46 protein-coding genes and 2 pseudogenes (1 of these 48 running past the window's edge) are annotated in these 57,671 nt (G+C 41.2%); 15 read left to right on the top strand and 33 right to left on the bottom strand.

Annotated features, from left to right (window positions below; translation table 11 throughout):
- The 10 genes from BM386_RS21995 to BM386_RS24025 all read left to right on the top strand — a co-directional run.
- On the top strand, nucleotides 1-1,438 hold the final stretch of the coding sequence (locus BM386_RS21995) for a hypothetical protein (protein WP_091698125.1). It extends 2,534 nt beyond the left edge of the window; the window shows 1,438 of its 3,972 coding nt (coding positions 2,535-3,972); its start codon lies beyond the left edge, outside the window; it ends in the stop codon at nucleotides 1,436-1,438.
- A 25-nt stretch (nucleotides 1,439-1,463) separates the two neighbouring features.
- The gene (locus tag BM386_RS21990) at nucleotides 1,464-2,864 is read left to right on the top strand and encodes a hypothetical protein (protein ID WP_091698123.1); all 1,401 of its coding nucleotides are present in this window, start codon (nucleotides 1,464-1,466) and stop codon (nucleotides 2,862-2,864) included.
- 59 nt (nucleotides 2,865-2,923) lie between these two features.
- Complete coding sequence (locus BM386_RS21985; protein WP_091698121.1) at nucleotides 2,924-10,066, top strand: type I polyketide synthase; 7,143 nt, start codon at nucleotides 2,924-2,926, stop codon at nucleotides 10,064-10,066.
- Complete coding sequence (locus BM386_RS21980; RefSeq protein WP_170857155.1) at nucleotides 10,056-10,868, top strand: aspartyl/asparaginyl beta-hydroxylase domain-containing protein; 813 nt, start codon at nucleotides 10,056-10,058, stop codon at nucleotides 10,866-10,868. Before BM386_RS21985 ends, BM386_RS21980 begins: the two co-directional genes overlap by 11 nt.
- Complete coding sequence (locus BM386_RS21975; protein WP_091698118.1) at nucleotides 10,865-11,680, top strand: phosphotransferase family protein; 816 nt, start codon at nucleotides 10,865-10,867, stop codon at nucleotides 11,678-11,680. The genes BM386_RS21980 and BM386_RS21975 overlap by 4 nt, the downstream gene beginning before the upstream one ends.
- A gap of 321 nt (nucleotides 11,681-12,001) precedes the next feature.
- The gene (locus BM386_RS24175; protein WP_425285323.1) at nucleotides 12,002-12,607 is read left to right on the top strand and encodes an STM3941 family protein; all 606 of its coding nucleotides are present in this window, start codon (nucleotides 12,002-12,004) and stop codon (nucleotides 12,605-12,607) included.
- Between the two features lie 273 nt (nucleotides 12,608-12,880).
- The gene (locus BM386_RS21965; RefSeq protein ID WP_091698115.1) at nucleotides 12,881-13,258 is read left to right on the top strand and encodes a hypothetical protein; all 378 of its coding nucleotides are present in this window, start codon (nucleotides 12,881-12,883) and stop codon (nucleotides 13,256-13,258) included.
- A gap of 60 nt (nucleotides 13,259-13,318) precedes the next feature.
- Nucleotides 13,319-13,972, top strand: coding sequence for a hypothetical protein (locus tag BM386_RS21960; protein WP_091698113.1), 654 nt, complete (start codon nucleotides 13,319-13,321; stop codon nucleotides 13,970-13,972).
- A 340-nt stretch (nucleotides 13,973-14,312) separates the two neighbouring features.
- Nucleotides 14,313-14,924: an outer membrane beta-barrel protein gene (locus tag BM386_RS21955; protein ID WP_091698111.1), complete on the top strand. Its 612-nt coding sequence runs from the start codon at nucleotides 14,313-14,315 to the stop codon at nucleotides 14,922-14,924.
- Between the two features lie 82 nt (nucleotides 14,925-15,006).
- Complete coding sequence (locus BM386_RS24025; protein ID WP_280141027.1) at nucleotides 15,007-15,138, top strand: hypothetical protein; 132 nt, start codon at nucleotides 15,007-15,009, stop codon at nucleotides 15,136-15,138.
- Nucleotides 15,139-15,541: 403 nt separating this feature from the next.
- On the opposite strand, the gene BM386_RS21950 is transcribed toward BM386_RS24025, so the two are convergent.
- Both BM386_RS21950 and BM386_RS21945 read right to left on the bottom strand, forming a co-directional pair.
- Nucleotides 15,542-16,432, bottom strand: a complete 891-nt coding sequence (locus tag BM386_RS21950) for a terpene synthase family protein (protein ID WP_091698110.1) — start codon at nucleotides 16,430-16,432, stop codon at nucleotides 15,542-15,544.
- Nucleotides 16,429-17,019, bottom strand: coding sequence for a Crp/Fnr family transcriptional regulator (locus tag BM386_RS21945; protein WP_091698108.1), 591 nt, complete (start codon nucleotides 17,017-17,019; stop codon nucleotides 16,429-16,431). Before BM386_RS21945 ends, BM386_RS21950 begins: the two co-directional genes overlap by 4 nt.
- Before the next feature lie 287 nt (nucleotides 17,020-17,306).
- On the opposite strand from BM386_RS21945, the gene BM386_RS21940 reads away from it, so the two are divergent.
- Nucleotides 17,307-17,783 (top strand): MauE/DoxX family redox-associated membrane protein, encoded by a 477-nt coding sequence (locus BM386_RS21940; protein WP_139235962.1) that lies wholly within the window; start codon nucleotides 17,307-17,309, stop codon nucleotides 17,781-17,783.
- Nucleotides 17,784-18,234: 451 nt separating this feature from the next.
- Nucleotides 18,235-18,528 carry a hypothetical protein gene (locus tag BM386_RS21935; protein WP_139235961.1) on the top strand — a complete coding sequence of 98 codons (294 nt, stop codon included), beginning with the start codon at nucleotides 18,235-18,237 and terminating at the stop codon, nucleotides 18,526-18,528.
- 42 nt (nucleotides 18,529-18,570) lie between these two features.
- Here BM386_RS21935 and BM386_RS21930 read toward each other — a convergent pair whose 3' ends face one another.
- The 3 genes from BM386_RS21930 to BM386_RS21920 all read right to left on the bottom strand — a co-directional run bounded on the left by BM386_RS21930 (nucleotide 18,571) and on the right by BM386_RS21920 (nucleotide 24,670).
- Complete coding sequence (locus BM386_RS21930; protein ID WP_091698104.1) at nucleotides 18,571-19,920, bottom strand: RagB/SusD family nutrient uptake outer membrane protein; 1,350 nt, start codon at nucleotides 19,918-19,920, stop codon at nucleotides 18,571-18,573.
- 128 nt (nucleotides 19,921-20,048) lie between these two features.
- Complete coding sequence (locus BM386_RS21925) at nucleotides 20,049-23,270, bottom strand: SusC/RagA family TonB-linked outer membrane protein (RefSeq protein WP_091698102.1); 3,222 nt, start codon at nucleotides 23,268-23,270, stop codon at nucleotides 20,049-20,051.
- Nucleotides 23,267-24,670 carry a TlpA family protein disulfide reductase gene (locus BM386_RS21920; protein ID WP_091698100.1) on the bottom strand — a complete coding sequence of 468 codons (1,404 nt, stop codon included), beginning with the start codon at nucleotides 24,668-24,670 and terminating at the stop codon, nucleotides 23,267-23,269. The genes BM386_RS21925 and BM386_RS21920 overlap by 4 nt, the downstream gene beginning before the upstream one ends.
- 990 nt (nucleotides 24,671-25,660) lie before the next feature.
- On the opposite strand from BM386_RS21920, the gene BM386_RS21915 reads away from it, so the two are divergent.
- The gene (locus BM386_RS21915) at nucleotides 25,661-25,846 is read left to right on the top strand and encodes a helix-turn-helix domain-containing protein (protein ID WP_139235960.1); all 186 of its coding nucleotides are present in this window, start codon (nucleotides 25,661-25,663) and stop codon (nucleotides 25,844-25,846) included.
- Nucleotides 25,847-25,857: 11 nt separating this feature from the next.
- Here BM386_RS21915 and BM386_RS21910 read toward each other — a convergent pair whose 3' ends face one another.
- From BM386_RS21910 to BM386_RS21785, 26 genes and pseudogenes are all read right to left on the bottom strand, one after another.
- The gene (locus BM386_RS21910; RefSeq protein WP_091698097.1) at nucleotides 25,858-26,283 is read right to left on the bottom strand and encodes a hypothetical protein; all 426 of its coding nucleotides are present in this window, start codon (nucleotides 26,281-26,283) and stop codon (nucleotides 25,858-25,860) included.
- Between the two features lie 95 nt (nucleotides 26,284-26,378).
- Nucleotides 26,379-27,266, bottom strand: a pseudogene (locus BM386_RS21905) (IS256 family transposase); the annotation flags it as partial.
- Between the two features lie 104 nt (nucleotides 27,267-27,370).
- The gene (locus BM386_RS21900; protein ID WP_091698093.1) at nucleotides 27,371-28,426 is read right to left on the bottom strand and encodes an HNH endonuclease; all 1,056 of its coding nucleotides are present in this window, start codon (nucleotides 28,424-28,426) and stop codon (nucleotides 27,371-27,373) included.
- Nucleotides 28,426-30,096: a restriction system-associated AAA family ATPase gene (locus BM386_RS21895; RefSeq protein WP_091698092.1), complete on the bottom strand. Its 1,671-nt coding sequence runs from the start codon at nucleotides 30,094-30,096 to the stop codon at nucleotides 28,426-28,428. The genes BM386_RS21900 and BM386_RS21895 overlap by 1 nt, the downstream gene beginning before the upstream one ends.
- On the bottom strand, nucleotides 30,068-31,513 hold the full coding sequence (locus tag BM386_RS21890; RefSeq protein ID WP_091698090.1) for a restriction endonuclease subunit S: 1,446 nt from the start codon (nucleotides 31,511-31,513) through the stop codon (nucleotides 30,068-30,070). Before BM386_RS21890 ends, BM386_RS21895 begins: the two co-directional genes overlap by 29 nt.
- Nucleotides 31,503-33,119, bottom strand: a complete 1,617-nt coding sequence (locus BM386_RS21885) for a class I SAM-dependent DNA methyltransferase (RefSeq protein ID WP_091698089.1) — start codon at nucleotides 33,117-33,119, stop codon at nucleotides 31,503-31,505. Before BM386_RS21885 ends, BM386_RS21890 begins: the two co-directional genes overlap by 11 nt.
- A gap of 38 nt (nucleotides 33,120-33,157) precedes the next feature.
- Entirely contained in the window at nucleotides 33,158-34,426 is a 1,269-nt protein-coding gene (locus tag BM386_RS21880; protein WP_091698087.1) for a DUF6161 domain-containing protein, read from the bottom strand.
- Nucleotides 34,427-34,436: 10 nt separating this feature from the next.
- Entirely contained in the window at nucleotides 34,437-34,853 is a 417-nt protein-coding gene (locus tag BM386_RS21875; protein WP_091698085.1) for a PIN-like domain-containing protein, read from the bottom strand.
- Nucleotides 34,850-35,527 carry a DUF433 domain-containing protein gene (locus BM386_RS21870; RefSeq protein ID WP_091698084.1) on the bottom strand — a complete coding sequence of 226 codons (678 nt, stop codon included), beginning with the start codon at nucleotides 35,525-35,527 and terminating at the stop codon, nucleotides 34,850-34,852. Before BM386_RS21870 ends, BM386_RS21875 begins: the two co-directional genes overlap by 4 nt.
- A gap of 101 nt (nucleotides 35,528-35,628) precedes the next feature.
- A complete protein-coding gene (locus BM386_RS21865; RefSeq protein WP_091698082.1) occupies nucleotides 35,629-36,606 on the bottom strand; it encodes a hypothetical protein in 978 nt (325 codons plus the stop codon).
- An 87-nt stretch (nucleotides 36,607-36,693) separates the two neighbouring features.
- Nucleotides 36,694-37,419 (bottom strand): hypothetical protein, encoded by a 726-nt coding sequence (locus tag BM386_RS21860; protein ID WP_091698080.1) that lies wholly within the window; start codon nucleotides 37,417-37,419, stop codon nucleotides 36,694-36,696.
- Between the two features lie 123 nt (nucleotides 37,420-37,542).
- Entirely contained in the window at nucleotides 37,543-38,319 is a 777-nt protein-coding gene (locus BM386_RS21855; protein WP_091698078.1) for an OmpA family protein, read from the bottom strand.
- Between the two features lie 643 nt (nucleotides 38,320-38,962).
- Nucleotides 38,963-39,478 carry a hypothetical protein gene (locus BM386_RS21850; RefSeq protein ID WP_139235959.1) on the bottom strand — a complete coding sequence of 172 codons (516 nt, stop codon included), beginning with the start codon at nucleotides 39,476-39,478 and terminating at the stop codon, nucleotides 38,963-38,965.
- Nucleotides 39,479-39,490: 12 nt separating this feature from the next.
- Nucleotides 39,491-41,335, bottom strand: coding sequence for a hypothetical protein (locus BM386_RS21845; protein WP_091698075.1), 1,845 nt, complete (start codon nucleotides 41,333-41,335; stop codon nucleotides 39,491-39,493).
- Between the two features lie 410 nt (nucleotides 41,336-41,745).
- The gene (locus BM386_RS21840) at nucleotides 41,746-41,958 is read right to left on the bottom strand and encodes a helix-turn-helix domain-containing protein (RefSeq protein WP_091698073.1); all 213 of its coding nucleotides are present in this window, start codon (nucleotides 41,956-41,958) and stop codon (nucleotides 41,746-41,748) included.
- A gap of 3 nt (nucleotides 41,959-41,961) precedes the next feature.
- Nucleotides 41,962-42,489 carry a DUF2975 domain-containing protein gene (locus BM386_RS21835; protein ID WP_091698072.1) on the bottom strand — a complete coding sequence of 176 codons (528 nt, stop codon included), beginning with the start codon at nucleotides 42,487-42,489 and terminating at the stop codon, nucleotides 41,962-41,964.
- Between the two features lie 956 nt (nucleotides 42,490-43,445).
- A complete protein-coding gene (locus BM386_RS21825) occupies nucleotides 43,446-43,736 on the bottom strand; it encodes an STAS-like domain-containing protein (protein ID WP_091698069.1) in 291 nt (96 codons plus the stop codon).
- A gap of 25 nt (nucleotides 43,737-43,761) precedes the next feature.
- Nucleotides 43,762-44,619, bottom strand: coding sequence for a hypothetical protein (locus tag BM386_RS21820; RefSeq protein WP_091698067.1), 858 nt, complete (start codon nucleotides 44,617-44,619; stop codon nucleotides 43,762-43,764).
- 160 nt (nucleotides 44,620-44,779) lie between these two features.
- Entirely contained in the window at nucleotides 44,780-46,087 is a 1,308-nt protein-coding gene (locus BM386_RS21815) for an AAA family ATPase (protein ID WP_091698065.1), read from the bottom strand.
- Between the two features lie 192 nt (nucleotides 46,088-46,279).
- Nucleotides 46,280-46,426 carry a hypothetical protein gene (locus BM386_RS23745; protein ID WP_170857153.1) on the bottom strand — a complete coding sequence of 49 codons (147 nt, stop codon included), beginning with the start codon at nucleotides 46,424-46,426 and terminating at the stop codon, nucleotides 46,280-46,282.
- 270 nt (nucleotides 46,427-46,696) lie between these two features.
- Nucleotides 46,697-47,461, bottom strand: a complete 765-nt coding sequence (locus tag BM386_RS21810) for a metallophosphoesterase (protein ID WP_211482940.1) — start codon at nucleotides 47,459-47,461, stop codon at nucleotides 46,697-46,699.
- An 817-nt stretch (nucleotides 47,462-48,278) separates the two neighbouring features.
- On the bottom strand, nucleotides 48,279-48,701 hold the full coding sequence (locus tag BM386_RS21805) for a PDDEXK nuclease domain-containing protein (protein ID WP_280141028.1): 423 nt from the start codon (nucleotides 48,699-48,701) through the stop codon (nucleotides 48,279-48,281).
- An 82-nt stretch (nucleotides 48,702-48,783) separates the two neighbouring features.
- Nucleotides 48,784-49,824, bottom strand: a complete 1,041-nt coding sequence (locus BM386_RS21800; protein WP_091698063.1) for a PDDEXK nuclease domain-containing protein — start codon at nucleotides 49,822-49,824, stop codon at nucleotides 48,784-48,786.
- A 15-nt stretch (nucleotides 49,825-49,839) separates the two neighbouring features.
- A complete protein-coding gene (locus tag BM386_RS21795; RefSeq protein WP_091698062.1) occupies nucleotides 49,840-50,412 on the bottom strand; it encodes a DUF1016 N-terminal domain-containing protein in 573 nt (190 codons plus the stop codon).
- 410 nt (nucleotides 50,413-50,822) lie between these two features.
- Nucleotides 50,823-51,062: pseudogene (locus tag BM386_RS23975) on the bottom strand (hypothetical protein); the annotation flags it as partial.
- Nucleotides 51,063-51,209: 147 nt separating this feature from the next.
- Entirely contained in the window at nucleotides 51,210-52,916 is a 1,707-nt protein-coding gene (locus BM386_RS21785) for a PAS domain-containing protein (protein WP_091698060.1), read from the bottom strand.
- Nucleotides 52,917-53,322: 406 nt separating this feature from the next.
- Here BM386_RS21785 and BM386_RS21780 point away from each other — a divergent pair, with 406 nt between their 5' ends.
- Entirely contained in the window at nucleotides 53,323-53,844 is a 522-nt protein-coding gene (locus BM386_RS21780; protein ID WP_091698058.1) for a VOC family protein, read from the top strand.
- Between the two features lie 432 nt (nucleotides 53,845-54,276).
- Entirely contained in the window at nucleotides 54,277-55,806 is a 1,530-nt protein-coding gene (locus BM386_RS21775) for a S41 family peptidase (RefSeq protein WP_091698056.1), read from the top strand.
- Nucleotides 55,807-56,418: 612 nt separating this feature from the next.
- Here BM386_RS21775 and BM386_RS21770 read toward each other — a convergent pair.
- Together BM386_RS21770 and BM386_RS21760 are read right to left on the bottom strand one after the other, a co-directional pair.
- The gene (locus BM386_RS21770; protein WP_211482939.1) at nucleotides 56,419-57,102 is read right to left on the bottom strand and encodes a hypothetical protein; all 684 of its coding nucleotides are present in this window, start codon (nucleotides 57,100-57,102) and stop codon (nucleotides 56,419-56,421) included.
- Nucleotides 57,103-57,413: 311 nt separating this feature from the next.
- Nucleotides 57,414-57,671, bottom strand: a 258-nt coding sequence (locus BM386_RS21760) for a WG repeat-containing protein (RefSeq protein ID WP_244545594.1), incomplete at its 5' end; no start/stop codon positions are given.

The following is a 57,671-nucleotide window of genomic DNA, read 5'->3' as shown; positions in this document are numbered from 1 at the left end:
GCTCTCAGGAAATTCATACTTCGATCCTGTTACCGGATCTACAAGCGTCCCGGATGCAGGACCGTTTTTTCCTATCCGGTCAGGTCATTTCCAGGTGTTGGACCTGTGGCTGGTAGATTCTTACGGACAGATATTACCGGGAAAAAGCAATTTACTAGGCCCGGACGACCCCATCGAAAACATCGTATGGTCGCCTGACCTGACCACCAGTAGCCCTAATTATACCGGTAGTGACACCGGTAAATTCGGCCAGTTGCCTCCCCGGCTTACACAGGATGCCTTGATGACCCCTCGCTTTTTGCAGCATGACGATGACCGGATTTTTACCAATTCCTCAGATAGCACCAGCCCTATCTGCGGATGGGTAATGGCCAATTACCTGGATGATGCCCTCATGGTATTTGATGCGGGCGGCAGCAGTCAAGGCGAAGTGATCAAAGTGCGGAGGGAAGTGACCGGGAATGACAATAACCTGACCATCCGTTGGGACGCTGCTCCCGGTAGAAATACTGCGTTAGGCGCCCTCCCGGATTTATCCAACCAGCACCTTCAAAATTTCATCAATGCCCTCTTATCAACCGGAACTACCAACACCGGTGCGATGGCTTATACCGAGCTGATGAATGCCATCGACTCTAACTTATGGTTTACCAACCAGCTGACAGGAGGAAATAACCTTTCCGTACTGTTGGGTAGGCCACTGGCTGTAGTAAGGGCAGAAGTGGAGCTGACCCTTTCTGGAGATCCTGCCTATAATCAGGGGTGGTATCAGACGGGTGAATACTATAACAACAATGGAATTTTCAACCCACAGGATCCTCCCTTTTTAAAGGTTAAATTCAACGTTCGCATTGGCGACAGTCTCATGAAAAAAAATGGCGTAATGGGCTATTTCGTCAATGATGATTACACAAAATTTTACAAGGTCTATGGACTAACCAGCGAGACTGAAGAGTTACAGAGACTGCTTAAATCGGGAGGTGCTTCACTTACACTGGATCAGGTGAAATCTGCTTTAACACAAAGCCCTGCCCCTACTTCGGGCTATGTGATCACAGATCACCTGGTCACCCTTGCAGCAAATGGTGGACCCGTAAAACTTACGCTGATCATGGACCCAACAGGAGATTTGCCGATCATTCCAGGAAGCCTGCCTGGAAGTAGCATTTCACTTCCTAATGGGCCGGTCACCGCAGCCATTGAAAACCTGTCGGCCACTTTCCGTACAGGGCCGTTGCTCTTGGACCCTAGCCAGATCAGGATGCCTACACCTGCTGAAGTGAGGGGTGACTGGGCCTGGTTAGCCAGAAAAGACGTGACCGAATGGCAGCCGGATATGAGCGTAACGCAGCAAATACCCCAAGCATCCCTGTCACCCCAACCTTTAAGTTTGATTGAAGGCTGGCTGAGTCTGTCCAACTTCAACAAAAAAAAATAGGAACTACCCTAATCAATAAGAACCCATGAGCGCATTTTTAAACTACTCCTTTCTGCCAGACGCTGTATTCGTTAACTCGAAAGACAATCTAAAACTTGTTGTCCAAAACCCCATCTCTGGAAAACCGATAACTTTTAAGTCAGGCCGTGGAGGGGACACTATTGCTGTCACTTTTCCTTTTGGAGATAATCAAGATGATCTCGTTACCAATTTGAACTTCGGTTCAGGTGATGTTCCCACTCCATTTACCGTCGATAAGAATGGGGAAAATTTCGTTGTAACAGTAACGGAAGATACTACGCTGGATCCGGGAGAAACCATTCAAATTACATTCAACGACATTCCTATAAACAACGTGAAAGGAACGGCAGTCATCGATATCCACGAATTTATTGGTGCAAACTCCGGTACAACATCTGTCCCTGTAACCAAAAAAGCACAGGAGTTGGGTGTAATTATTTGGCTGGATCCACTTGTCGTGGGGTTAGACCAAAAATCCAACCTTCAATTCAAGAGTGCAGCCAGCACCAAAGTGGTAATTTCAGGTTACCCTGACGGAAAAGGTGAAAAATCCTTCGAAACTCCTCCTTATTCAAACAGCGATGCTGTGGGTGTAGGTTCCGATACCGATTCCCAGCGCACCTATGTAGCCACTGCCTGGGCAGGAGGCAACCAATCGCCACCGGAATCCATCACACTTACGCAGGTTCCGCCCTTGATCACTGTTTTTAATCCGATGGAAGAGCAAACGGTTGGAGCCGATGAGGAAATCACCCTCACCTGGAAAGAAATGTTTGGAAGCAGCAGTGAGATGAAGTGGTTGCAGACCAGAAAAACCAATGTGCTCGCACCTTTTACATCCAATCCGGGGATGGAGCTTACCGATCTATACAATATCGGTAACCACAACGCCCAGTTTATGCCCGAATCGGTAACCTATTCCCTCCTTATCCATGGATTCAAAAAACCTGCCCAACACGACTTTGTATTTAAGGTAAAACCTGTCCAATTGGTATTCCTCAAGTACAAAAAGGATGATCTCACCGAAATTGCGTTTGCACTGGATCCTATGCATTGGAAGGCCGTAGATGCTTCTTATGGAAACAACTCCCTGACTTTGAAGATTTACCAGCCAGGATTTACACAGGATGTTTTTTACCTCAATACCGAAGATACCACGCACCCGATGATCCAATTTTTTGAAATAGTTGACGGGAACCTGTCATGGATCACTGCCAACCTTAAGTCGCTCAGGTTAGACCCCGGAGACATCACCATAGAGGAAGAAAAAATTAAAAAAGGGATCTATACTATTCCGAAAGATGCCACATCGGTAACCCTGACCGGAATAGGCAACAATGGTCAAACGGTCAGGAGTGTACTGGAAATACCACAGAGTGTAGGCAAGGAAAAAATGCAGCACTAGCAAGGAACCTTCCTAAGTCACTGATTCCATAGCCAAACACTAAAACCAACCTGTTTCACATGAGAGAAATAAACGAGAAAAGAATACTTATTCAGGATATGGTCTTGCATTTCCCTGAGGAAAGAGCCGGGGATCAAGTCCTGGTATTTTTAGATAAACAGGGTAAGGAAACCCAAAATTTCACCTTTCTTTCTCTTAAGCAGAGATGCATCCGTGTCGCTCAACAGCTGGTAAATCAAACTGCCAAAGGCGAGGTGATTTTACTACCTGTTGAAGAACAGGAACATTTCGTTGTCGCGTTTTTTGGATGCCTACTGGCCGGATGTGTGCCGGCCCCCCTGCCTCCTATCCGGCATAAACGGGACAGGACCAGCATAGACCGAATACAAAATACCCTGAAGTCAGGAAAGGTTACTACCGTAATGGTAGTCAATGAACTTCAAAAGAATAGTTTGGTTGATGAATTAGGCAGTGAAGTTGCCTCATTCGTCAAAGTGCTTACTCTGGAGCCTATGTATAAAAATTCTTTGGATCAGAAGCCATTGCCTGATATTTCTCCGGACGATCTGGCTTACATTCAATATACATCAGGTTCAACGAGCTCCCCAAAGGGAGTAATGCTCACCCATGGCCAGGTACTGGAAAACCTGGCTAAAATGTATCGTGTCTTTCAGCGTAAGGAAAGTGTAAGGGTAGTAGGATGGCTTCCATTTCATCATGATATGGGATTGGTTGGTCATTTGTTTACCATCCTTTATGAATCCGGGTTCGGGGCTTTTTTACCTCCTGCATCTTTCCTTGCTTCCCCCGGCCTTTGGTTGCAGGCCATCCATGATTATCAGGGCACAGCAGCTGCTGCCCCCGCTTTTGCATTGGAAATGTGCCTAGGAAAAGTAGCCCCGGCTGAGGCCTGGGACTTGAGCTGTTTCAACCATTTATATGTAGGCTCTGAAACCGTTCCCTGCGACATCCTGAAACGCTTTGCAAAAAAATATGCCTCCATAGGCTTTTCCCAAAACGCTATCCGGCCTGTTTATGGCCTGGCAGAAGCTACGTTGCTCGTTGCAGGGGGTGGTAAAGGTTTGCAAGACCTCCTTAATCATTTTGTTGACCGGCCTGTGGGCAAGTATCAAAGAAAATTAACCCCCTATAAAATAGACCAGGAAATCGGGACTATTTATATACAGGATCCGAAAAGTGGAGAAAAGCTCCCTGACACACAGGAAGGGGAGATTATACTCGAGGCTCCCTACAATTCAACCGGATACCTGAATGCTGAGCTCCATACTATTTCCGGCAAGCAAGAACCGATAATAGCCACTGGGGATCTGGGTTTTATCCAGGACGGGTTTCTTTATATTACCGGGAGGAAAAAAGAAATTGTAATTGTAAGAGGTGCCAATTACAGTGCCGAAGACCTGGAGTATGCAGTCCGGTACAAGCAGGACCAGCTACAAATTAATGACCTTACCGCCTGCTTGGCAGAAATCGGACCGGACAGGGAAAGGCTGCTGGTCTTTCAGGAAATACACCGTCACACCCAACCTAGCCAATACAGCAAGATTACCGAACGTATTCAGGCAAATTTAACAGAGTGCTACGGCATCACAGCCGATGCCATTCACCTGATCGCGCGAGGCATGCTTCCGAAAACTTCCAATCACAAGATCTCGAGGAAAATGTGCCTAAAGCTTTATCAAACCGGTAAATTGGAAACGCGCTATTCCACGGGAGCCAAAACACCCTTACTACCAGCTTTACCCAAATTGGACCCGGTCGTGGTTGTGGGGATGGCCTGCCGTTTTCCGGGAGGTGTAAACAGTCCTGAAGCGTTTTGGGAGCAACTGATCCAAGGCGTGGATGGCATCTCCGAAATACCTAAAAGCAGGTGGGACAACGATATTTTCTATGACCGAAAAGCAGCCACGCCTGGGCGGATGAACACCAAATGGTCTGGCCTGACTGATACTATTGACCAGTTTGACCCGGGTCTTTTTGGTATATCTTCTTACGAAGCCCCTGAAATCGACCCTCAGCAACGGATGTTGCTGGAGACCTCCTGGAGGCTACTGGAAAATACCGGCTGGAAAAAAGAAGACTTGCGCAACTCCGACACGGGCGTGTTTGTGGGCATAGCCAATAATGACTACCTGTACATGAAAATAAAGCTTACCCCGGATATGAATGGCTTCAATGCCTACTCAGGTTTGGGTAACTCCAACAGTGTAGCGGCCAACAGACTGTCCTATTTCTATGATCTGAAAGGCCCCAGCATGGCGGTAGATACAGCCTGTTCTTCATCGCTTACCGCTTTTCATTTGGGTGTACAGGCCATTTACAGAGGTGACTGTGCACAGGCAATAGTTGGCGGCGTTAATGCTATTCTTTCTCCCGGCACCACCATCACACTCTCACAGTTTGGAATGATGTCTCCGACAGGCAGGTGCAAAACATTTGATGCTGAAGCAGACGGATATGTCCGCTCAGAGGGTTGCGGACTGGTCATGCTTAAAAGGCAATCGGAGGCTATAAAAAACGGGGATCGCATACTGGCGGTAATTAAAGGTTCTTCCATTGGTCAGGACGGGCACAGCATGGGTATCACCTATCCAAACGGAGCTGCCCAACACAGGCTGCTCACACGAACCCTGGATGAAGCCGGCCTTGAGGGTAGGCAAATCAATTACCTGGAGGCCCATGGTACCGGAACACCTACCGGAGACCCTGTAGAAATGGAACAGCTAGGACTAGTGTACGGAGCTACCGCAAAAGATACCTGTTATGTGGGATCGGTAAAAGCCAATATCGGGCATCTGGAAACAGCAGCAGGCATAGCCGGTGTAATCAAGGTATTGCTCATGTTTAAACACCGGCAAATCCCACCACAAATCCATGTCAATACACTAAACCCACGCATCCACCTTGAAAATACCCGGCTGGAGATCCCCATGCAACCCCGGGAATGGAACCCGGAAAATGAAAAAAGAAGAGGAGCCATTAGTTCCTTTGGTTTTGGAGGATCACTAGCCCATGTCATTTTAGAAGAACCCGGGAATGCCCACCCCAACCACGATGAGGTTAAAAAAAGCGAATTACCAACAGTAAAATCAGCATCCCTCCCCTTCCCGCTTTCAGCCCATACTGCGGGAGGAATTGTCCAGCAAGCACGGAATTGGATAGAATGGCTGGAAACAAATCCTGGTTTATCCTTCAATGACATTGCTTATACGCAGGCCACGTGCAGATCGCATCTGAAATACAGGCTCTGTTTCCTGGCTCAGGATATAGTGGAACTCAGCAGCCAGCTTAAAAGATTTGTTCAAACTACTGATCCGGTAAGCATCCCCCCTGGTGAAGAACATAAAATATGCTTTCTGTTTACCGGTCAGGGGGAACAGTTTATGCAAATGGGCAGGGAGTTCTACCATCAGTTTCCCGTCTTCCGGAATGCTTTTGACCGCTGTGCCAAAGCAATGGAGGATATAGATCCCTCCTTATCCTTCCGTCAACTTGCATTCGAACAACATGAATATGAACCTTGGCAGCATAAGTACCAGCAGTCAATTCTTTTTGCCATTCAATATGCACTGGGAACACTTTGGCAGGAATGCGGGGTTATTCCACAGCTATTGTTGGGGCATAGTTTGGGAGAATATGCCGCCGCCTGTCTCTCGGGATGTTTTGAGCCAGAAACAGGAATGAAGATCCTTCTGAAGCGTTCTGAGTTGATAGAAACGCTGCCTGACAAAGGAAAGATGGTAACCATTTTTACTGGCTATGAAGAAATCGAAAAAATACTCAACAAGGAAAAAGTACAGGTCGCGGTAGTAAACAGTCCTGGAAAAACGGTAATTGCAGGTGAGTCAGCAGAAGTAGATAAGGTAGTGGAGCACTTTTCCAATCAGGGTATTGAATTTCACCCCCTGCCTACAAACGCAGCATTTCATTGCCACCTGCTGGATGCTATTCTGGAACCTTTCCGTGAATACGTTGAACAGTTCAGCTTTTCACGTCCGGTGAAACGTTGGATTTCGGCTACCACAGGCAATGAAATAGAGGAAGCCCCCAGTGCAAACCATTGGGTAAACCACTTACGCAATACAGTCCGGTTTTCTAAAGCAGCCGGGCTTTTGGCCAGGGAAGAAATCCGTTATTTCCTGGAGGTAGGCCCCGGGGCAGGCACCTTGTTAGCAGTCAGGGAATGCCTCAACCGATCAGACCTGGTATTGTTGAGAACCTTAAGCAGGCCTAAAGCAGGCCGTACGGAATCGTATCACTTTTTTGATTCGGTGGGGCAACTGTATCAGCAGGGCTGGTCTGTTCATTGGCAAGCTTTGCTTCATGGCAAAAAGTATCCGGAAATAATTCCGGGAGTAGTATTTAACCAGCAGCGCTATTGGGTAAAAGGGCTTGAAGCCGAGAACATTTCAGCATTTGCCGGCCCGATTTACAATCCTGAGTATAAACAGGCGGTTCCTGCCAATGACCTGAAGACAGACTCAAACATCCATTATGATCTTAGCTGGGTAAAAAAAGGAAAACTGATCCTACCCGATGAAATTGAGGATTTGAGGGCCAATAGTTCATGGATTATCCTGGGAGAAGATACGCCTACCCTACAAGCTTTACTGGATAAGATCAGAAAGAGGGGACATCAGGTATTCTGGGTCGGTGTGGGTGCGAAGAACGGCCATAAGCCTGATGCAGTGATTTCCTTTGGCATGGATTCCACTTCAATTTTTAATATACTCAACAGAATTGTAACCAGTGAAAGTAGAGCAAATATAGATGCATGGAAGGTGGTATTCCTACCCAAAAACTCCTCAAAAACCGGAGCAATACTCGATACGGATAACCTCAAAGAAACTGTACTAAAAGAACTTGGTGTTTTTATCCCATTTCTAAAAGCGCTAAGAAGGGTGGTTATTACTCCTCCGCTATGGATAGTTACTGAGGGCATACAGCAGGTTATCCCAAGTGAAGGTATTACCCTCAACTTATCTTCTGCACCACTATGGGGTTTTGCAAAAACCCTATATCTGGAACATCCAGAATGGCGTGGAGGGATGATCGATCTTGAGCCTGGAATCAAGCCCGAAGAAAAAGCCGCTCAGATTATGGGTAAAATTCTTCTACCTAAAAATGAAAATTGCATTGCCATCCGGCAGGGACAACAATATGTGGAGCAATTAATCCCGGCCAAACCGGTACTTAAAGAACCTGTTGTCTTCCGTAATGATGGTGCTTTCATCATTACCGGTGGCTTGGGAGGTCTAGGCTTGGAAACCGCCTCGTGGGTGGTGGAAAAAGGTGCCCGTCATGTGGTGTTAATCAGCCGCAGAACCATACCCCCAAGGACAGAATGGGCTTCAATAGGATCAGATCATGCTCAACATGAATTGGTGCAACAATTACAAACACTCGAAGAGCGAGGTACAACTATAGAAATAGCCAGCTTGGATGTGCGCGACATCCCCAAATTGCAAGCACTGTTTACTTCACTCAAAGAACGGGACATACCAATCCGAGGGATACTGCATGCCGCCGGGGTCAACTGGTTTTCCAAAATCATGGAGCTGGATGAATCGCAGTTTTTTGATACCCTTGATATCAAGGTAGCCGGTACCTGGGCACTTCATCAGCTCAGCAAGTCACATGACCTGGATTGCTTTATCCTTTACTCCTCGGTTTCAGCATTATGGGGTTCAGTCAATCTCAGCCATTATACCGCCGCAAACTTCTTCATGGATGCGGTGAGCCAATACCGCTATGGAGCAGGCCAAAAAACCCTTTCCATCGATTGGGGTCCGTGGGATAAGGTAGGCATGAGCGCCAAACCGGAAGAAAGTATGGTGTTGGATAAAATGGGATTTTCGCTTATGCCTCCCCAGGAAGCGCTAAATGCTATGGAACTGCAACTGGGTACAGGGCGCCCATTGTCCCTGATCAGCAGGATCAATTGGAAAAAATACAGGTCGTTCATTGACTTCACTTTGCAGCCTTCTTTATTTGAACAGGTGGCCGAAATATCAATTAGCGCTGCTCCCGAGGCCTCCCGAGATCACCTCTACCATATCTTGCAATCTTCCCCTCAAAAGGCTAGAGAACTCATCGAAGAGATGGTTAGAACAGAACTAAGGTCGGTCATGCTGATTGAATCCATCGATGAAATCCCTGATGACAAGCGGTTTAACTTTCTGGGAATGGATTCACTCATGGCTATTTTACTAGCTTCCAAGCTGGAACAGTATTTCAAGGTCAAGCTGCCCAACACCTTGGCTTATAACTATCCACACATCAAGGCGGTGTCCGACCACCTGTTTGAGCTAGTCTATGATCCACAAAAAACAGAAGAGACCGGTGCAGAAAAACCTGTATTGGAAGAAGTTACTCCAGCCATTGAGGATGATAAAGAGGTCACTGCCGGCAGTTGGTTTAAAGTTCTGAAGGAATCGGAAGGAAAGTCGGCTATTACCCTCTATTGTTTTCCCTATGCCGGTTCCGGCCCACTGGCCTTTCAATCATGGGTAAATTCGACCCATCCGGATATCACGCTCATCGGCATACAGTCTCCGGGACGGGATGACCGTGCGGAAGAACCTCCCTGCACTTCCATGGCTCAGCTAATCTCATCGCTGGTTGAGGCATTTGATCCACCAGACGCGCCTTATGCCTTTTTTGGGCATAGCCTGGGTGCTTTAACGGCATATGAGTGCTATATAGCGCTGCAAAAAGCGGGCAAGCGTACCCCCGACCACTTGTTTCTCTCTGGAAGCAATGCCCCGGGGACCCGGAAGGGCAATGCCATCCATGAGTTGCCCCAGGCAGAATTTATTGATGCGGTACTGGAGAAATACGAAGGTAACATCCCTAACAAAGGAAGGAGACTAGCCCTGGAGAGGACAACAGACCTGCTGAGGGCGGATATTCAGATCCTGGAAACCTATCAGCCCAGTAGTGAAGCGGTAGCTGCAGCAGTGATGGTCATTGCCGGTGAATCAGATCCATTGCTATCCCCGGAAAACATCAGGAAATGGGCGCTTTTCTCACTTAAAGATTTCAAGATCTCCTACATTCCAGGAGGGCATGATCTGGTGAATGAGCAGCATACAATTTTGGTGGGCATGATAGAAGGGCAACTTAGTACTTATTGGTCTGACGAAATTGAAAGAGTTTTAAATGAATTTTCCAATGAACATTGATACCCAGGAAATCGCTTCCAAAGAAGAAGAACTACATACAAACCCGGATTCAGAACCCTGGTACAGTATTTTCGGCGGCAGATACCAGGGAAACCATCCTCCCTTTTACGAGCGGGAGCAACTGCCATGGACGAAAACCCTGGAGGCAAACTGGAAGGTCATCCGAGATGAGCTTCTTGGCCTGATTGAAGAAGATCCGGACCGGCTACAGCCTTATAAGATTAACAAATCCATGTCCTTTCCTCCAAAAAAGTGGAAGACTATGGGCCTGATCTTCTGGAACATGAAAAACCACCGGAACTGTAACCGTTGCCCACAGACCATGAAGATCCTACAATCCTTGCCAGGCTGTACATCTGCATCATTAAGCATATTGGAACCACAATCCAACATCAACCCACATCAGGGTGATACCGATGCGGTGATCAGGTGCCATATGGGGCTTTCCATACCTGGCAGGTTACCGGACTGTGGCTTCCAGGTTGACAACCAGATAAAAGAATGGGAAGAGGGAATAACACTCCCTTTTTGCGACGCAAGAACGCATACCGCTTGGAACCACACTTCACAAAGGAGGTATATCATGATCCTTGACGTGATGCGTCCGGAGTTCAGAAACCGAAAAAATGAGATCTGCGCACATGTATTGGCATCTGCAGCCGTACAAATGCTCTATCAAAAGTATAATTTTCTAAGAAGCAGAAAGCGGTACATTAAGAAAATGATCTACCAAGTTGTGCGGGTAGTCATGTTTTTGTACTTGCCTTTTCAGCGAATTTCTCTTAAACGCCAGCTGAATTGATACTCGGTGAATTGATATCAGCTGGAGAACAGTCGGAAATTTACTTGTATGGCCCTGACACTTTGGTGAAGTTGTTTAGAAAAGAGACCAGCAGCCGTCATGTGCAACGAGAGACTAACAATACCAAGGCAGCTATGGCTTATGGTCTGCCAGTACCTGCAGTAAAAGACATCATCCTGGTTGATGGCCGGGCAGGCATCGTGATGGAGCATATCAAAGGGCCAACCATCACCAACATACTCAGGAAAGCGCCGCACAAAATCAAACTATACGCCCAAAAGTTTGCCCGGCTGCAGGCAGATCTGCACAGTATTCCGGTGACGGATTTTCCAAGCCAACGGGAGTTTATGGAAAAAACGATCCTTACTAGCCAGGGCCGTTTGGGAAAGGAAATCACTGAAACAATACTAAATCTATTCCGGGGCCTCCCGGACTCCGACAGGCTTTGCCACAACGATTTACATCAAGAGAATATCATTTTTTCAGCAAAAGGCCCAATAATTCTGGATTGGCAGGAAGCATTGCAGGGGAACCCGATCGCTGATGTAGCGCATGCTTTACTGGTACAGGAGCACCCCGTTCCTGCCCCCATCCTTAAATCCTCTTCACACTACTTTCAACTGCACAACAGGTACCGAAAGCTGTTTGCCAAATTTTACCTTCAGGAGTATATGAAGCTCACTAACACCATTACAAGTCAGATCCATGATTGGCTACTACCCGTGGCGACAACAAGGTTATTCACCAAAGTATCCACGGAGGAAAAAGATTGGACGGAGAAGTATATCAGAAAAAAGTTGGATGATCTCTGAACCTAAATCAACCCGTTTATAAAACCTTCGAAACAGGTAGGCAATCTATAAAAAGCACAATCACTAACAGCCTATACACTTCTCATTATCAGATTATTAAACAATTGATTCAAAATAGAAAGCTCCATCTTTTCCTTTACCAAAAACAACTTTGTCGACATTGTATTAGCCTATCACAAAACTGTTGAATGTGAAGGATTATATTAAAATGAATTTGCAGATATGAACCCCACAAGGACACCTGCAGAAAATAGAATGATGACAGGTTGGGACTTTGTTAAGTACTTGAAAGAGAGGAAAAAAAAATAATTAGGGTTGTGAATGACTGCTTGTAACATTGTATCGGCGGGCTACGCTTCATATACTAAATGCATGAATGGAGTGATAGAAATCCCACTAAGTAAAACTAAGATTACTCTTTATTTTATTGGGGCACTCATGTTCGTGCTGCTAGGGATTGTATTCTCATATGAGCCGTCCACCTTCATATCGTTTCGATACCCAAGTCCAACGCTTATCAGACTTGCCGGGATAGCAAGCCTTATGTTTTTCGGGGTTTGCCTATTATTCATTACGAGAAAACTCGTTGACTCGAAGATTGGATTGAGAATCTCAGATGCAGGTATATGGGTCAATTCGAATAACTTCGAAATTGGTTTGATTGAGTGGGACGACATAACAGGTTTTAGAACAGTGAAAATTTCCTACACAAAGCTCATTATTGTCAAAACAAGAAAACCTGCAAAGTATATTGATCGGACAACAAACGTATTGGCAAAGCGAACGATGAGGTCTAACCACAGAACCCTCGGATCACCTTTAACAATAATGGCTAGGTCTCTATCTATTGATTCTGACGAACTAGAACAATTACTTCTGCAACAACTTGAGAAACGAAGAGCAACAACAGGTGGTAAAAATCCATAGGCTAATAACGTTTTGTTTGGTGATAATTTCCTCGACTAGCATTTCATATTCCTTTGCTCTATTGGATTCAGGTGCATAGTCAAATATGCTTTGTCCCTGCAGTTGAGCTTTCGATTTTCAATAAAAATATTCAAAGTGAGCTTGGTGGGATCGACGAAATCCTTAATTTGGTAAAAGTGAAATTATCTAAGATTTGTGGGTGATAGCGACACGATACAATAAATAGGGCAGTGGGAGCTCGAAACCGCAAGTGTTGGCATTAAACAAGTGATTATGAAAGAAATTTTCGGATTAAAAGTTTCCATTAATGGCCAAGAAATTTGTCGTGCTGGATTTGAAAAAGAAAATTCAGTAGTTACATGCATCGTTAGTTCGATTAGAAGAAAAGATGACGAGGCTGAAGTTCTGGATCTTTCGGTAGGAGGATTAAATTCAGATACTAGACAGCATGCTGATTGGGCTAATAGTGAACTATCGGAGGGTGATAAAGTTTCAATTGAGGTGATCTCAGATAATTTTGACCTTCCAAAATCAATCAGAGAACCCGTTTCAGAAAAGACCTTGATTGATCAAAAACTCCAATATTTCTATCGACTCAAAGAAGAATTAAAGGATCACATAAATGAAGCAACTAACGTCAACAAAAAGTAAAGCGCGTTGATAACGCACTTTATTCAAGCCGTTTTGGAGCTATTATAGCAAATTGAATAAATGAATTCTAAAACCTATAATATTCATGTGTATAGTTTTTGGTGTCTTGTAATTCAGATGTCAGTTGGATGGATCCTACCACTAATTTTATTCTCCAAAACACAAGGAATAGAATTCATAGCTCTATTCGTGACAGCTAATTTATTTGCATACTTTCTAGCTAGAAAATTCGGACTGAGACCAATTGAGATTACTTTCGATACCAATGCCATTACTTTTAAATACCTCCGATCAGGAACAAAGAAGATAGATATCGATAAAATTAAAGCATTTTCCGATTTTAATTTTGGCGGTGATAAAACCTTTAAGCTAAAACTAGCCAACAGAAATATTACACTATACAAGAGTAGAGTTTGGAACAAGAATGATGATTTCGAAGCCCTTCTATGGGATTTCAAGAATTTTATTAGAAATCAAACTGCCCATGATTCAACGACAAGTGACTTTTACAAGAACTCACGTAAAGGAATTGAATACAATGATTTCTTTCAGACAAAACCCGCTGTTATTTTATTCTTTTTTGCTTTACTCACAATTGCGACCTTGACATATCTTATGGTAATTAACAAGATAAACAGCTACTCTGGTTCTCTACTTGTAATTGCCGGACTAATTGGATACATAGGATCTTACTTGGCAAGAAAGAAAAATTAACTTATGCCAAGTTTTAAATCCCATAATGCTTAGTAAGCGCAGTCAGACCATTTTGATTCCAGTTTAGTTTGGTGATAATTTCCTCGACTAGCATTTCGTAGTCCTTTGCTCCATTTGATTCTGGTGCATAGTCAAAGATGCTTTGCCCCTGAAGCTAACCTTTCGATTTCAAATAAAAATATTCAAAGCCCGCTGGGTGGTATCGACGAAACCCTTATTTTAGACACAGCAGAACCCCGAACGCCTGTAGAGAATTGCAATATAAACGCAATGGGGAGTGGGAGAAGGATATATAAGTTACCAGCAAATGAGGACGAAGAACACACATTAACGATCGAAAATGAAATATTTAATCTGCTTTGGACTATTAATGAGCAGTTTATTGTGTAATGGTCAATTGAGAGAAAAAGGAAATATTGAATTAACACCGCTAGTTGGATATAGTGCTTCTTATCAAGTGCACTCTTTCCTTTTCGGTTCCTCACCAGTTTCTGGTATTCAATTAGGGATTTATGGAAATTATTTTTTTAACAACCGATGGAGTTTGCGTACAGGTTTGTTATATCAAAAAATGGGAACTAACGAAGTTGACCTTGCAATTTTTACTACCGAATATTCCGAAAGAACAAAATACATTACAGTTCCATTGACTATGAATTATCATTTTGGAACAAAACGGAACTGGCACGTGAATTATGGAATAGGTGTAGGGTTTTTGACTAACGCTGAAGCAAATTATAATGATGGAAATGGTTCTGTTAGCATAAATACCATTGCGAATTCTACGCAATTTGGAATTAGCAGTGGAATCGGATATAAATTCAATATATCGCCTAAAATTCTAGTGGTCGTTGAAAACTCTAATCTATTTGGACTCACTGACACTACAGAACAAAAAAGCGGAAAGAATTTTTATATGAGTTTTAATATCGGAGCTGTTTTCAAAATCTGAAATTATAAAGCTACACTGCATTGAAACGCAGTTTAGTCAAACCGTTTTCCATAATTCATATAAGGTAAATTCCCGGGAACAAATGCTTGTATATATAACAGAGGTTTGGGAATTGAGTAATGATGCCAGGACTATCACTGTTCAAACGAAGGTAAATTTAGAACCCTTAGCAGAAGAGCGTTCCTGGACGACCGTATTCGAAAAAGACAACTAGTATTCAACAACGTGTTTGTGCAAGCCTGACGCAGTTAGGGCTTTTTAAACATGCTTGTTCCCAGTTGTTTGTTATCATTTATCAGTAATCCGCGAATTTGCTTTTGTAGTTAATCGAGTTTAAGGGTTTTCGAATGAATCATCTTGATAAACATTTTGCGTCATGTAATAATATCGTCAGAATGGAGGTGTATTCTCAAAGCGCTTTTGCTTTTTGGAATAGTTTTGGTTTTTAAATCTACAGATGAAGAATCTAAACCTTAATCTGTAATAGTTAAAACTCATTATTTTAAAAAGATAATCCAAAGCATGTCTGCATTTCCAAGCCAACGATCATGGAGAACTTCTGCTCCCCTTCTCCCTTCATTACCAAAATAAGAATATCCGAAATATAAAGCCAGGCTTTAATCACCGGAATCAGCATACCTTTCAGTTTCCCCAGACCAATAAAGACAGCCTCCCAATAGCAAGAGTAGGCTATCTACCCAACTTTTATTTTCTTTGGACACACTGCTAATCAACTGGCTACTTTTGATGATTTTCTTGTTCAAATAAGCTAGTTCTCCCATTACCCTATTAACTGCCTCCTCCTGTCCAAACGCTTCGGAAAGCAACAACACTTCATTATGCCTATCCGCTATTTGGTACTCTTTAGATGCGGAAATCAGATCATTTGACAAGCAGATAAACCTCGCAATATCATTTTCCAATTCATTCGTATCAAACAGATAGTAACCTCGATCTTCTCGAAGCAATTCAATGGCGATGAAAACCCCTGAACTATGTGGCCTCATCTCCTGATAATTTTCCAGGGTAAGCTTCCATATGCCATTCTTATTATTAATTTCCCATTGAAGCCCGGCTACATACAAGTCCCATACATGATTAAACCTAGCTTTCTGATTATCGGAAGAAAAATATCCCAGAACCTTTTCATAACATACATCTATGGGCAAGCCCAGCTGTGACAATAGATGTTTGCCCTGCTTCAATTCACTTTGAGTCATTTCCTCCAAAAGACTTTCTGCCTCTTCCCCTTCCATTAAATCCAATAAATCATCCAATAGGAACATGCAAAAAAACAGCTTAGCAATACTATCCAGCTTATTTGTTTCCATCATTGGAAAAAGGTAGCAAGCAAACCAGTTAAGGCGCTGACTCCGAAATCGTTCCAGTACCTCTTCATCTATTTCCCCTGCATCATTCACCAACCAGGTTTCTGCCCATGTTAGGACAGAATCATCCGTATCCTTAGTATTTATCTGTAAAGCAGTATGAAAACCTATGTCATTCATGGTTTTGAATTTTTAAGATCATGTTTAAACCGCTCCACCGTCCGGCGGGAAACCCCAAAAAAATCCCCTAATTCTTCATAAGTGATTTCAGGAAGTATTCCGGGAAAAAGGTGCATCAATTCATGATACCCTTTCTTAAGACCTTTGCGACTCAGCTCCAATACCGCGACATTCCGTTCATTAATACGCAAACTGAGCTTATGGGCTAGTGCCAAAAACTTAGGATGCTTACCCAAGATATCCTGCTCTGAGGGCAGGCTGAACTCATAAAAAATTACATCGGAGATGCATTTTAACAGGGTATCACTTGGAAAGCCGGTTCGGTAAGAACGCTCATCAAACACCGTGTCAGTCCGCTGGTAAATCACAGATAAAGCATGACGCTTCTTATAATATCTGTAAGAACCAATAAACCCTTCACATAGATACCTACTTACCTTATCCGATTGACCCGCCTTCTTAAGTATTTGTCCCCTTCTGCTACGCTTTAGCTCCAATTCCGAAAAGACAATTTCGAAGTCTTCCTCGCTCAATTCCATTAGTTGACTTACATCATCAATCAACAGTTGCCTATACTTGGTTTCCATAAAATACTCGCTTAAACAATACAACAAACTCAGGCAGGTAAAAAAAGTAAGCGACAATTCCACTACACATTTTAACCAAATCCCGACTATTAATCTAATTATCAAATCATTCCAAACCAAATAACAGACTAGTTGATAAGGGTTTGCCCCCTAAAAAACCGACAAATGTCGGAGATTTCAGCCCCATATCACATTTCCGACATTTGTCGGGGGCGTATGTAAATCCGATTACATAATTTTATTACAGAATCAAAAAAGCAAAGAGATTCATCATAAACAGGTTAAAAATGGAAGCACTTGTTACAGAAAATCGACGCAATTGGGATAACCGAACCACAGTCTTTAACCGACTGTGCAGCTTGATTTTAATTGCTGTATTCATCTACACAGGCCTGGACAAACTGCTCCGCTGGGAAGCCAGCAGAAATGCCTTCCGTAACCAAACCTTTCCAGGGGAACTAGCCGAAGCGCTAGCTTATGCAGTACCAATCACTGAGTTGCTGATCACCGGGCTCCTGCTCTTTTCAGTCAGCAGATGGTGGGGATACCTCTCAAGTATCCTCCTGCTCACCGTCTTCACCACCTATGTGGGACTGATCTGGGTAGGAGCTTTCCCCAGGGTCCCCTGCAACTGCGCAGGAATTATTGACAGTCTGGGTTGGGCTGAACATTTCATACTGAATTTATTTCTAATCGGGCTGGCAGTAGTTGGACTCTATATGTTCCAAAGCAAAAAGCCCAAGGCTAGTGCCTCAGGCTTTTAACAGGTTGTTAAGCTTTAATTAGTCCGGAATTAACTGCTTCCAGAACCCAAAATTAAACTCTTATTCGGAATAGTACCTATTAATCTAAATTCATAAAAAAATTAAGGGTGACGGAGGTCAATCCGCCACCCTACAGCCCACAAAGGAAAGGCCTGGGCTGCAAAAAATATCAAAAGCAATTTATTCCAATTCAGGATCAAATTATTTCAAATAACTAATACAGCACCGCTCCTTTCTAAGGGTTGGGAGTAGAAAGGCCAACCAACACTCGGCGGTGCAGGGATCCGAACCGATTCCCAAAACCGGGGCAACCCGGACGGTTCACCCGCTGATATGGAGTCCTTGGGCGGATTCCTCACGAAGGATGAAGTCCTCGGAAGGGGCTCCGCATCAGCGGAACCAAGTAAAATCTATGTTCAACCGGGAGGCAACTCCCAAAAACGACAAGATTATGAAATCAATATCAAAAATGCTCCCAGCACTGGGATTAGTGTTCGGAGCAACCTTGGCCATGGCCATGAATGTACCGCCTATGGTGACTGAAAAAACTGCAACCAAAGTATGGACCCCAGATTCTCATCCCGACTATGCGATGACCAACGGCTATCGTGAGATTACCGATGAGGAGATCCTTGTGGATTATAGATGTGATGCAAGTTCTCAGGAATGTGAAGTGGAGTTTGTCAATGACAATCCATTTGGCACCATAGAGAATCTGGAAGAAGGCACTTATGTAGCCTTATGATAAAAGGTTAATTCCCAGGGAGATCCTTCCCTGGGAATTTTTTCACCTTTCATTCTGCCTGATACCGGATAATATAATCTCATCATCAGGTATAGGATAGGTATATTTCAAAGAATTAGGCTCTAGGATATAGGACTGTCCATTCAAAGATTTTTCCAAGGTTACTTTATAATCAGCTTCCTGATTAATCCTCCTCAGATCAGTCCAACGGAGCCCCCTACCGATCAACTCCCTTCTCCTTTCATCCAGAATAAACTGAATCAATTCTTTCCCTTCGAAATCCACCGCTGGAATTTCATCACCAGCAATCCTCCTGGAAAAGAACTCCTCCAACACCGCTATGGAACCGGCCTCATCCCCAGTTCTAGCCAATCCTTCTGCCAGATTCAACTCCAATTCTCCCACACTGAGACCTCCAAACATGCCAGTGGTACCGGACAGCCTTCCTGTATAGGAGAGCCTATTTGGACCTACTGAGTCAAAATAAACCGGAAGACGAAGGTCATTCTCTTGATAAGATGCCGCCAATACGGTATCCACATATACTTGGGAGGAATAATTAAAGGCTATAGTCAACAAAGCGGAATAATACATGACCTCCTTTCCCATCCGCTCAAAGGGAAAGCGGGCATTCTCATCCGCTTCCCTAAAATCAAGCCGATCAGGATATAGCTCCAATGCTTCTCTTGCCGTAGCTGCAGCCGCCTGATAGTCAAATATGGTCAAGTGCAGACGGGACAGCATTCCCAGCGCAGAAACTTTACTTGGTCTGGTTTTGGGAAGCTGAAAATCCGGTAAAAGAGTCACCGCTTCATTCAGATCATCCAGTACTTTCCGGTAACATTCCTCCAGATTGGATCGAAATGCCACTTCATTGACATCAGGGCTATCCTTCAGCACAATCCCCAGCAACTGATCATTTCCACCAGCCATCTGGTAAGGCGGGGCAAAGTACTGAAGCAACTGATAATAGGCATAAGCACGGTGAAACAAGGCCTCGCCCCTGAGTTTAGCGGATTCCTCCCCTTCATTTTCACCCAAATCAGCCAATGCATCCAGTGCCACATTGGCATAGAACACCTGCTCATAGGGAGAAATCCAATCGCCTACATAGTCTCCCTGAAAAGGATCGTCCATCCAGAAATAAGAACCTATCTGGTAAACAGATAAATCTGCCACGCCATCATCAGCCAGGTAATAGTTATCTGCTGCCAACACCCCCAGCACAGGCTGCTCGTTAAAAACACTTGAATTATCAAGAAGACTCCGCACATCAGCCAGGGTATTCACCACTACCAGATTCTGGTTGGGCTTCTCGTCCAGATATCCCTCACAGCCCCATAAAAGCAGGCTGAACCCGAGGATTGTTAATTTTATGTTTATTCTGTTCATAGTATTTTAGTCTAAGTTAAAAGGTGCCGTGGAGCCAGTTGGCTCCACAGCTAAGCCGGAATTTTAGATTTTGGAGGTAATCACTCCTCCCCTTTATGAAGAAAGTCTCCGGCTACCTTTAGTTGTTGTTAAAAATCAAGTTGGATACCAAAGGCTATACTTTTTCTGGGAATTTGCCTTCCAAAATCCGGGTCCCAGTCTGTATCGGTAGCTTTCCAGATCATCCCCAGATTATTGGCATAAAGAAAGAGTTCTGCCCGCTCCATTTTGGAGAAAAGCCCGGTTCCCTGTTTGGGAATGCTATAGCCTAAGCGGACATCCTGAAGCCGTATATGATCGCCTTTCTCAACTAGGACACTGCTGTTGCGATAGAAGGTATCTCTTAGGTTATCTATGGAAGCAGGCTGGGAAGGGATCTGGGTTACCAGCTCGTCGCCCGGATTCTGCCATCTCAACTCATAATCCGAGTGTCCACCTCTTCCCATCTGGATACTGCTGTATTGTACAGAAGTCCTTCTGAAATAATACCCAAATCGGTAGCTGATATTGGCAGAAAGGCTAACCCCTTTATAGCTGAAGGTATTCCGCAAGGATCCAAACGTTGTGGGTCTGGCTGGACCGTGAAAGACTATACTTTCCAGGCTTGCTTCATTGACCAGGGTACGGTAATCCTCGGAAGGCTCTCCATCCAGCAGCCCACGAGGAGCTCCAGTATCCGGATTTAAACCTGCCCATGGCAGACTATAGAAAGAAAACAGCGGTCTTCCTTCCACCGGATAATTCACTCCCCCACCCCCTCCACTTGCTCCTCTGTCGAGAATACTTGCTACCGGGGATTCTATCTCATAATCAGTCACTCTTTCCTTAAGGCCAGACAGCAAAAAGGCAGTATTCCATTTCAATCCTCCTGTCAGGTTTCTGGTATTCAGCTGCAGGTCATAGCCTGTTGTCCGCATGGAGGCATTATTACCGGTGAAGGTCAATATACCCGCACTCGGGGGATAGGGAGACTGTCCGATCAGATCCAGCCCGTCTTTCAGGTAAAATTCCAAGGTCCCGGAGATCCTGCCGTTTTTACTTTCCATATCCAGCCCTACATTGGTGATCTTGATCCGTTCCCATCGAAGGTTTCGGTTAGGGGGATTAACAATCTGCGCATAAGGCAAATTGGTCAATGTATTTCTGGTCGCTATTCTTGCAGTGGTAAAGGCAGAAAGGCTTCGGTCCACATTGCCGTTAAAACCATAGGAAACCCTGAGTTTTAGATAGGGCATGCCCTCCCAGTGGTAAAAGTCTTCCTCACTGAGCGTCCAGCCCAGGCCGGCCGACCAAAGCGGTACTGCCCGTTGGTTTGCTTCTACCCCAAATAGATTGGAAGCATCCTTCCTGGCGCTCAGGGTGAGTAGATAGCGATTTGAATAGCTAAGCGAGGCATTCGCAAACAGGGAATAAAAGCGGTCTGCCCCAGCCCCTACACCATCCGCATGGGTAACCGGAGACATGATCAATGGAAAATTATACTGGGGAAAAACAGATAGGTAATCCACTTTCTGGGTACTGCCCGTTTCAGCATTGTACCCGTACAGTCTTTGACTGGATGTTTCAAAATCCAGCATTTTCAATTCTGCCCCAGCCAGTGAGTTAAATTCCCATTTATTACCCCAATCACCTGCATATTCCACCATTGCCCTTGCTGAATGGCTGTTGGATAACCTGCTGGAGTGCTGTAAAATCCCGCCGTAGGGAATATTCCGGATCAGGTTTCCATTCTCATCGAATTCGCTGAATAGGTTGATCTCCTCCCTGGCGTAATAGCTATCCTGGTCATACAGAGTTTCGCTACGAGAGTTCATCTGCCAGTACTGATAGAGTATCTTGGCCTTCAGCCCTTTGAGCAAGGCATAATCCATTCCCAGATTCAATCTCCAGTCATCCAGGTAATCCTTGGTAGGACTGAGCCCTATTTCATCCAGGGGAACGTAATCCCAGTCAAGCAGGCCCGCTGCTTCTGCCTCCTGCTTAAAACTGTTGATAAATCTATTGGTTACAGCCAGTGGATTGCCATTTTCATCTGCCAGCCGGGCATAGGGATACATGGTCTGGGCCGAGGTAAAACTCAGATCACCCGGACCTGCATTCTGATCCACTTCCCTGCTTTTGGCCCCATAAAAACCTACCTGTACGCCCAGCTTATCGTTAACCAAACGGAAATCATTTTTCACATTCAAAGTAAACCTGTTGTTGGAATTGCCTACCTCAGAGAGTCGCTGGTCATCATAGCCCAAGGATATCATGTAGCTGTGGGATGCAGATCCACCAGACAAGCCAATATTATATTGCTGGTTCAGCTGAGGACGGTAGAGGTACTGCTGAATATCCTCCCGAAGGTCATAACTCCGATAAGCGGCAATTCGTCGGTCAGCTTCCTCAGCAGTGATCAGCCCTTCCCTCTCCTGATAGAGTGTCTCCACTACCGGGGTGACCGCAGGACGTGTAGGATTGGAAAAGGTACTGTTGTAATACCCTGACTCAAAAAGCTGTTCTTCTATCGTTATAAATTCATTGATTCCCATGACCGGGGAAAGGAAGGGATCGGGCTTCTGGATCCAGTTGGAATTGGCAGTCAGGCTCACCTTCATCTCCTGATTCCGCTTACCTAACTTGGTGGTGATCACAATCACCCCATTCCCTGCCCGGGCTCCCCAGATAGAAGCGGCAGCAGCATCCCGTAATACGGTGATGCTCTCCACATCGTTGGGGTTAATATCATCCAGGCTTCCATCATAGGGGAAATTATCAATGACAATCAAAGGCTGGGAGAACACCCCCAGTGTACTTCTTCCACGGATGGAGATGGGGTCTCGGGTCTGGTCCCCTGCCCTGTTGAAGATCAGTCCGGAGGTCACATCTTCCAGCCTGTCCACCAGGTTTGTACTGACCCTTCGGTCGATCAGCTCCTCATCCAACGTCACAAAGGATCCAGAAGCACGGTCTTTTGGGATTTCCTGATATCCTGTGGATACCACTTCCACTTCATCCAATCCCATCTCCATGGGTTCCAACTCCAGCAGAAGCTCTTCTCCCACCGGCACAGTTACCTTGCTGGTCAGGGTTTTATACCCCATAAAACTAATCCTGAGCTCATAGGATCCAGCCTCTAGCTCCATCCTGAATTCCCCCTCTTCATCGGCCACAGTGGAGCCTACATCCGGAGTAATCAAAACCAATGCGCCGGCCATGGGAATGCCACTGTCCTTTTCCAATACCGTTCCCTGTAAGAACTCCTGCGCCTGCAAGGTCTGAAAAACAAAGACCATCAGACCAATCAATAGATATCGAAGAGTTCTCATAAGGCAAGTAGTTTAGGTTCGCCAATTTTCCTCAACACCAGCACATTGATTTCTTCCTCTCGCAAAATCAAGTCTAGGCCTTTTTCCTTCAATGCTCCCCTCATGCTTTCCACATCACTCAGATTTGCCTGCAGACTCAGGTCTATGGGATAATCCAAACCAGTCATATTGATTACCGGATAAGGACTGTTCCGCATAAAGACCACATTGAGATGATGAACCAACCCCTGAATAATCAGGTTGGTCATCTCCAGGCCTCCATCGATGCTGTATGAGCTCTCCGCTGAAGTAGAAGGTGGATAGTTTCTTCCCTCCTGCTGCACCAGCGCATACACCATTCGCTTCTTTTTCTCTACACTGGCTTCTATATGTGGAAAGAAGCGTTTCAGATCAGATTTCATCAATTCATAGGGGTTCGTATGGGCAGGGGCAATCAGCTCATAGCCAAACACATGGTTGCCTTCAGCCATCCATTCCAGATAGTCATTGCCAACTTTATCAGAAGTAAGTTCTTCTTCGTCAAAACCTATGGCTTCAAAGCGATTCCTCCCATAATAATCCACCATACTCCTTCCTGAATAAGCCAGTTGATAAGGGTTATACAAGGGTTTATTCGTAATCCTGATGTGGGACATCCCCTCAAACTTTTGGTAGACTCCTCCACTGAGTTCAGGAATGTATCCTGTCATCGCAGACTGGTACCAGATGTTCTTATTGCCTACCTCAGCAGCACCTGAGATCAGCCGCTCCCCTTTCGGAAGCCGAACACGGGTATCTTTCTTGGTTCTAAAGGAGGATTCACCGGTACTCAGGAGTACATCCAGATTGGCAGTGGTGATATCCTCTATCCCCGTGATGGCAACCACCTCTCCTTTAGGATCCAGCACCACTACATGTGGAATCACCGAATGGGGAAAATAGGCACTCAACTTCCAGGCATCCACCACCAAGGGCAGTTCCATGGCATCCAGACGTTCAATCCCAGAAATGGTCTCCTGAATTCTGTCTTCCGGAAAAACCGTAATCGGAAGAACCGCCAGCTGATCCCCATACTTCTTTTGGATTTTATCCATCTCTGGTAGCGATGCGATACTTGCCGTACAGGTGGGTGCCCAGAATTCCAGGATCACATACCTGCCCCGATAATCATCCAGCCGTAGCTTATCCGAATCAAACTGCAATACCTCTGAGAACTCAATCCCAGCAGGAATCCGGTCGCCGATGGACAAAGTATCGGAGCGGGTGCCCCCGCCCCGATGGGTGTCCCGCAATTCATGCGGGACTATGGGGCTAGACCTATGAGGTAAATCCGCCCCGGGTGAATCAGCAACTTGTGCTGGGAGTGTGCTTCCGTATAGACATAGCGATGCCAGGAAGCATGTGAATAGATGTTTTTTCATGCTTTTGATGTTTGTAATGCTGGGTGTCGGGTGTCGGGTGTCCGATGTTTGTCACGCTGAGCGAAGTCGAAGCGTATTAGCACCTGTCCGCAATGAGACCAGTAGAAAATCAGGAAGCTTAAAGTAGAATCACGACGCTAGGTTCTTGCCTCCTACCTTCGGAAGACAAGCTTAACTTTTGATTCTAGCTTCTTGCTACTTGATACCTGCTACTTGCTACTTATCACAAGACATAGTTTTTCCACCTTAGCCTACTTGGCCAACCACTTGTGGTGAGCCTGTCGAACCAGCAATAAATAAATACTAAGAAATGTGTCAGCTCTACCGGCTACTGTGAGCTTGCTGACGTGAGTGTGTGGTAACCGATCTGCTCAGGGATGTGCACCTCCCCTTAATCGGCGATAAAAGTCGAATCCTTCAAATCGGATTCTTGGGCTTCAGGGGATACAGGCGATCTACCGCGATAATGCCCTGCTCCTCTGGTAATGAATAACAGGCAATAGGTAATGAGCAATGTGACCCAATGTAAAAAAGCGCAGACAGATCCTTCTTCCGGAATACTGATCCCGGGAAGCAACTTAATCCAGAAAAAATCACCATCTGTTCCATGATACTTGGGTTATAACGATAGTCCAAGTTGAGAACAAGCCAAAAAAGAGGCGTGGACTCAAACAAGCTGTCTTAGAGGTACTGGTATACCTGAGGAACAAGCAAGTAAGTAGCCCACGCCAAAGGCGTGAGCATCCTCACTTATTTATCCCGTTCCTCAATTGAAATTACCAGTTTCCTAAGACGAGACTCACAAGTGCAAATGCGTTCAATATGAAAGTTTGCAGATTAGATTTCTCTAATCGCATCTAAGTTAATAATAACTTATAAAAGGACAAATATGTCCTAATAAAAATTTACTTAATTCATGACTATTGTTATGTGGGAAGAAAGCCAAATTACAAAAACCAAGCATTTATTGATAAGGTCAGCTCCAAGATTTTGGAACTTGCTGATGAACAAGATATAACGCAGGAAGAAATTGCAGAATTATTCCAAGCTGACGACAATAGGCAAATTGGAAGAGTCTTGAGAGGAGAAACAAATTTTGGGATTAGTGAACTGGAAAGATTTGCTAAAATTTTAAAAGTTCACCCAAAAGTATTTCTGGATTTCAATTGGGAATAATTGTATTCAATTCAAAAAAATTTAAACTCAGCTTTAGACTCAAGCTTATGCACCAGCTTCCCGTAGCACCAAAAGATAAAATCAAGCTTCTTAAGCTCCGATAACTCATTACCTAGAAAGGATTTATCAAAGTCAGAGAATATAGACCCAAAGGACTTACTATCTATAATATAAGCGTAGGTTTCTCTAATCACTTCATGTCTTGCTGAATAAACTTTTAATTTCTTTTCAAAATCTCCGCTAGGACTATTAGATGATCCAATAATGGCCTTTGAAACTTTAGAATCATAGATTGGATAACTAGGATCAATTAGATTGATCATCTTAGTAGTAAAAGAGAACTGAAAGCTATTCTTTTTCTTCAGCGTTAGAATTTCACTTAACGCTTTTAGAATAGAAACTGGATCAATAGATTTAAGAAATCTGTTTTGCTGCATGAGGTCGAAGTATTTCACCTTAAACTCTGCTGAAAGCCCTGCATTGTCCAACCTATAAAATGATCTGAAAATAAATTGGAAAAGATAGTTTTTGGTAACATCTCCGACTCTGCCTGATCTTTGGTATCTGCCCCATAGATAAGTTTCAGGTCAGCGGCAAACTCCTTCTGCTCCTTACTGGCCACATACTTCAGACTGTTGCGGATCTGGTGGATGATACAGAGCTGTACCTCAGCCTTAGGGAAAATAGACTGGATTGCCTCAGGGAAGCCCGTCAGGTTATCTGTACAGGCGATTAGGATATCCTTTACCCCACGGTGCTGCAGATCACTTAGCACTTGTAACCAGAAGTTGGCACCTTCACTTTCAGACAGGTACATCCCCAACAGCTCTTTCTTTCCTTTCTTGTTGATACCCAAAACATTGTACAGGGCCTTATGCTTCACCTTACCATCTTCCCGAACCTTGAAGTGCATGGCATCCAGCCATACGATACAGTAAATATCCTCCAACGGGCGGTTCTGCCATTCTTTTACCTTGGGAATGATCCGGTCGGTAATATCAATGATAACCTCCGTGGATACCTCAGCATCATACATCTCCTTGATATGGGCGGATATATCACGCATGCTGCTACCCATGCCATAGAGGGCTATAATCTGATCTTCAAGGCTGTCTGCCAATATCCGTTGCCTCTTCTCTATGATCTTTGGCTCAAAGCTACTATCACGGTCTTGAGGTGTTTCCAGCTTCACTTCACCAAGGCCACTCTTGACTGTCTTCTTGCCTGTGCCGTTTCGCTTGTTTCCCGACGACCAACCGTTTTCTTCATCCCGGAGATGATCTTACATCTCTGCCTGCAGGGATTCTTCCAGAAAATCCTTCAGTAGAGGTGCTAAGGCACCATCCTTTCCGAATAGGTTGTCACCTGATAAAAACTGTTTTAATACTTTTTTCTTGAATGCTGATTCTTCTTCTTTCATACTGCTCTATCTTATAAACTTTAACTAAATTTTAATGCTTTAGACAGAGTTTATCTTACACCCTCTTTATTTTTATTTAATACGTGAAGTTTACATTAACAAAATCAACCATATACTTCGATTAGAGAATCACACTTTTTAGCAGCATTCAAGAATGGTATTTTTAAATAGTTCTCATCTAAATCTGGATCTGGTTTAAATTCGTCAATGTAATGATCTAAAGTCTGGATATAATTCCATGAGGAATTTTTGTCTTTTTCAGACCTAAAATGCCTACTCATTTTCCTAAGCAAACGAAAACTAAATTGACCTGTTGTTTCTGAAAAGCGAGCCCTTATGCGGAACAAATCATTCCAGGTTTCAACTTGTTCCTGTTCAACTGAGGTAATGGTGATTTCAATGTCTTTAATTTTGGGTGGTACAGTATCAATCTCGTCTATATCATTTACAACCGAATCATATAGTGAATTAACAAATTCGCTTGAAAGTGTAGTCGAAATTTCAAGATTGATAGGTTGTGTACGAAATGGATAAAACGCTTTTCTTCCTCCCTCAATCGGGTCTTTGTCTTTCTTTTGGTCCGAATTGCATTTGTAACAAAGAGGAACAAGATTCTTAAAGTTAATGCTTGCAAAGGGATATTTCGATTTGGGCAGATAATGGTCATAGGCTTCTCTTCGTTCAAGTTGCCCAGTATCAAATTTCATAAAACCACAACAGGTACAATTATGAAAACGATTGGCTTTGTATAGAGCTTCGTAATACTCAAGTTTATCACCATCAACTTTAGCCCTTTCCAAAAGTTCTTCATAGAATTTGACAAATAAGGGCTTCATCTTATCTTCTACCACTGCTGGAAGATTGTCCAGGTAAACCGGAGGTTTACCATTGCACAATTCCTCGATGTCATTATTTTGATGAAAGGCTTGCTTAATTTTCAGTAACTCAACCGGACTTAAACCTTCGCACCGCTCGTAAATTGAGAGTATTTCATCTTTTAACCAGCCGTAGGCATTCACAATGGTTTCATGTTCCATCTTTAACTTGCTAAGACAGTCATTTTCATCTGCTTCACACCATAGGTCACAAACAATGTGTTCTGCCAGTTTTTGTAGGCCGAAAATGGGATCGTTTGCTTTTGGGGTGATAGTTCGAAGCATTATTGCAGGTTAAGTTGGTTGAGGCTGGCAAGTAGCAGATCTTTTTCAATGGATTCGCCCATATCGCTAACCTGTTCTTTGATGGCATCTACATCGGCTTTTGTTTTTACTTGTTTAAGGTCGTACTGCAACTTTGTTCGAGCAAGGTTTCCAATAGATTGACGTTTTCCAAAAAGCACTTCTAAAATGATGTCAACCGAAGCTCCAAATGATTTAAAATTCAATTCTCGGGCACTAATCCCTTCCACTTCTTTTTGGTTTTCCTTTTTACGTCTGAAGTAAATCACTTTGTCGGGTAGGCAATCAGAAATGATAAAGGGTGAATGTGAAGTAATGAGAATATCCCGCCCTATGTCATTGCTTCCCGTGACTTCCAAGCTCTTTTTTAGTGTGCTAATGAATTTTGACCGCCAATCAGGATTAAAGTGTGTCTCAGGCTCATCAAGCAAAAGAAGTGCACTTTTGCTTTTGAGCATGAGGCAAATGCCTAATGAATGCAGAAATTGCTGTTCTCCGTCTGATAGTTGTTTGAGTAGTAACTCTTTAATCTCACCTGTTCCCTTCATTCGTTTTTGGATGTAGTAATCCAGAAAATAAAAGGTTTTGTCTAATGGGCCCGGCATATTAATTTTTCCGTGTGTATAGTAACCTTGAGATCCATATACTTCGGACTTAGCACCATAATCTGCGGTTCGGTAGTTAAGAGTGTACAGTACTTGAAATGCTTGAAAAAGCTCATATATTCCACCTTTGAAGTTCTTGCGAAAGGCTTCTTTGGTATCATCGTTAACCCAAAAATCCAGTAAAAGCTTTTTGCCGTTATCAAATCTTACCGTTCCACAATTTTTGAATTTCTGAAGGGTTTTTTCAAACTGTTTAAGTATAGGCTGTTTTTCGAGTTGATGTCCAATATTGAGGTTCATTCGAAACCGCTTGATATCTAAAATATCCAGGTATTTATCGAGTGGCTTCAATACGGATTCTTTATCCTGAAACATATAATTAGAAAGTAACACAGCCTGACTCATTTCATAGTCGATGTATACCATGTTGCTTTCCGGCTTTTCATAGTCAATATTGCCTGCAATGGCTTCTTTGTATTCATCGAAATGTACCAGCCGGGTTTTCAGGAATGGAATGCTGAGTATCTCATTTTCCCCTGATGAATAAGCAATGATAAGGTCAGGAAGGTAATTTTTGCCTGGAGCAGGAATAGTAGCTTTTTCTTTAGAAACAATTTCAACATCGCGCATTTTTTCACCTTCAAATGGATAAGGCTGCCATTTCATTTCAGGTGATTCGTCCTTTTTCTTAGTCACCATAACCAATACCATGTTTTCGATTTGATACTCGCCTTTTTCAGTCTTTGGTTTAATGTAATAGGCTAACTCATAAGCATCTGGTTTTCCCTCTTGTGATTTGAAACGCTCCTTGAAGTTTTCGGGCTGGTTGACATTAGCACAACTTTCAAGATGATAGAAAATTCCTGAAAGTGCTTCCAGTACATTTGATTTACCGCTGCCATTAAGACCTGCGAAGCAGAAAGGATGAAATTGCTGCCAATCCTCATTTGTATCACGCCCTTCTTTAAAAGGATCGCGAAAGTGTAGCTCAAAACCTTCCTGAAGGCTGCTGAACTCGCTACTGATCTTTATCCTGAGTAGCTTCATCGCTTTTACGGTATTTATATTCTTTATTGGTTTCGAGAATTATTTTGTCTCCTTCTAATCGCTGCACAATGCCTTTTAAATACTTTGAATCCTCATTGTTTTTCAGTATGGTTCGGTCAAGGATTTTGTGCAAACGTTCTATGTCTAAATTGTATTCTTCTTCAGTCTCATAATCCGAAGTGTTTATGGTATTAAGGAAGAGTTCGAGTTGAATTTCGTCATTCATGAGCCTATCTATGTCATCTGACTCAGCTTCTTTTACTTTTCCAAAAGTTTTATACAAAAAGGCTTCGAAGAATTCTTCAAGCAATTCAAGAGATTTTCTTAATTGCTTCTTCTGGTTATTTATCTCAATATGTAAAGCATCATATTTATTTTGAAGCTCCATTGGAGGGATTAGAATTTTTTGGCTTTTTAAGAGAGGAGGACTAAAATTCACAAGACTTCCTGAAGATTTACCTTTGCTAAAAAGTATCTTCTTGCCAAATTTTGAATTTAAATACCCTGAAAAATAATAAGGAGTCATTCGATTATCTTTCAGAACTATTTTAACTAAATATCCTGCAAAAGTATAGCCTTCACCTCGATCCCATACAGCTGTCTTTCCTACCAATTCTTTGCTATTAGTCCTGTTAAACAGAACATCACCGTTTTGTAAGGATAGTCTTTGGCTTTCGCTCTCATAAAATTCAACCCATTTTAAGTTATCAAGCTTAATTTCTCCCCGATATGTTATATTATTCATTCTTAAAACTGGAATACCTGCGCCATTGGTATTTGCCTTTTTAGAAGTTCCATAAACTGAACTCTCAATTACTTCATCGATGGTTCCCCAAGAATTAGAATCTTCCAAAAATTGCCGATTCTCTAAAAACATCTTTAAAAAGCTATTCGACAAATAATCATGTAATAGGTCTAATGTCTCTATTCGAACACTGATTAATTTTTGAATAAGATTAAGCCCTTTAGCTATCCTTATTTGTTTCCCACTATCTGGAAGTTCGAACTCATATTCTTCTATCTGCCCTTTCTTCAGGTGTTTTAACCCTAACCCTCTTGTCTTTTGTAATAATTCCTTTAATGCTTGGTTTGCAACATGTTGAAAATAGGAATGGTCTACCTCTTCTGTTTTGAAGACCACTTTAAAAATGTGCTGATTCAAAAGAGCATCTTTATCAGACCATTTAAATGCCCCAAAAGAAGAAAGTGAGCCTGCCCACGAAATGAGAATATCTCCATTCCTAACAATATATTTTTCATCAACCTCCCTCGTGGTGTAATTAAACTCGGCATCAGGGTTATTCAGGTTTTGTATTCTTATGATCTTCCTACCATCTTGCCCCCAATCTTCTGGTTTGAATGGGTGTCCATTTATGAGATCTACAAGGTCTTTTATTTTAACTCGTTTAGAACTCATATGCTCTAATTTCTTCTAACCCTTTTAGAATTTCCGTTTCAAGCGAATTCAACTGCTCAAGTATCTCTTTTGGTTCACGATAACCATTCGGCTCATAAATAAAATCTTGATAGAGATTGAAATTTAACTCAAAACCATTTTGTGCAATTTCTTCATATGGTATGGCAAAATGTTGAAGTTTTCTATCACTTTGATCTTCATCATCCCTGTCTTTCCAACCTTTGATAGCTTCGGGAAGCGGTTGGTCTTTCAACCTTCTTCGGTTAGCATCTAAAGAATAACCATCAGATTTCATGTTGTAAAACCAGACTTTTGTTTCTTGGGGCTGGTTATTCCTCCATTGCCCCTTTTTAAAGAGTAAAATAGACGTCTTTACCCCTGTATACGGCATAAATACACCTTCTGGAAGAGAAACTACTCCTTCGAGATCGCAATCTGTCATAAGAACCTGTCGGACAGTTTTATGAGCAGACCCCGAGTTGTATAGTAATCCCTCTGGTACAATAACAGCAGCTTTACCACCTTCTTCTAACATAAAGATTATACGTTCTAGAAATAACAGTTCAGATTGCACAGTTTGGCTAACCCTTTCCTCATCCTTATATTTTGGTTGGTAAGCGCGATTTAAATTCTCACTGATAGTAAGGCTGTTTATCTTTCCCGTAAAAGGTGGGTTAGCCAAAATGTAGCGGTATTTCTCTGCGCTGATCTCTAGCCTTTTTTCGTCATCAATTTCTAAAACCGGTTCATTCTCATTTTCCTTTTTCCAAATTTCCACATAGCGGTCAACTTCATACTGCTCATACCGATCAGAAAGAGTATCAAGATGGGTTATGTCAGGGCGTGTAATTCCATGCATCATTAAATTCATAGTAGCAATGCGAACCATAGTTTGGTCGATGTCAAAACCGTAAAATGTATTTTGTTTGAGTTTGTTTTTTTGTTCCTCAGTAAGCAAATCGCCATCTATGCCTTTGGGCAGTCCATTTACATCTTCTTCTTTCTGAGAAGAATATTTGGTGATAATGTATTGATAAGCCCCAACGAGGAAGCCACCCGAACCACAAGCAAGATCACAGATTTTTCCATCCAAATCGGGGTCTAGCATTTCGGCCATCATTTGGATAATATGTCGTGGAGTACGAAACTGTCCATTTTTACCTGCTTCACTTGTTTGCTTTAGCAAGTGCTCGTACACATCACCCTGAATGTCTTGAAAATGCTGATTGTCCTCTGCTTCCTGCCGCTCTATTTCGGTATAAATATCATCAATGGACTTTATGGCATCTTCCAGCAGTGTAGGATCATTGATGCGGAAAGAGGCATCTTCCATAGCATCGGCAAAAGGATCACCCTCTCGGGCAAGTTGAGTTTTGATGTACGGAAAAACCTTACCCTTAATGTGCGGAATTAAATCATTGCCTTTTATTTTATGGTAATGGCTCCATTTGTATTCCTGTGGAGTATCAGCATGAAAATTCTCAAGCCGTTTCATGAACAGGAGATAGGAAATTTGTTCAATGGCACTAATAGGATTGGAAAACCCACCGGACCAAAGCCTACTCCAAAGACTTTGAACCTTGTTTCTGATTTCTGTGGTTAACATTGATTTTGAAAAACTTGAAGACTTATATTACTAATATTTTATTTATTACCTGCCACAATCTTATCAAAAATATTCCCCGGCATTGTTGGAGATCCTTCATCTTTTAATAACCCAGTATCTGCCCTACTGAAAAGCGACTGCATAATCAAGTGACGCTCAGTAGGATCGATGGCCTGTTCTTTTTGCATGGATAAAAACACGATGGTCAGCTGCTCCCGCTCCTCCGCATCTCTTACTAAATGGAAGGCACTAAAGGTAAGCTTGGAAAAGGTTTTGATCAAAAATGCAAGGAAAGAGACAAAGGTAATGAAGATAACAGACCATTTGATAGCTGTAGCAGTGTCACTGAAAATATCCTCCAAAACTCCATTAGAAAGAAAATTAAGTAAAAGAATAAATAATCCAATTCCTACAAGTGTAAAAATGACGAGACTTATAAGCCAACGGTTACCCTCTTTTCTAAGCTTTACAGCCCTATCATTCCAGTACTTGGCTGGGGCTTCGAGTTTCAACTTTTCCCTGTAAAGCGTCTCTAAGTCTATTACCTTTTTTTTCGAAGCGGTATCAAACTCTGAGAAATTGGCAGAAGTACTTTCAAACCACTCTTCGTAAAGTCCAGATTTCTCTTCTTTGTAAGCAATTATTTCGTCTGTCGTAGCCTTTACACTTGACTCAAAACCTTTTGATAGTTCTATAAAGTCCTTTTCCGAATCAGATATATATTTGTCAATCTGATTTCTAAGACGAGTTAAAGAGGACTTCTCCCTAACTCTCCTTTTTTCAATTTCAGTTTCTCCCTTTTGAAAGTATTCATATGCTAGAATAAGCCCGTTGAGATAGTTTTTTTCACGAAGCTCATTTACAACAATTGTGTCTGAGACATAATCTAGAGCCCCTTTGTAGTTCCTTTTTTTCGATTGATATATTTCTAATAAAAAACTTGTTACAGGCGCATCGAACTCAAATATCAAGGTAGATCTGCTAGCTAACACAGAATTTCCCACATCTCTACCCCAAACATTCGAAAAACTATTTACATCAACATTCTGATAACTTTGGATAAATGAGATTATCTTCTTTTTTAAATCTAGGAAATATTTTTTTGAGGTATTCAGCTCTTCCGGAAGTTCTCCTTCAAAACTTTGAAATCCTTCAATTTGATTTAATAAATATTCATAGAATGCCGAAACACCTATAAACTTCCTATTCATACTTACCCTAGGAAGGTTAATCTGAATTACTTGATTAGCAAACAATTCACTGCTTGGCGCGTCCTTGATCTTCTGCCTAAGTTCTTTTAACTCCATGATTCAATTTCTAAAAAATCTTCTTCAGTTTTCCTTTTAAATCTATCTCATATCCAAAAGGTCTATTTTCCTCTACTGCAAGTTTAGCTATTTCCGGCCAGGAACGAGCAAGCATTTCCACCATTTGCCATACGCTAAGACCTGATTTTTTGCCTTTAGCTCTCAGAAAGAAAACCCCAAGTTTATGCTTTTCTAAAAGCTCAATTTCATGTTTTCTCCTTGATAAGTTTGTATCCCTGGTAATCACACAGGCTTTTAACCTTCCTATTTCAGGAATCCAGTCTATGTCTTTAGTCCCGTATCCGAAATGATCTGGTAAATGTTTTACTTCTAATGGGATTCCTGTTTTCAGAGATTCTGGACCCTGGATCATCTGAAATCCAGGAGCTAAATGCGGAGGGATATTTTCATCCGTGAAGATTATCATGCCGCATCCTTACAAAATGCAATGGCATCCTCCGCTTCTTTCTCCGTGATTTGATAAATATGGGCAATGTAGGGCACAGGATCGCCAGCCAGAAAATGCTCAAAAATGGTTTCGGGATAGATGTTCTTACCTTCGATAATTGGATGGCCGAACTTCCTACTTGGATCGATTACAATCGCATTCTCCTTCCCCATTGGCCATAGCTTGGATACTACGTCCTCCTCACCAAAGTCAAGCTTCTTAAAGAAAACGGAAATAATGTCCAAGTTGAATTGATCTGAGCCATTTAGAGAAATAACATCTGCTCCATTCTTCCAGTAGATGAGTTTGCCGTCAGTTTTGATTTCTTGGAGTACCTGCTTCTGTGCAAAGGGGAAATGGGTATTATAAATCTCGGCCAGCTTCTTATGAGCTTTGAGCACTTCAGCTGTCTTTACTCCCTTATCAGCCAATTGGATCATGACGTAGAGTTCCACCACTGTGTGGAAACTGACGGCTCTAGACCCATCTATCAGCCAAGAATACTGCGACTGAAACTCCTCTCCCAGTTGCCCATCCCAATACTTGGTAACATATCTATGTACCTTAGCATAAGGCAGATGCAGAATGGTCGCCGCATCGCGAAGGGTATATATCCCCTGTCCTATCTGTGGTTTATTCTCGAAAGCAATCATAGTTTAGTCTCTAAAGATACGATTTTGGAGGTTGGGTAGGTTACCGATAGTAAAAAATGGGACTGGGGTTGGCACATTATAACCACAAATCAAGATTAGGATTACGTTATATTCTCGCCATTAGGAATATTCTTTTCCCTGCAATATCCCTCCATGTCAGTATCGCTTTCAAAATAGGAATCACAATATTCATCCAACTCTTTTTCTGTTGACTTATAGTAGCGCTCTTGAGCAGTCATTAATCTATCTGTTTGCTCTATGAACTCTTCAAATTCCTTGTTGATTTTGCAGAGCTTATCCATCGTCTTAAAATCAAGATCTCTATAAGTAGCCGGAAATAGCACCTTACTCTGATAGGCATTTGCATTAAGCTCAATGACACCAATCCCGAAAGACTGATTTAGGCGCTCCATTTCATCCATCAGACTATCACTGAATTCAAATGCAACCAAATAACCATAGTTCGCCCAGCTGGAATTAGAAACAGCTTGGAAGTAGGCCTTTTTTAGCTCTGAATCTGAATTGATCTCCCGTTTGATTTCGTAGGAACTCAATTTAAATGTATCTACCCTGTTGATAGATTTTAGAAAATTCTGACTGACTTTAGTTTGGAGATTTAGGAATTTAACTCCTACCATATCCGGATGGGTCCAAATTTGATTGCTGTCGCTCCCATATTTAGACTGCTCATGAAAAATGGTTTTAGAATAGATTTGAGTATTTTTTAAATAGCTACTAAGGAGCCGATGCAAATCCCTTTCAGAGTAAGATTTCACTTTAGTGATTACAGGAGTAGAGCTGGATAATTCAGTATCACCACTCAAGATTTCTATTCCTATATCTTGTTCATTTTTCGTTAAATAATAAGAATACCGGGCACCGGGTTGTTTAATCCTTTTTACGCGAGTATCTCCATTTCTAATAAAATCCCCAAGTATAGCTGACACCGTATCGGGAGGGGTTTTGGCAGTTCCAAAATCGTAATAGTTATGATTAATAATATGGGCACAAACCTCTGAATAATTGGTTAATGCATTAATATCATTTAGGCTTTTTAGGATAGCTTCTTTAAGTGTCATTTGTTTTGTTATGTCGTTTAATCCAGTTCAAGGTTAGAATAAATGAAAACTTTACGATTTCCAAGTTATTCACTAAAATGGAAAAATTTACTTAATTAATGGCTTAATGCCTGCCAGATTGCAAAAGCCAATTAGTTCTGAAACAGATAGATTATTCGGTGTTCTGGTGTTAGGGACTCTTCCCATTATTCGCACAAAATCTTTATGCTCGATAATTGGTGGTTTTAAATCTTCATAAACTGCATTAAAGAAAGGTTTGGTAACTATGAAAGTTGGCCATTTTTCTGATTTAATTTGGTATTCATCATTCCATTTATTTACAATTCTTTCTCCCATTGCCTTCTGCTTGTCTAGAGCATATTTTTTAAATCTGGTAATATCTTTCTGTGAAGTATATGTAGAAACAGTCATTTCAAAAGGAATTGGAGGATTTCCTTCAACCATACAATTATTAGGAGTTTTGAGATCGTTATCCCTGTACCATTGATATGCATTAAAGTGAGTTTCAAATCTCTCAATAACTTTAAGAATAGCTACAAGGCTATATTTTGAAGTGGAATTACCCTCACTATCGAGAGACATATAAATGACAATGTCATTAGGCCATAATTTTGGCGCAAATGAGTTTTGACGACATAAGCCAGTTATTGAGGGATAAAGATTTTCAAAATCTGGCTCCCTTCTACAAGATCCATCTACAAAAGGATGAAATCCAAAACCCTTAATGGCATTTCTTCCAAAATCATTTTTACAAAGTGGGTGATATGAATTAAGCTTTATCTTTCCTACACATCCAAAATTTATTTTCTTCATATTATTGATTAAAAATACACCCCAATATAAATAATTCGAGCGTAATAAATATTATTGATAAGAAAACCCTTATGATAACAATAAAACTTAAATAGTATTGATATTATTTTACTTAAAATATACTTAAGAATTCACTTTATTTTTTGTATTATTCCTTATCATTGAATAACAAACCAAAATTATATTAAAAAAATAAGTTATTATTGGAATCATCGCACTACAAAATGTTAAAATCACTATAATTGCATTTTCTTTAATCATAAAAGACATTTTATCAAATAAACTATCACTATATATTAACGAATTAGATGGATTTGATTTAATGATAATTTCAACCCTCCTATTCAGGGATCTACCAAATTCATTCTGGTTTGAAGAAACCGGGAAATCTTCCCCTAACCCATAAAACATAGAATTATTGAAGGTTAACATAGGGCGTATATATTTAAAGACTGATTCAGCTCTCTTTTTAGATAATTCATAATTATAGCAATAATCACCAACGTTATCCGTATGACCAATAACTTCTACCATCATATTGTCGCTAACTGTGGGGATGATAAGCCTTAGTTTTTCCTTAACATTATCATTTAACTGAAAATTATTATGGTCAAAAAGTATATTATCTTGAAAGAACAACCGTAACTCTTTGTTTTCATAGGAAACATTTTTTTTACCCATACTATTTTCTGATTTTTCTATTAAATCCTCCATTTCCTTTTCAATATATTCGGTACGGTTTAATTGATGGGAAAACAGAAAAATCATAATTATAGACAAGAAAAAAACATTAACAAAAAATCTAGATAATATTTTATTAAACCTATATACCTTTTGCGCTGGTTTTGGTAATTCTTTAACTTTTTCATCAAAGAGATTTGGCCCTGGTAAAGCTAACATATTAAATTGTTTTTATTTAATTCATATCCTTCAAATAAAAATCTAGATAATATCATCAGATACTTACAAATAATTTTTGATACTTAGTCATTTCAAGTTCCAATGATATATATCCTACCAACTGACCAAAAACACCATTTAAACCGTTTCCATTTACAGGAAATTGTTTGATCGGATTAATTCTTTATAACTTCATTGGCTCTGATCACTATTTCAAATTGAATTGCCCGATTTCTGAGAAATTCAACATACAAAATTTGTAGGTAGGGAATATTCATCATAGTAAAGAGAAATTTTTGGTGGTCAGTGAATCTATTGTTAAATAAAGCAAATAATGAGAAACTTCAAAACACTCAATTATTAGGTGATCCTCAATCATTTGAATATTTAGTTATTTAAATCTATTCTAGCCCATCTTGATGTAGTTAACTGATCATTCTAACTGGGTATAATTTGAAATCACATCCCATATCCTGATGCCTTCCTCCTCTTTAGGGGAAGGTGATCGGCTCTACTCCAGAGGGGAGATCAATTATAAGAAGTAGGTTAGTTGTTCCCTCGGAAAGTTTAATCTCAATTACTAAGAGGCTTATTTAACATAAGGAATCAAAAGAATAAATACTACTCAAGGTGTACCTTAAATTCAGAACAAGAAAAACCTAATTCCAACCTGTGCTTTTCGAATCGTATTAAATCCTGCGAAGGCCGTGAAATTTTCCTTGAAAAGATATCCAGCATCCAAACCGGCCCCTAAAACTGTATTCTTGGAGGTAATCAAATGGTAACCTCCTCCATTAAATCTGTTATCAATGTAATTCTGAAATGAATTTTCTGAACCAGCCGATAGCTCTATATCCAATAAAAACTTTTCTTTAAATATTTTGCCATACCCGAAATCAATTGTCAGAAAGTATTCACCATTTCCATCTTGGGTTTTTCCGTAATTAGACAATTGCTCAGGAACTAATTTTCCCCGGGTATCAGCAAATTGGTAGGTCATTCCCAGTTTGAAAATGTTTTTTGTTTTATCCATATACAATAATTCCATATTCATGGATCCAGACGATGCTCCCGCTAATCCAATCCCGACTTTTTGTCCGAAGGAACTAAGAAAGACAAACATGATTGGAGCTAATATGGCAAAAAATTTATATCTCATCAGTCTATATTTTTATTTACTCAATGCCTTCACAATCCTCTCCTGATTGATTACCACATCCCGGAAGAGCACATGGGGAAATGTCATGTACTTGGAATTTTTAAATGCTTCGTAAATAGCGATCAGCGTTGATGCAGTCAGTAGCGAAAGATTCATATCCACATCCATTTCGCAGTCTGTCACAAAATCATCGCTAAACTCAGGAGCTACCAGCAAGATTTTTACTATCCTAAGGTTGTTTTTCAGCGCTATATTTTGGTAAGATTTCAGTTGCCGGGAAACGGTACTGAATTTATTATAACCACTTTCCTTGCTGGTTTTGCACTCCACAATAATTACTTCCTGATTGCCTAGATTAATCAGGATATCCATAAGGTCTTTTTGGGTATTTAGCTCCTGGCGGTACTTATCATCCACATTGAATCCCAATCCTTTAAAAATCACCTTGGTCAGTTCCTCGAACTTCACCCCCAGCTCGCTCTCCCTGATCTGAATCCCATTTTCCTTCAGCTGATTGTAGTTGCGGTAGCCTACATTTTCATAATTCTCCAAGTAGAGATTTTCCACGTCTTTGTAGTGCTCTAGAATATTCAAAATATCATCTCCGCGTAATTTGACGCCATGATCTTTCTTGAACTTGTCGAGATCGACCTTCTCGATCAGATCCAATATATCACGTGGTTTGATATTATAATCCATTAAAAACTCTGCGTCCAGTACGTATTCATCCTGAAGTTCGAAATGCTCCCTAATGCCTTTGTTCAGTGCAGGAATGGACTGATGTAGATCAGTCAAAAGCTTGTCATATCCATCCACGGATATCCCTACTTTTTCATCTTTTTCTACCGCTTCAAAGTATTGGATCAGACTATCTACCTTTTCCTGGAGGGTGCTGCCTCTGAGATTTGGGATCTGAAGTCCTTTTTCACACAATTCATTAAGCGTTTTCTTCTTATCAGTCAAAGTGGTGCCATCCTTATAAATATCATTCAGGAGTAAATCCGTAAATGAGATACCCGCATGGATAATACCTTCAATTTTCTGCGAGTAGGAAAGCTTTCTGTCAAGGTTATGGTTTTTGGCGATGGAGTTGATAATAGGTTCACGGAGGAGTTTCAGGGTGCGTCTGAAGAATTTATCCGCTACTTCTTTATTCCTGACTTTCCTTAACAATCGAACCATTTCATCTGCAACAAACAGGGTGTTTTCCTTCTTGGAATAGAAGACCACTCCGATATTTTTGAGGTTCGTAATAACTTCCTGCACATCCATCTTTTTCACCCCCAGGATGGAATAATTTATCAGTTTGATTTCCTCCTGGGACAGGCCAAGTTCCTTGGAAAGGGTAAGTATGATGGTGAGTTCGTCAGCTGTGATTTTGGCTTCCCTGTTATTGGCTACGTCATTAAAAAAAGCAGTGGACAAACAAGCCTGATAGATTCTGTAATCCCTTTTTCGCTCTGGACTCAGTTCTGACTTTTCATCTTTGAAATCCGAAGTCAACGCCTTGATTTTTGCATTCAATGTTTTGATCTCTGCCTCATAGAGCCGCGAAAACCAATCCTGTCGCATGATGCAATTCCCATCCCGGATTATGATATCGATGAGGATATCAAGCTGTGAGTTTACTTCCTGAAACTCGCATTTTACATACTCCGTAAACTCCTCAGCAGTAAGATCAAAAATCTTGGAGATATTAAGATTGTCCACTGTTTTCAGCCCTTTATTGTCGGGAGCAAGGATTTTTTCAATCTCTTTGCTTTTGTCTTTGCTTTTAGAGATGATGTTGTCTATGATTTTGATAAAGGAGTTCTTCTCGATGGAACTGAGTTTATCCAGGATCTTTTCAAGCTTCATGACTTGTTATTTTAACCGTTTTAAAAATTAGATGAGGCCAAAAAGAATGCATACTAGAGAATTAACCCTTGTGAGAATTCTGGCGAGTAATCAAGCGGTAATTTCCCGGATTTATGGCCGGTTGTTGGTAAAAGTTGGTGTTTGTCCTCAGTAAACTAAAGAATCTATGCAAGAAAAGGATTTTTGAATACAAAAAAATACCCAGTACAGGGTATTTTTCAGTTGAAACACAGAAAAAGAAGGAGATTATACGATTTTCAGTACTGGAATGAAAAATAAAATCCGAAATAGTCTATCGCATACCCTGCTCTATCGTTCTCTTTTGGGACCGAAACAGCAGATCCGACGGAAGCTGAAGACAGTGGGAAGGTGATGGTTTCCTATAGGCTTTGCTACCGAGCAGGTCGTTGTTACTTCCCGTCTTTTACAAATTCCAAAATGTCGCCCGGTTGACAGTCCAAAACATTGCAAATTGCCTCTAATGTACTAAATCGAATAGCTTTTGCCTTACCTGTTTTTAGTATCGAAAGGTTCGATAAAGTCAAACCAACTTTTTCTGAAAGTTCGTTCAATGACATTTTTCGCTTCGCCATCACAACGTCTAAATTTACTATAATTGCCATAGTCTAAACAGTTAATTCATTTTCGGTTTGCAATTCCGATCCTTTTTTAAATACAAGTGCCAACAAGTAAATGACGCCTGCAAATAATAAGATTTCACTACCACCCCACTCTATTGGAACGGTTACACCTTTCTTCAAAATCCATTTTGTATAGTTCATGGCTATTATGGCAAGAACGCCTGTTCCTAATGCGATATGGCTAATCTTTAAAAAGAGGTCAGTCAGTTTGCTGTTAAAAGGCCTAGACAAGTTGAACTTCATAAAGATTTTTATAACGTAATAGGCAATGTATGCCTTTAGTCCTGTAAGGACAATAAACAATGAAGCTGTAAAAATGTAGTGAGACTTACTATAAGAATAGAGGTCAACTAGGCTAAGTCCTAAGTATAGGTCGTTTGCACCTTCGGGATTTACAAATAGGCTCACGATGAATGAAGTCAAAAGTGCACCAGTCTTGATGCAAAGTCCGATAAATGCAATCCAAAAAAGGACATTCATTACTTTCAATACGGTTGAATTTGTTGTTGTCATTTGCTTAAAGTTAAAATTTTACTTTGCAAGTATCAACAACAATTTATTGAAAAACAATAAAAATATTATTTTTATCAACAAAAATAGTTATCCGACCTTAATTATTGGTTGACAATCAGTAGGTTATTTAGATTAAGTTTTTTAGGGAAATGTCAAAAATATAATGATCCGGCTGAAGAGTCGGTTTACAATGCCCGCTAACGTGTTATAACCGCACTTGCGGTTATTTCTTCTAAATCATTAAAGATACTATGTCATTAAACCTGTCTCTATTCTTTTATTTTGAGGGTATCCGACATTAGCCGCTTTTAAGTATTTACTATCGCTTTTCCGGTTTACTGTCTTTTGGCCTTTTTTTCTACGTGATCCAGCTTAATTCCCATGCTGCCAGAAATAGCTACTTTCGGCAGCAGATTTCTAGAGCATTTGGATACTACCTCATCCGCTACTCCCGATACGCTGCTCTATCGGGACAGGGTGTTTTTCAATTCAAAGGGTCTCAAAAAAGAGAACTCTCCTACTTACACCCGTTTTTTGCACAGGTTATCCTCTCATTGGAATTCACCCAATGATCAGCTTGTACCGTTGTATCGAAACCACATCCGGTTTTTCCTCCCTTGTGTCCTTGATGAACTTCCTTTGTCGGTGTGTGCTTTACAGCCATGTTGATTTTGTTTTAGTAGTTAATAAATGATAGCACTAAACTCATGCTTCCATGATTCTTTGTGCTCTTTGAAGCTAAAGAATGATTTTCTACAAAACCAGCACGAAAGAATTAACTCAGACAGTATATGTCACAAAATCAATTATTTACAGCACAAGCGCTTTTACTTCGACCCTACCCCTAACCAACAAATAGCTTTGTGACGAAAAATAGGTAGATAATGGATTTTCCAAAAGACACAAAAAAAGGAACCCTTTCAAGTTCCTTTATAAAATCCAATTGCATTAAATTTTTAAGCATTTGCTCCTGAGCGAAAACCCTGGATATAGTGCTTCAGCATATTTGCCTGTGTATGGGTCACTTCTGAAGGCTTTACAAGAGAAAGAAAATTATCCAATCCCATTTCTTCAATCAAATTCCCAAAGGAGGAATTCAAAAATGAAGAGGAAGGGGCACTTGCGCCACTAAATGAGAGCGAAATTTGATTCCCTCCAGCTAAAGCACTTTTCAAAACCGCATAAAGCGTATAGCCAGCAGTGTTAGTGTAAGTATCTGATACTACGTCTGTTAATTTAATTTTCATGAGGCTGCAAATTTAGAGTTAAAAATCACCAATCCAAAACATCCATTGTCTCCAGTTCTTCTAAATTGTTTACAATAATTGTAATTTCAATTACCGTTCCAATAAAATTGTTAATCGGATTTTCAAAAAAAATGTTCTTATTTCCGTTCCCAATCATTTTTACATTGTCAGAAAACAGCTTCCAGCTCCCTTGATTTACTTTGACAAATGAACAAACCGTGTCTAATCCCCTACCTGCATTATGAGGCATTGATTGTGTGGTTCTATTTAATTTCAAAGCCCATTTTACTGCATCGTATGGTGAAACTGTGTCAGCTCCTTTGTTTGAAAGGTAATTGTTTACTGTCTTCGGAATACCAAAACCTAAATCTCCGACGGCAAGTTTGATCTGCCCCTTTTGAGGATAATATTGACAAAACACAAAGCAGTCTATTGGTGAATTGGAGTGATCATAGACATTGTTAATCAATTCAGATAGTGTGATGTCTAGCATTCCCAAATCTTTTCTATCACAAAGTGTCTGGAAGTACATCTGAGTTCGCCCTATGTAATAGTTCATCGTTTCACGGTTTACTCTACGAAGCGGCATAGCACTATAACTTGCAATTTCTTTCAGTTCGGTTGGCTCATGATAATTACTGGAACAAAACTCAAACAAACCTATTGCCTCAAGATATCCTTTTACGTCCAAATTATCCACCCATAAATTAATCTCAACTTTTTGGTTCAATTGAAAGATTATAAATTCTGTGAGAATCAAAATATCCATAGGCTCCAGAAATCTATGGTACAGATGTATTGTAATTGGAGCCCCTTGGTAGCCTTCCTCAATAATCTGAAAAAGTTTATGATAGTCACTTTGGCTTTTAATAACAATATCCATGCGATGTGAGCGATTGATTTTAAGAAAAGTCTATTTTAACTATTTTGGAAAAGCAATATTAACTAAAATTAATTTAATTCTAAAACCAACGTCTGGGTACAGTCAAATGGTTATGGATACCGGATGGGATTTACTGTCTCCCCTGGTAAGAATATTCCTTCTATTTTTCATCATTCAGATCGATATAGAAGTCCCCGGTATTTGGCACCCCTCCTAACTTCCCTATTTTATACGCATTATATACACTGCTGGTATTTCTGATCACAGAAGAATCAAAATCAGCTAGTGAATAGAGCTCAGTAGCGCTATCCTCATTTTTATCGGTAAACCAGATGGTGTCATTTCTATAGATATCCCTGTTGTCCAAAATCTCCCGGTTGTGGGTAGTGGCAATCAACTGGGAATTCTTGGTATTCATCAGGAATGAGAGAATGAAATGGTTGTACAGATCAGGATGCAAGGAAGTCTCTAGTTCGTCAATCGGGAAAATAACTGACCCCTTGATCATCATAGCCAAGAGTCCTGCAAACCCAAAATACCGCTGGGTACCCTGAGATTCAGATAAAAAAGGTAAAGAATATTTAGCACCTCCTACTGTATGTTCAAACTCTAAATTAAGGGCAGTCACTTTCCCTCTGTTTATCAAATCATTTAAACTTACTTGTTTGTTTTTCAACCTTTCTTTAAACATTTCTAATAGTTCATCAGGAATATCCTCTTCTTTCTCATCAATAACAATATCAGAGATATTAAAACCAGCCCTGCGTAGGATATTTGTAATGTCGTTCTTTACTATTTTCTTTTCACTTATATTACCCATGACATAAGTATCCAACTCTGTATTAGTCAAGACCAATGACTTAAGATGTTTTTCAAACCAGTCAGCCACATTCCTCAATTCATTGATCTGAATATTCGTCTTTAGGTATCCTCCCAGAACTGTATTATTCCAAAGTGTATTAGACTCCAAAGTCTTTTTATACACTTTATCCACCGTGATCTTACTTCCGAATTTGATTTCTGTAAACTGGTTTTCAACATCCGTAGTACGTCGGAAAATATTGGCTTTGTTTGGATTGAAATAAGTCAGCTCTTCTGTTAAGACTGCTTCTTTGTTGAACTCAACAGTATAGGCATACTTTATTTCCTTTTGGATAAATTCAATGGAAAGAATTGAGGGATTATGAGGGGTGTCCTGGTCGAATAGAAAAGGAGAAAATTTAAGCTGCGCTGTTTTCTTTTCCTCCGGTTCCAAGACCAGATCTCTGAGAAAATCGAGCGCACGAAGGATGGTAGTCTTCCCTGAGGCATTGGCGCCATAAATAAGACCAAGCTTCAAAACTCGGATGCCACTCTGGGTAGTAATCACATATTGATCTTCCAAATGAGTGGAGCTATCCGCTTCAAAAGACAGGATTTGCTTTTCCTTCACCGGGCCAAAATTCTGGACACTAAAGTTGAGTATCATTTAGGTGTTTTAAGACTAATGCTATTAATTTTCTCTTAAGAGAGCATACAAAATTACAACGAAAAAAGCCAGTTACGGTTATTTTCTATCCAATTATGTAAACCGTTTACAAATTTGAGTGAAAAACATTAGAAATAATCAACCGATAGTATCCAATTGTTTCTACCGAAGTCAAGTCAGATCAACCTCCTACTATTCTTGCCAATTTGCAATTGGCTTTTCTACCTCATCCCATCCTTCTTCCCGAATCACTGCGTTATCGGGATTGAAATATCGGGACAGGCTCCCCGCAATACTGCGGGACAGGCATTGAGGAGAAAGCGCTAGCCTCTGCTCCATATGGGTGTCAAGGGTAAGAAGTAGGTTGGTCGTTCCCGAATAGGTTCGCTTCCCGAATCGCTTTGTTCTCGGGATTGAAATCTCGGGATTAAAATATGGGGATCTTCGATCTCAATAATTAAAAGCTTGAGCAAGAAAAGAGAAAAATCGGGACTTTTTATACCCTGTATCGAAGTGTTGTCTTCATTCTACCCTCCATAATAAAGCAAATTATGTCTGATAAATCTTATTGATATAGTATGCAAATACAGCTTTATTATGTTGGTTTTTTTATATTTCAATAACTTTACAGCTTTCAAAAAGGTGATGCTCGTTTCGCTGTACATAACCCATCTGATTGGTTATGAGCTTGGTATTGCCAATCATGAACTCAGGGGTATTGGTATGATGATGTCCATACACCCAACAGGCAATTTCGGATGTTTCTATAAGGTCATGCAGTTCCACTGCAAAAGCTTCATTGAGTATATCGCCTTTATAGTGCTCAGGATAGTTGAGAAAAGTAGGACAGTGATGGGTGAAAACGGCTTTTTGTCCCTTCTGATTTGTGCTTAACACATTTTGAATAAATGCCAAGCTCTCTGCATGCAACTGGTTGTATTGCTCCGCCGAAAAGCGAAAACCTTTGTGTTTAATTAAATGAAAATCATTTAGGCTGCGTTCAATCTGCCATTGGTAGGCAGGACTGATGTGACTCCAAAGGGTAGAAAAAATCAAGTTTACATTTTCATAAATAACCGAAGTATTGTTCACCAAAAACACATTGCTGCGAATAGCTTCATGCAGCACACCGCTTTTTTCAGCTAAATCATAATGGTAGTATTCATGATTACCGGGCAACCAATAAGTAGTTTTAAAATTATCTGCCACATAGCTGAAAAAATCCGAGTATTTATCAATTTCAGCAAAAGGCAAAATGTCACCAGCCAAAACCAATACATCACCCACCGGTGGCAAAGGATGTCGCTTTAAGAATTCTCTATTAAAAGGAAATTCTAGATGAAGGTCGGAGACGTATTGGAGTTTAATTGGCATTAATTTTTTTATATGTATATCCGCTTTTCTGCCAGTAAGCACGCAAAAGCAGCATAGGATATGTTAAACTTAAGAATTGAGGGTACTTCGGTCATCGGTCATCGGTCTTCCGGCCGATTGAGCAGAGAAATATTGGTTACTGGCATCATTCCGTATATTCATATTTTTTTATTAGCCCTTTCGGATTTTAAAACAATTTCATTCTTGAATCAAGCATTTTTCTAAAGATAAAGCCCTATGGGAGTTGTCATTTTATTGGGAGTTGGATGAAATTTGCCCCCCACTCGGCGTTGTCATTTAGCTTATGGCACTGGGTGGGATTTGCCTTTCCGCAGCCTGGCCTCCCGAATCGCTTTGCTCTCGGGACAGGCTCTCACTAAAACAGTCCCCCAGACTGTTTCCTCACCCTCGGTCCTACCGGACTAATCCTAAACGCTCTGTCCTCCCTGCATGCTGGCTTCCCTCGGCGTAGTCAGATAACTAGTCAGTACTGGGTGGGATTTGCCCCCGCCGTAGTCACATCTCTCGTGGCACTGGGTGAAGTTTGCCGACCCTACAAGCTGGCCTCCCGAATCGCTTCGCTTCGGGACAGGCTCTCACTAAAACATTCCTACCAGAGTGTTTTCTAAAGCTCGGTCTAGGGTATTTTTTGGGTAAAAACCAAAAAGTCACCCGCATTTTAGGAAGAAAAGTGAGGAGATTGCTGCTTTGGGCAATAACACCAAAATAAAAATCTGACACAGGATATCATACATCCTACTTGATTATTTTATTTTAGGCCATAAACAGCAGATGTTTGTCACCAAGTCTTAGCTTTTCATTTTTCATTTTCTTTAGAGTCCAGTTTTTCTATTTCCTTCTTTACTTCGGCTATTAGTTGTTGTTCAGAAGGCAAATAGAGTTGGTATTTACTGGCAATGATGGTTTTGTTGTTTTCGGGCAAGGTTATTTTTACTACCGCATCGTTTTTATCGGCGCAGAGTAAAATGCCAATCGTGGGGTTTTCAAAATCCTGTTTTTTATAGCGATCGTAGTAGTTTACATACATTTGCAACTGCCCAATGTCTTCGTGTTTGAGTTTGGTTGTTTTGATTTCAATGATTACAAAGCATTGTAAAAGACGGTTATAAAAAACAAGGTCAATAAAAAAGTCATCCCCTTCTAGGTGAACACGTTTTTGTCTGGCCACAAAAGAAAAACCATTGCCTATTTCCAATAAAAACTCGTGTAAGTGTGTGATAATGGCTGATTCATATACTCAGGAAAATGTAATTCGGGTACTAACACTTCAGATTTGCCAGGAGCGAATTCTTTATTATTACTCATTTGTCCAGAAGTTTACGGTTTCTGGCTGCAATCATCTCTGCCATTTCTTCTTCGGTGGGTAGTAGTGTTTTGTATTTGGAAGCAAAGAGTTGCTTGTTTTCTTTCAGTACGGAGTATTTTACCATGGTTTCGTCTTTTTCTGCACATAGGATAATGCCTATGGTGGGATTGTCGTCTTCTCCCCGCTTGAGGGCATCAAACATACGTACATACATATCCATCTGCCCTATATCAGCATGCTTGAGTTTAGTGGTTTTCAGATCGATCACCACAAAGCATTTGAGGATATAGTTGTAAAATACCAGATCCACATAGAAATGGGACGTTTCGGTACTGATCCGCATCTGTCTGTCCACAAAGGAAAAACCCTTTCCCAGTTCCAACAAAAACTGCTGTAGGTTGCCGATCAATGCTTTTTCCAAGACAGATTCCTTACCGGTAAGATCCTCCGGCAGGTCTAAAAACTCTGCTATGTAAGGGTCTTTAATAAAATGGACAGGATCATGTTTTTCAGGTGTGATTTCCGAAGTATGCTCTTGCGTGGCAAGTAAACGATGGTAATAGCCACTCTTAATATTTCGTTCCAAGAGGCGTGAACTCCAGTTTTGGGAAGATGCTTCACTGAGGTAATATTCCCTTTCTTTGGGATCATCGATCCTCATAATCAGCCGGATATTTGTCCAGCTGAGATTGGCTACCCGCTGCGTAGCTGATTTTGAATTCTCTACGCGGTGCGTAGAGAATTGCCCGTAATCCGGAAACGTTTGATAAAACTGCTTCATGTTCCAAAGATTGGCTTCAGAAAAACCCTTTCCCAAGGTGTCGGACAAATGTCGGGATAGATTTGAAATCAAATATTCTCCATACCCTGCACGGCTTTGACCTGCTTGCTCCTGCTCTACGATCCGTCTGCCGATCTGCCAGTAGGTTTGCACCATAATGTTATTCACAGCTTTGTAAGCTGTACTTCTTGCCTGCTTCAGTAGTTCACTGATTTCAGCGTAGAAGGCGTTATCGTTGCTTATCTCTTTACTCATTTGTCTGAATTAGGATTAGGTAATTTTAGGATTGCTTCCCGTGAAAAACCTCCGCTTCCTGATCAACTCCTGTTCTGTTTGGGTTTCTTCATCGGATGGCATTTTTTCTTCTCTGGCAACGGCTAATACAGCTTGCACATCGTTACTCATTAGCAGTCTTTCAAAAAGTTGGCAATTCACTTGACGTTCCAATTGTCTGGCAGTCCAATTGTTTTTTTCTGTCTCTGCTATATAAAACTCTCTTTTATCTTGATTATCAATGCGTATGATGGTCCGGTAATGTGTCCAACTCAATTGCGAACGCAGTGCGTTCGTATTTGGAAATGTGCGGTAAAACTGCCTGTTCATCTCTAATTGGCGAATTGAAAAACCACTCCCAAACTGTGGTTGAAAGGTTTCGGAAATGGTTTTTATTAAATATCTCCCATAATCCGCACGGTCTTTCCCCTCTTGCTCTTCTTCAAAAATTATTTTACCGATCTGCCAATACATCAATACACGTTCATTATCAACTGCCCGAATGGCTTTTGATTGAGCATTGGATACAATGCTTTGAATTTGAATGATTATATCTTTTTTAATCTCCATCAGATAAGGGCTTCAGAAATGATAATTTTTGGTTGTACGGGGCTAAGTCCTTTTTGGCTTCCCGTTTTATATTAGATGTGCCCAGAGGGTTCAGCGATTCTGCTGACGCCAAATTAAGAATTTCGGAGACACCATCAAGCGGACTCTGGATGTTTTTGTAGGAGATGCGCAGTACATGGGTATAAAGTTCTTTGTTGGTGTAGTCTGACCGTTCGTGCGGACTGAGTGGGATTTGCCTTCCCGCAGTCTGGCTTCTTCACTAAAACAGTCCCCCAGACTGTTTCCTCACCCTCGGTCCTACCGGACTAATCCTAAACGCTCAGTCCTAGGGTATTATTCCTAAAAATAGAAGATAAGTGAGCGGGAAGAGCACTTAACTTGGAGTTTGGAGGAAAACCAGTTACCAATGATTACTCTTTTTCAGAATTGTTTATTTCATCTACAATCAGCGTTTGCAGCTGCTCTTTCGGGAGTAACAGTTGATATTCTGCTACGCCTATGGGTTTATTGATATCCTGCAGGGCAATCTCCACATCATCTTTTACTTTATTTACAAGTAAAAGATGATGCCCCCAAGGCAAAACTGCGACAAGCTGTCGCAGTTTTTTATCTGCCTTAGTATATCGCTCATAAAAACGCTTCATCTTCCATAGGTTACGGAGAGACTACCGCATATCCGGAAACTCATGCTTGAGATCCACCGATAATTGTTTTACCACTCCGCTTCCATAAGCTTCTTCTATTTGTCTTTCAAACAATAGCTTGCCAAGATTCTCCGGCATCAGTTGCTTTGCTTTTCAGGTTAAGAGTTTTGCTCTATCAACCATGCCTTTTATTATTTCATCCAATTCATCCGCGGACTCCCTCAAGTGTTTTAACCATATTTGATTATCCTCCTGACTTTTGTCATTATCCTCGAGAATATTAATAATACCCAACATCTTTGCAAGAGGGGCCCGCACGATATGTGACTGAGTCCAGGCAATATTTCTGAGCTTTTCGTTTTGTAATTCAATTTGTTTCACATAGTTACTCCTGCTTATTTCAAAATTCTTTCGCTCTGTGATATCATTCATCGCTCCTACCATACGTACAGAATTCCCTTTTTCATCCCTGATAATTATGCCCCTGTCGGTCACATTTGCTATAGTACCGTCATTTTTCTGATATCGATATTCGGCATTCCATTCAGTTTGCCCAGGTTTTTCCAGTGCGTCATTAAAACTTTGCACTACCCATTCCCGGTCTTCAGGATGAATGTGATTGGTCCAGCTCTCTAAGGTGGGGGTGTGATTTTCTATCTGATGCCCAAACAGGTTTTTTAACCCTGCACCCCAATACAGGGTATTTTCCAGGATATTCCAATCCCATATCGCATCATTGGTAGCTTGGGCTACTTTCTCAAAGCGCTCATTGGATTGGAGCAGGCGTATAGCTGACTCTTTCCTCTGTGTAATATCTTTAAAATAAACAGACAGTCCGGTAGAGGAAGGGTATGCGGTCACTTCCAGCCATACATTCAAGGCCGGATAAAACTCTTCAAAAGTCAAGTTTTTATGAGTTTCCTTGGCCTTGTAATATTGGCGGTAAAATTCTGTCCCAATGGCATCAGGATATTCATCCCACAGGTTTTTGCCGATAAGGGTATCCCTCTTTCGGCCTAAAACCCTTTCGGCTTCTTTGTTCAAATAAGTGAGCACCCAATCGTTATTTACATTGAAAAAAGCATCTCCTATGCTTTCCAGGATGTTGATTTTCTCCCGGTAGGCTTCCTCAAGTCTTGCCGCTGCCTGCTTGCGCTCATCGATATTCTTGAAATAGGCAGATACGCCTCCCTGGGATGGGTAGGCATTTATTTCATACCATTTTCCATCTCCCGGGTAATGGTATTCAAAGGATTCTGCTTTCTTGGTACGGGCGACCCGTTGATAGACCTTTCGGATGGAAGTCTGTGCACTTGCCGGAAATAATTCCCAAATATTTTCCCCCAAAACCTCGTCGGCCTTCTTTAAGAGTAAGTGCTCGGCTTCCTTGTTGAAATAAGTAAATTTCCAATCCTTGTCCACTGCATAAAAAGCATCAGATATACTTTCCAGTATCTCCCGAATCTGAAGTTCCAGCATTTTGGAAGCGTGAATATCCTGAAAGCTGCCATAGATACGCTGGCATTCCCCTTTGATCATCTCCACATTTCCAATAGCCCGAACCCAACGCTCTTTCTTTTTCTTAGTGACAATGACAGCCTCAAAGTCAAAGTCATCACCGGTTTCAATACTATTCCGAACCACTCCTTTTACCATGGGTTGAAAATCCTCCCTGTAGAAACTAAAACTTGTTTCCAAATCAGGCGTGAATGTTTTCGGGTTGGTTTCGTGTAGTTCGTGGACAATAATTGACCAGTGGATTTTATTATTCACCACATCAAATTCCCAATTTCCAATTCTCGCCAGTTTTGATGCCTGCCGGTAAAAGAAGATGTTTGTGTCTTGTACGTTTACATTCATTTTTCAACTAATTGCACTGATGGCCAAATACTTTTGTATGACGGATGTTGCGTCAGCAAGAACTTAAGAGATTCACGTTGCTAGCTGCTTAGCACAATAGTTCATTCCATTTGCTTCTTTCCCCACTTTAACTACCTACATGCTATGTCTATGAATGATGAATATAGCTCAACTCATCCTCAATCCAACGATAAAATTCCGAATCATTTAGTAGAATTTGGATGCTCATACACTTCTCTAGCAAAAACGCTAAAGTCTCAAAGCAACCTACAGAATTCATACAAGTACAAAACTGAGAGAGAATTATGCTAAAATAAAATCCCATTGATAGTACTCAATTTAGGACAGTTGATTTTTTGCTAATTTAGGGCAATTGTAAACTCTAAAACCTTCCAAATCACTATTTATGAATCATTCTCTATTAAAAATCTGTGTTATTGTAGCTGCATTGATGATCAGCGTTAATACCTACTCTCAGTCTAACTTCAGCAGTAATTTAATTGGCTCGGGTGTGGTGGTTTCTGATCTGGACCGTTCCCTGGACTTCTATGTAGATGGAATTGGTATGGTCAAGGCATATAACTTCACCATCAATGAAGAGTTTTCCAAGCGCTCGGGTCTATCGAACGGTGTTGCTGTTGAGGTAAGTGTCCTCAAATTAGAGAATAGTCCAAATGCCAATGAATGGAAGCTGATGAGCTTTGGCAATAAGCAAACTAAGCCTAAACCGGATTATATCCAGGATGGAACGGGTGTGCAGTATATCACCATCAATGTAAAAGCACTGAATCCGGTGATCAAACGATTAAAAGAAAAAGGTGTGAAATTATTGGGGAGTACCCCAACACCGTTAAATGAAAACTTACATTTTGTGTTGATACAGGATCCTGATGGAATCTTTATAGAACTGATAGGGCCTTTGGAATAGACGAACGCTGTACTATGACCCAAGCCAAAAAGAATCCAAGACCCCTCTGGGAGTAGTCACAACGTTCGTGCTGACTGGGTGGGATTTGCCCGACCTACAAGCTGGCCTCCCGATATCGCTTTGCTCACCGGGACAGACTCAAGCTAAATCTTTTCAATGGAAAGATTCTTCATGCCAGGCCCTCCTCTGGAAGATTTCTTCACGCCCTGTCCTGCCCTGATATTCTTGCCAATATGTAATTGGCTCTTCTCCATAGTTTAGGTTTGGTGAAAACCTATTCTAGGACGGGACACATCTATTTACACTCCAATGTCTTACCGTGAATTTCGCATCAGGCGATAATTCCGTCCCTAGTTTTATTGGTTTGGTCACATTATTTTCTTAAAGCCAACTGCTTACCCTAGTATTGGCTATTCACCAACTATTCAAACCATGCAGCGTAAAAAAGTAAAGAAACTATTCCTATTATTACCCTTTTCTCTACTAATCTTATTTACGGCAAGTGCCCAGAGTAAAAAAGAATACCTAACAATTAAGGAAATAAAAAAAGATTTGGAATTTGTAGATGGAATCCTTGAGGATATGTCCTCGTATCAGGGACTTAACGGCTATGAATACCGGAAATATTTTGAATATTACCTTGCCCTATCCAATCAGAAAACTAAAATATCCAGGTATGAGTTTGGTGTGTTTCTTTCTCAGACTATCGGAAAAATCGGTGATAGACATGCCTTTATAGATGGCTACGAATCCCGGGATTCCCTCTTCCTTCCCATGGCATTTGCTCCCTACCAAAAAAGAGTACTTGCGATAACCTTTGACGAGGATAAACAAACCTATGCTTATTATGATCCTGAATTCCCCTATCTAACCTCCATTCATAATCTTTCGGTTGATGATATTCTATCCCAGGCACTCCCAGGCGATATTCTCGCTCCAAAAAATTCTTATAATACCCGGGCTATCCGAGAACTAAGGGATATTGACAAGGTATTTGCACTATTGAAAGAAGACCTCCCCAACCCTCTTCCCATTACACTAAGTAATGATTCAGGCAAGGTCAAAACAATTAGTATAAACTTGGTACCCAAATCAGAAAGGCCCAAGATCTGGGATGAGCGATTCCAAATAGAAAATTTCTTCCTGACTGAAGAAGAGTCCAATGATCCAGCGGTAATCGAACAGTTTTTTACACAGGAAGAGCAGATTGCATATATCCGGCTGGTAGGTATGGTGGATAAGCAGGATAGCCCGGGATTTTTTGAATTCCTCAATGAGTTCATGATAAAAGCCAAAACAAGCAAGTCAATGATTATTGATGTACGGGATAACGGTGGTGGAACACGGGATCTGATCCAGGAACTTGCAGGCTATTTCATCCACCCTGATTCATTTTATGTGGTGAATGCTACAAAACAACGGGGTGAATTACCCCTCAGCGATGAGATGGAGGAGGAATTAAACTATCGGTATTTATTTTCTTATGAGAATCTTGATGCCAAGGAACAACAGGTGGTAGATGAATTCTCAGAACACTTTACGCCCATGTATCAGTTGGACAGCGAAAAGTACAGTGATTATTTCTATTACATCCTCAATGGAGGTAAGCTCACCCCAGGTAAATATCATTACAACAAACCTATCTACATCCTGTGTAATGAACGAACCTTTAGTGCCGCATCTATTCTGGTATCGGTATTCAAAGGTTTACCAAATATTAAAATTGTAGGGGCAAACACAGATGGCTCAAGTGGCAACAGTGAGCGATTCGAATTGCCTCATTCCAAATTCCGTGGCAAAATCAGTACGATGGTTTCTTACCAAAAAAACGGCAATCTACTGGATGGTATGGGGACTGCACCAGACATCCCAATTGAACGAAATTTGGACCAAATCTTTTTGACTGAAGATTATCAGCTTACCCGATTGGAGGAGATGATTAGATCAAAGTGGCAGGATTGAAAATCATCTCTACTGGGATAAATATGGAAAAGTAAACCTTCATCATCTTTTAGTCTAGGGCCACTTTCAGTCCTCTTTTCTTCGCCAGCGCAGTGATGAAAAGTAGAACCATGGTCGATCCTACGTCGAAGCAGAGTTGAAGGACTAGAACATTTGGTTATACATCCGTAGCAAGTAAGTGATAGATAGATATGCTTATGAGTCTGGCGAACTTCTATTTAGCTGCTGGCAGTAATCCCTTCATAGATCTTGTTTTAAAAGCCCTGCTGCACATACTAGCAACTCGTTAGTGGCACCTTCCTATCCCTACAGATCTGCAATGCTTCTTCGATAGCAGATCGGACTTGTATCATAAAAGCATCGAAGGAGCATCGTAAATAACTCTTTATTACCTAATGAAAAAACTGCTTATCGAACTCCCTAGTAATTCCCTTCAGGTTCCCTAGTCGCTCCTTTATGTCTTCCAAGAATCATGGGAACTGCAAGGGAGTAACTTTAGGGGCATAATCAAAAGTGTCTTGATTGACACCATCACTTATCAGAACTTAAATCACCAATTCTCTTTTTAGACCTTTCCTCTCAAAATCAAATGAAATCTGGTTTGCCGGAAAGTCAAACCATTTGTCTTTGCTTCAATTTTAGGTTCAAGCTATTGATAAAATCCCTTCTCTCCATCAGATTATAGAGTCTGGCCTCAAACGTCTGGATTTCGCCCAGCTTTGGAAAGGTGAGTTTGCCTTTTGCTAGGGAATTGGCACACACAAGGTTGAAGTAATTATATATCAAAATAACTTTTTGCAAAAAATCAGTCTGCACTACCTGAAAGCCGATTTTCTTTGCCGTCCTCTTATTCAGGATATAGCTGGTCCCTCGGATGGTAAGGTTCTCTGGATTATCTTTTTGCAAATGATCAATCAGATGTACCAATCCTTCGAGGTACTGTTCCATAATCAAGTTTCTTCTTTCTCTGCCATTGAGACTCCGGTCTATCACAAAAACATAATCAAACAAAGTCCCTCCATGGATGGTTATTTTCTCCTTTTTTGCCTTTTCAGCCAGAAATAAGGGAGAATAATAAACCAAATCCCCACTTTTCTTCAAGGCAGGTACGTCAAAAAAGGGGGCGACAACCGATAGGATAATCGGAATACCCAAAATCAAGGGAAGAAAAAATCCCATCCCCCAACAAATCAGAAAAACCAACAGGAGAATGAGTAAAGCAATAAATCCTATTCTTACCTGAATCCAAATCTGTTCTTTTTTAGACTTCAGGTAAAATCCATGTTTCAGCTCCACTATCGAAAAGTTTACAAGGTGGAATAATTCAATAACAGCCCAAAACTAGCCAAGGAGTTTCAAAATGCATGCATCTAGCTTTCTATTCTATAGTCCGCTCTTCCAAAAGTCAAAGAACCAGGCGAATCAGCACATACCCAAACCCAATCAAGGCAAATCCGAATATCCAGGAAGAGACCTTATAATTCCCCAACTGGGCGAAATCAAATCGTTCTGGTCACTGGGAGGGATTTGTGATTCTATCCTAGTATTTTTGCCAATAGGTAAGTGGCTCTTCTTTAAGCGCTCTTTTGAGGCTTACTCGATGCTAATTACTTAGCTATCTTATCTGGATTATCAAACGCTACAGGCACTACAACTTCTCCTTCAGTATTGATGTATCCAAATTTTCGGCCTTTCTGAACTAATGCCCAGCCTTTTTCATGAGATCCAAAATTCCCAATGTTATCATAGCTTGTTGAAACAATTTCTTCTCCTTTAGTATTGATGAAACCAACCTTTTTGTCCTTCTGAACTAAAGCCCAACCGATTCCGTGAGATCCAAAATTCCCAATGTTATCATATTTTAT

The sequence above is a fragment of the Algoriphagus locisalis genome, assembly GCF_900116615.1.
Taxonomy (GTDB): domain Bacteria; phylum Bacteroidota; class Bacteroidia; order Cytophagales; family Cyclobacteriaceae; genus Algoriphagus; species Algoriphagus locisalis.
This window is presented reverse-complemented; position numbering and strand designations above follow the sequence as displayed.

Bases quoted from the DNA above. Each gene is read 5' to 3' on its own strand.
- BM386_RS21910 (WP_091698097.1), bottom strand. From the start codon at position 26,283: ATGCAGCAAAACAGATTTCTTAAATCTATTGATCCAGTTTCTATTCTA.
- BM386_RS23745 (WP_170857153.1), bottom strand. From the start codon at position 46,426: ATGGAGCAGAGGCTAGCGCTTTCTCCTCAATGCCTGTCCCGCAGTATT.
- BM386_RS21920 (WP_091698100.1), bottom strand. From the start codon at position 24,670: ATGAAAAAACATCTATTCACATGCTTCCTGGCATCGCTATGTCTATAC.
- BM386_RS21775 (WP_091698056.1), top strand. From the start codon at position 54,277: ATGCAGCGTAAAAAAGTAAAGAAACTATTCCTATTATTACCCTTTTCT.
- BM386_RS21785 (WP_091698060.1), bottom strand. From the start codon at position 52,916: ATGAATGTAAACGTACAAGACACAAACATCTTCTTTTACCGGCAGGCA.
- BM386_RS21840 (WP_091698073.1), bottom strand. From the start codon at position 41,958: ATGGCAATTATAGTAAATTTAGACGTTGTGATGGCGAAGCGAAAAATG.
- BM386_RS24025 (WP_280141027.1), top strand. From the start codon at position 15,007: ATGCTTGTATATATAACAGAGGTTTGGGAATTGAGTAATGATGCCAGG.
- BM386_RS21860 (WP_091698080.1), bottom strand. From the start codon at position 37,419: ATGAAGAAAATAAATTTTGGATGTGTAGGAAAGATAAAGCTTAATTCA.
- BM386_RS21825 (WP_091698069.1), bottom strand. From the start codon at position 43,736: ATGAAAATTAAATTAACAGACGTAGTATCAGATACTTACACTAACACT.
- BM386_RS21900 (WP_091698093.1), bottom strand. From the start codon at position 28,426: ATGCTTCGAACTATCACCCCAAAAGCAAACGATCCCATTTTCGGCCTA.
- BM386_RS21865 (WP_091698082.1), bottom strand. From the start codon at position 36,606: ATGACACTTAAAGAAGCTATCCTAAAAAGCCTAAATGATATTAATGCA.
- BM386_RS21800 (WP_091698063.1), bottom strand. From the start codon at position 49,824: ATGAGTAAAGAGATAAGCAACGATAACGCCTTCTACGCTGAAATCAGT.
- BM386_RS21870 (WP_091698084.1), bottom strand. From the start codon at position 35,527: ATGATTGCTTTCGAGAATAAACCACAGATAGGACAGGGGATATATACC.
- BM386_RS21795 (WP_091698062.1), bottom strand. From the start codon at position 50,412: ATGGAGATTAAAAAAGATATAATCATTCAAATTCAAAGCATTGTATCC.
- BM386_RS21845 (WP_091698075.1), bottom strand. From the start codon at position 41,335: ATGAAGCTTGAAAAGATCCTGGATAAACTCAGTTCCATCGAGAAGAAC.
- BM386_RS21855 (WP_091698078.1), bottom strand. From the start codon at position 38,319: ATGTTAGCTTTACCAGGGCCAAATCTCTTTGATGAAAAAGTTAAAGAA.
- BM386_RS24175 (WP_425285323.1), top strand. From the start codon at position 12,002: ATGACTGCTTGTAACATTGTATCGGCGGGCTACGCTTCATATACTAAA.
- BM386_RS21885 (WP_091698089.1), bottom strand. From the start codon at position 33,119: ATGTTAACCACAGAAATCAGAAACAAGGTTCAAAGTCTTTGGAGTAGG.
- BM386_RS21960 (WP_091698113.1), top strand. From the start codon at position 13,319: ATGAATTCTAAAACCTATAATATTCATGTGTATAGTTTTTGGTGTCTT.
- BM386_RS21950 (WP_091698110.1), bottom strand. From the start codon at position 16,432: ATGAATGACATAGGTTTTCATACTGCTTTACAGATAAATACTAAGGAT.
- BM386_RS21810 (WP_211482940.1), bottom strand. From the start codon at position 47,461: ATGCCAATTAAACTCCAATACGTCTCCGACCTTCATCTAGAATTTCCT.
- BM386_RS21965 (WP_091698115.1), top strand. From the start codon at position 12,881: ATGAAAGAAATTTTCGGATTAAAAGTTTCCATTAATGGCCAAGAAATT.
- BM386_RS21880 (WP_091698087.1), bottom strand. From the start codon at position 34,426: ATGGAGTTAAAAGAACTTAGGCAGAAGATCAAGGACGCGCCAAGCAGT.
- BM386_RS21850 (WP_139235959.1), bottom strand. From the start codon at position 39,478: ATGAGATATAAATTTTTTGCCATATTAGCTCCAATCATGTTTGTCTTT.
- BM386_RS21895 (WP_091698092.1), bottom strand. From the start codon at position 30,096: ATGAAGCTACTCAGGATAAAGATCAGTAGCGAGTTCAGCAGCCTTCAG.
- BM386_RS21955 (WP_091698111.1), top strand. From the start codon at position 14,313: ATGAAATATTTAATCTGCTTTGGACTATTAATGAGCAGTTTATTGTGT.
- BM386_RS21835 (WP_091698072.1), bottom strand. From the start codon at position 42,489: ATGACAACAACAAATTCAACCGTATTGAAAGTAATGAATGTCCTTTTT.
- BM386_RS21945 (WP_091698108.1), bottom strand. From the start codon at position 17,019: ATGGAAACCAAGTATAGGCAACTGTTGATTGATGATGTAAGTCAACTA.
- BM386_RS21935 (WP_139235961.1), top strand. From the start codon at position 18,235: ATGAAATCAATATCAAAAATGCTCCCAGCACTGGGATTAGTGTTCGGA.
- BM386_RS21890 (WP_091698090.1), bottom strand. From the start codon at position 31,513: ATGAGTTCTAAACGAGTTAAAATAAAAGACCTTGTAGATCTCATAAAT.
- BM386_RS21930 (WP_091698104.1), bottom strand. From the start codon at position 19,920: ATGAACAGAATAAACATAAAATTAACAATCCTCGGGTTCAGCCTGCTT.
- BM386_RS21925 (WP_091698102.1), bottom strand. From the start codon at position 23,270: ATGAGAACTCTTCGATATCTATTGATTGGTCTGATGGTCTTTGTTTTT.
- BM386_RS21875 (WP_091698085.1), bottom strand. From the start codon at position 34,853: ATGATAATCTTCACGGATGAAAATATCCCTCCGCATTTAGCTCCTGGA.
- BM386_RS21985 (WP_091698121.1), top strand. From the start codon at position 2,924: ATGAGAGAAATAAACGAGAAAAGAATACTTATTCAGGATATGGTCTTG.
- BM386_RS21990 (WP_091698123.1), top strand. From the start codon at position 1,464: ATGAGCGCATTTTTAAACTACTCCTTTCTGCCAGACGCTGTATTCGTT.
- BM386_RS21815 (WP_091698065.1), bottom strand. From the start codon at position 46,087: ATGATACTCAACTTTAGTGTCCAGAATTTTGGCCCGGTGAAGGAAAAG.
- BM386_RS21940 (WP_139235962.1), top strand. From the start codon at position 17,307: ATGGAAGCACTTGTTACAGAAAATCGACGCAATTGGGATAACCGAACC.
- BM386_RS21780 (WP_091698058.1), top strand. From the start codon at position 53,323: ATGAATCATTCTCTATTAAAAATCTGTGTTATTGTAGCTGCATTGATG.
- BM386_RS21980 (WP_170857155.1), top strand. From the start codon at position 10,056: ATGAACATTGATACCCAGGAAATCGCTTCCAAAGAAGAAGAACTACAT.
- BM386_RS21820 (WP_091698067.1), bottom strand. From the start codon at position 44,619: ATGGATATTGTTATTAAAAGCCAAAGTGACTATCATAAACTTTTTCAG.